The 55,514-nt window shown below is 59.1% G+C and carries 56 protein-coding genes (1 of these 56 only partly in view); 28 read left to right on the forward strand and 28 right to left on the reverse strand.

What is annotated here, in order from left to right:
* Positions 1-111 precede the first annotated feature (111 nt).
* From ACIP1X_RS06935 to ACIP1X_RS06945, 3 genes are all read left to right on the forward strand, one after another.
* Positions 112-1,623 carry a purine-cytosine permease family protein gene (locus tag ACIP1X_RS06935; protein WP_400750581.1) on the forward strand — a complete coding sequence of 504 codons (1,512 nt, stop codon included), beginning with the start codon at positions 112-114 and terminating at the stop codon, positions 1,621-1,623.
* 152 nt (positions 1,624-1,775) lie between these two features.
* Complete coding sequence (locus tag ACIP1X_RS06940; RefSeq protein WP_212550532.1) at positions 1,776-3,155, forward strand: sodium:solute symporter; 1,380 nt, start codon at positions 1,776-1,778, stop codon at positions 3,153-3,155.
* A gap of 130 nt (positions 3,156-3,285) precedes the next feature.
* Entirely contained in the window at positions 3,286-3,534 is a 249-nt protein-coding gene (locus ACIP1X_RS06945) for an acyl carrier protein (RefSeq protein WP_159814647.1), read from the forward strand.
* Positions 3,535-3,623: 89 nt separating this feature from the next.
* On the opposite strand, the gene ACIP1X_RS06950 is transcribed toward ACIP1X_RS06945, so the two are convergent.
* The 4 genes from ACIP1X_RS06950 to ACIP1X_RS06965 form a co-directional block, all read right to left on the reverse strand.
* Complete coding sequence (locus ACIP1X_RS06950) at positions 3,624-3,752, reverse strand: PA1414 family protein (protein ID WP_003184145.1); 129 nt, start codon at positions 3,750-3,752, stop codon at positions 3,624-3,626.
* A gap of 282 nt (positions 3,753-4,034) precedes the next feature.
* Entirely contained in the window at positions 4,035-4,964 is a 930-nt protein-coding gene (locus tag ACIP1X_RS06955) for a DMT family transporter (RefSeq protein WP_400750584.1), read from the reverse strand.
* Between the two features lie 250 nt (positions 4,965-5,214).
* The gene (locus tag ACIP1X_RS06960; RefSeq protein WP_400750587.1) at positions 5,215-5,613 is read right to left on the reverse strand and encodes a DUF2177 family protein; all 399 of its coding nucleotides are present in this window, start codon (positions 5,611-5,613) and stop codon (positions 5,215-5,217) included.
* Positions 5,614-5,716: 103 nt separating this feature from the next.
* Complete coding sequence (locus ACIP1X_RS06965) at positions 5,717-6,553, reverse strand: S1 RNA-binding domain-containing protein (protein WP_053118186.1); 837 nt, start codon at positions 6,551-6,553, stop codon at positions 5,717-5,719.
* A 340-nt stretch (positions 6,554-6,893) separates the two neighbouring features.
* On the opposite strand from ACIP1X_RS06965, the gene ACIP1X_RS06970 reads away from it, so the two are divergent.
* The 3 genes from ACIP1X_RS06970 to ACIP1X_RS06980 all read left to right on the forward strand — a co-directional run bounded on the left by ACIP1X_RS06970 (position 6,894) and on the right by ACIP1X_RS06980 (position 8,965).
* Positions 6,894-7,082 (forward strand): hypothetical protein, encoded by a 189-nt coding sequence (locus ACIP1X_RS06970; protein ID WP_016702300.1) that lies wholly within the window; start codon positions 6,894-6,896, stop codon positions 7,080-7,082.
* A 217-nt stretch (positions 7,083-7,299) separates the two neighbouring features.
* Positions 7,300-8,016 (forward strand): TorF family putative porin, encoded by a 717-nt coding sequence (locus ACIP1X_RS06975; RefSeq protein ID WP_053118184.1) that lies wholly within the window; start codon positions 7,300-7,302, stop codon positions 8,014-8,016.
* A 76-nt stretch (positions 8,017-8,092) separates the two neighbouring features.
* On the forward strand, positions 8,093-8,965 hold the full coding sequence (locus ACIP1X_RS06980) for a DUF6279 family lipoprotein (RefSeq protein WP_400750590.1): 873 nt from the start codon (positions 8,093-8,095) through the stop codon (positions 8,963-8,965).
* 103 nt (positions 8,966-9,068) lie between these two features.
* Here ACIP1X_RS06980 and ACIP1X_RS06985 read toward each other — a convergent pair whose 3' ends face one another.
* Positions 9,069-9,461, reverse strand: a complete 393-nt coding sequence (locus tag ACIP1X_RS06985; RefSeq protein ID WP_400649156.1) for a transcriptional regulator — start codon at positions 9,459-9,461, stop codon at positions 9,069-9,071.
* Positions 9,462-9,636: 175 nt separating this feature from the next.
* Here ACIP1X_RS06985 and ACIP1X_RS06990 point away from each other — a divergent pair, with 175 nt between their 5' ends.
* A complete protein-coding gene (locus ACIP1X_RS06990) occupies positions 9,637-10,371 on the forward strand; it encodes a DUF899 domain-containing protein (protein WP_400750593.1) in 735 nt (244 codons plus the stop codon).
* 194 nt (positions 10,372-10,565) lie between these two features.
* The gene (locus tag ACIP1X_RS06995) at positions 10,566-10,841 is read left to right on the forward strand and encodes a hypothetical protein (protein WP_053118177.1); all 276 of its coding nucleotides are present in this window, start codon (positions 10,566-10,568) and stop codon (positions 10,839-10,841) included.
* An 89-nt stretch (positions 10,842-10,930) separates the two neighbouring features.
* On the opposite strand, the gene ACIP1X_RS07000 is transcribed toward ACIP1X_RS06995, so the two are convergent.
* Positions 10,931-12,271 carry a DEAD/DEAH box helicase gene (locus ACIP1X_RS07000; RefSeq protein ID WP_053118174.1) on the reverse strand — a complete coding sequence of 447 codons (1,341 nt, stop codon included), beginning with the start codon at positions 12,269-12,271 and terminating at the stop codon, positions 10,931-10,933.
* A 191-nt stretch (positions 12,272-12,462) separates the two neighbouring features.
* On the opposite strand from ACIP1X_RS07000, the gene ACIP1X_RS07005 reads away from it, so the two are divergent.
* Complete coding sequence (locus ACIP1X_RS07005) at positions 12,463-13,761, forward strand: mechanosensitive ion channel family protein (RefSeq protein ID WP_400750596.1); 1,299 nt, start codon at positions 12,463-12,465, stop codon at positions 13,759-13,761.
* Between the two features lie 127 nt (positions 13,762-13,888).
* Here ACIP1X_RS07005 and ACIP1X_RS07010 read toward each other — a convergent pair whose 3' ends face one another.
* From ACIP1X_RS07010 to ACIP1X_RS07020, 3 genes are all read right to left on the reverse strand, one after another.
* Positions 13,889-14,755: a carboxylate/amino acid/amine transporter gene (locus ACIP1X_RS07010; RefSeq protein ID WP_159814652.1), complete on the reverse strand. Its 867-nt coding sequence runs from the start codon at positions 14,753-14,755 to the stop codon at positions 13,889-13,891.
* Positions 14,756-15,084: 329 nt separating this feature from the next.
* Positions 15,085-15,684 (reverse strand): FMN-dependent NADH-azoreductase, encoded by a 600-nt coding sequence (locus ACIP1X_RS07015; RefSeq protein WP_400750599.1) that lies wholly within the window; start codon positions 15,682-15,684, stop codon positions 15,085-15,087.
* Positions 15,685-15,914: 230 nt separating this feature from the next.
* Positions 15,915-16,229: a hypothetical protein gene (locus ACIP1X_RS07020; RefSeq protein WP_053118166.1), complete on the reverse strand. Its 315-nt coding sequence runs from the start codon at positions 16,227-16,229 to the stop codon at positions 15,915-15,917.
* 49 nt (positions 16,230-16,278) lie between these two features.
* Here ACIP1X_RS07020 and ACIP1X_RS07025 point away from each other — a divergent pair, with 49 nt between their 5' ends.
* From ACIP1X_RS07025 to aqpZ, 5 genes are all read left to right on the forward strand, one after another.
* Complete coding sequence (locus tag ACIP1X_RS07025) at positions 16,279-17,202, forward strand: LysR family transcriptional regulator (RefSeq protein ID WP_008086429.1); 924 nt, start codon at positions 16,279-16,281, stop codon at positions 17,200-17,202.
* 14 nt (positions 17,203-17,216) lie between these two features.
* Positions 17,217-18,020, forward strand: coding sequence for an alpha/beta fold hydrolase (locus tag ACIP1X_RS07030; RefSeq protein ID WP_400750602.1), 804 nt, complete (start codon positions 17,217-17,219; stop codon positions 18,018-18,020).
* Between the two features lie 3 nt (positions 18,021-18,023).
* Entirely contained in the window at positions 18,024-18,587 is a 564-nt protein-coding gene (locus ACIP1X_RS07035; RefSeq protein ID WP_053118162.1) for a peptidylprolyl isomerase, read from the forward strand.
* 88 nt (positions 18,588-18,675) lie between these two features.
* The gene (locus ACIP1X_RS07040) at positions 18,676-20,508 is read left to right on the forward strand and encodes an ABC transporter ATP-binding protein (RefSeq protein ID WP_053118159.1); all 1,833 of its coding nucleotides are present in this window, start codon (positions 18,676-18,678) and stop codon (positions 20,506-20,508) included.
* A gap of 277 nt (positions 20,509-20,785) precedes the next feature.
* Positions 20,786-21,481: an aquaporin Z gene (gene aqpZ / locus ACIP1X_RS07045; protein ID WP_053118157.1), complete on the forward strand. Its 696-nt coding sequence runs from the start codon at positions 20,786-20,788 to the stop codon at positions 21,479-21,481.
* Between the two features lie 113 nt (positions 21,482-21,594).
* Here aqpZ and ACIP1X_RS07050 read toward each other — a convergent pair whose 3' ends face one another.
* Positions 21,595-22,719 carry a GNAT family N-acetyltransferase gene (locus ACIP1X_RS07050; protein ID WP_400750606.1) on the reverse strand — a complete coding sequence of 375 codons (1,125 nt, stop codon included), beginning with the start codon at positions 22,717-22,719 and terminating at the stop codon, positions 21,595-21,597.
* 283 nt (positions 22,720-23,002) lie between these two features.
* Between ACIP1X_RS07050 and ACIP1X_RS07055 the strand changes: the two genes are divergently transcribed.
* On the forward strand, positions 23,003-24,325 hold the full coding sequence (locus ACIP1X_RS07055; protein ID WP_053118153.1) for a putative porin: 1,323 nt from the start codon (positions 23,003-23,005) through the stop codon (positions 24,323-24,325).
* Positions 24,326-24,474: 149 nt separating this feature from the next.
* On the opposite strand, the gene ACIP1X_RS07060 is transcribed toward ACIP1X_RS07055, so the two are convergent.
* From ACIP1X_RS07060 to aceK, 5 genes are all read right to left on the reverse strand, one after another.
* Positions 24,475-24,708 (reverse strand): anti-sigma factor, encoded by a 234-nt coding sequence (locus ACIP1X_RS07060; protein ID WP_159814655.1) that lies wholly within the window; start codon positions 24,706-24,708, stop codon positions 24,475-24,477.
* Positions 24,702-25,316 carry an RNA polymerase sigma factor gene (locus ACIP1X_RS07065; RefSeq protein WP_053118150.1) on the reverse strand — a complete coding sequence of 205 codons (615 nt, stop codon included), beginning with the start codon at positions 25,314-25,316 and terminating at the stop codon, positions 24,702-24,704. The genes ACIP1X_RS07060 and ACIP1X_RS07065 overlap by 7 nt, the downstream gene beginning before the upstream one ends.
* 95 nt (positions 25,317-25,411) lie before the next feature.
* Positions 25,412-26,533: a beta-ketoacyl-ACP synthase III gene (locus ACIP1X_RS07070; protein ID WP_141127922.1), complete on the reverse strand. Its 1,122-nt coding sequence runs from the start codon at positions 26,531-26,533 to the stop codon at positions 25,412-25,414.
* A gap of 327 nt (positions 26,534-26,860) precedes the next feature.
* On the reverse strand, positions 26,861-30,772 hold the full coding sequence (gene hrpA / locus ACIP1X_RS07075) for an ATP-dependent RNA helicase HrpA (protein ID WP_400750609.1): 3,912 nt from the start codon (positions 30,770-30,772) through the stop codon (positions 26,861-26,863).
* 277 nt (positions 30,773-31,049) lie between these two features.
* The gene (gene aceK, locus ACIP1X_RS07080) at positions 31,050-32,771 is read right to left on the reverse strand and encodes a bifunctional isocitrate dehydrogenase kinase/phosphatase (protein WP_400750612.1); all 1,722 of its coding nucleotides are present in this window, start codon (positions 32,769-32,771) and stop codon (positions 31,050-31,052) included.
* 220 nt (positions 32,772-32,991) lie between these two features.
* On the opposite strand from aceK, the gene ACIP1X_RS07085 reads away from it, so the two are divergent.
* Positions 32,992-33,900, forward strand: coding sequence for a DMT family transporter (locus tag ACIP1X_RS07085; protein ID WP_400750614.1), 909 nt, complete (start codon positions 32,992-32,994; stop codon positions 33,898-33,900).
* Between the two features lie 120 nt (positions 33,901-34,020).
* Here the strand turns inward: ACIP1X_RS07085 and ACIP1X_RS07090 are convergent, their stop codons facing one another.
* Positions 34,021-34,884 (reverse strand): DMT family transporter, encoded by an 864-nt coding sequence (locus tag ACIP1X_RS07090; RefSeq protein WP_400750617.1) that lies wholly within the window; start codon positions 34,882-34,884, stop codon positions 34,021-34,023.
* A gap of 552 nt (positions 34,885-35,436) precedes the next feature.
* Here ACIP1X_RS07090 and ACIP1X_RS07095 point away from each other — a divergent pair.
* Both ACIP1X_RS07095 and ACIP1X_RS07100 read left to right on the forward strand, forming a co-directional pair.
* Complete coding sequence (locus tag ACIP1X_RS07095; protein ID WP_400750620.1) at positions 35,437-35,859, forward strand: hypothetical protein; 423 nt, start codon at positions 35,437-35,439, stop codon at positions 35,857-35,859.
* Complete coding sequence (locus ACIP1X_RS07100; protein ID WP_400750623.1) at positions 35,856-36,053, forward strand: hypothetical protein; 198 nt, start codon at positions 35,856-35,858, stop codon at positions 36,051-36,053. The genes ACIP1X_RS07095 and ACIP1X_RS07100 overlap by 4 nt, the downstream gene beginning before the upstream one ends.
* A 60-nt stretch (positions 36,054-36,113) precedes the next feature.
* Here the strand turns inward: ACIP1X_RS07100 and ACIP1X_RS07105 are convergent, their stop codons facing one another.
* Positions 36,114-37,052, reverse strand: coding sequence for an aspartyl/asparaginyl beta-hydroxylase domain-containing protein (locus tag ACIP1X_RS07105; RefSeq protein WP_212545186.1), 939 nt, complete (start codon positions 37,050-37,052; stop codon positions 36,114-36,116).
* A 183-nt stretch (positions 37,053-37,235) separates the two neighbouring features.
* Positions 37,236-38,210, reverse strand: a complete 975-nt coding sequence (gene cysK / locus ACIP1X_RS07110) for a cysteine synthase A (protein WP_159814663.1) — start codon at positions 38,208-38,210, stop codon at positions 37,236-37,238.
* A 128-nt stretch (positions 38,211-38,338) separates the two neighbouring features.
* Here cysK and ACIP1X_RS07115 point away from each other — a divergent pair, with 128 nt between their 5' ends.
* Positions 38,339-39,415 carry a DUF748 domain-containing protein gene (locus ACIP1X_RS07115; protein WP_053118132.1) on the forward strand — a complete coding sequence of 359 codons (1,077 nt, stop codon included), beginning with the start codon at positions 38,339-38,341 and terminating at the stop codon, positions 39,413-39,415.
* Between the two features lie 3 nt (positions 39,416-39,418).
* Here the strand turns inward: ACIP1X_RS07115 and ACIP1X_RS07120 are convergent, their stop codons facing one another.
* Positions 39,419-39,679: a DUF2442 domain-containing protein gene (locus ACIP1X_RS07120; protein ID WP_400750626.1), complete on the reverse strand. Its 261-nt coding sequence runs from the start codon at positions 39,677-39,679 to the stop codon at positions 39,419-39,421.
* Between the two features lie 302 nt (positions 39,680-39,981).
* Here ACIP1X_RS07120 and ACIP1X_RS07125 point away from each other — a divergent pair, with 302 nt between their 5' ends.
* Together ACIP1X_RS07125 and ACIP1X_RS07130 are read left to right on the forward strand one after the other, a co-directional pair.
* Positions 39,982-40,827 carry a MoxR family ATPase gene (locus tag ACIP1X_RS07125; RefSeq protein ID WP_064119651.1) on the forward strand — a complete coding sequence of 282 codons (846 nt, stop codon included), beginning with the start codon at positions 39,982-39,984 and terminating at the stop codon, positions 40,825-40,827.
* Between the two features lie 12 nt (positions 40,828-40,839).
* Positions 40,840-42,018: a VWA domain-containing protein gene (locus ACIP1X_RS07130; protein WP_053118130.1), complete on the forward strand. Its 1,179-nt coding sequence runs from the start codon at positions 40,840-40,842 to the stop codon at positions 42,016-42,018.
* A 140-nt stretch (positions 42,019-42,158) separates the two neighbouring features.
* Here the strand turns inward: ACIP1X_RS07130 and ACIP1X_RS07135 are convergent, their stop codons facing one another.
* The 4 genes from ACIP1X_RS07135 to ACIP1X_RS07150 form a co-directional block, all read right to left on the reverse strand.
* The gene (locus tag ACIP1X_RS07135; protein WP_400750630.1) at positions 42,159-43,082 is read right to left on the reverse strand and encodes a biotin-dependent carboxyltransferase family protein; all 924 of its coding nucleotides are present in this window, start codon (positions 43,080-43,082) and stop codon (positions 42,159-42,161) included.
* Positions 43,079-43,783: a 5-oxoprolinase subunit PxpB gene (gene pxpB, locus ACIP1X_RS07140; RefSeq protein ID WP_400750633.1), complete on the reverse strand. Its 705-nt coding sequence runs from the start codon at positions 43,781-43,783 to the stop codon at positions 43,079-43,081. Before pxpB ends, ACIP1X_RS07135 begins: the two co-directional genes overlap by 4 nt.
* A complete protein-coding gene (locus ACIP1X_RS07145) occupies positions 43,780-44,532 on the reverse strand; it encodes a 5-oxoprolinase subunit PxpA (protein ID WP_400750636.1) in 753 nt (250 codons plus the stop codon). The genes pxpB and ACIP1X_RS07145 overlap by 4 nt, the downstream gene beginning before the upstream one ends.
* A gap of 62 nt (positions 44,533-44,594) precedes the next feature.
* Positions 44,595-45,881 (reverse strand): MFS transporter, encoded by a 1,287-nt coding sequence (locus tag ACIP1X_RS07150; RefSeq protein WP_053118122.1) that lies wholly within the window; start codon positions 45,879-45,881, stop codon positions 44,595-44,597.
* 159 nt (positions 45,882-46,040) lie between these two features.
* Here ACIP1X_RS07150 and ACIP1X_RS07155 point away from each other — a divergent pair, with 159 nt between their 5' ends.
* Positions 46,041-46,955 (forward strand): LysR family transcriptional regulator, encoded by a 915-nt coding sequence (locus ACIP1X_RS07155; protein ID WP_400750639.1) that lies wholly within the window; start codon positions 46,041-46,043, stop codon positions 46,953-46,955.
* Between the two features lie 141 nt (positions 46,956-47,096).
* On the opposite strand, the gene ACIP1X_RS07160 is transcribed toward ACIP1X_RS07155, so the two are convergent.
* Genes ACIP1X_RS07160 through ACIP1X_RS07170 form a run of 3 tightly spaced genes read right to left on the reverse strand, consistent with a single transcriptional unit; the run spans position 47,097 to position 48,942 of the window.
* Positions 47,097-47,639: a DUF2937 family protein gene (locus ACIP1X_RS07160; RefSeq protein ID WP_053118118.1), complete on the reverse strand. Its 543-nt coding sequence runs from the start codon at positions 47,637-47,639 to the stop codon at positions 47,097-47,099.
* A gap of 12 nt (positions 47,640-47,651) precedes the next feature.
* A complete protein-coding gene (locus tag ACIP1X_RS07165) occupies positions 47,652-48,428 on the reverse strand; it encodes a class II glutamine amidotransferase (protein WP_053118116.1) in 777 nt (258 codons plus the stop codon).
* 16 nt (positions 48,429-48,444) lie between these two features.
* Positions 48,445-48,942, reverse strand: coding sequence for a hypothetical protein (locus ACIP1X_RS07170; RefSeq protein WP_053118114.1), 498 nt, complete (start codon positions 48,940-48,942; stop codon positions 48,445-48,447).
* 237 nt (positions 48,943-49,179) lie between these two features.
* On the opposite strand from ACIP1X_RS07170, the gene ACIP1X_RS07175 reads away from it, so the two are divergent.
* Entirely contained in the window at positions 49,180-51,234 is a 2,055-nt protein-coding gene (locus ACIP1X_RS07175; protein ID WP_400750642.1) for a S9 family peptidase, read from the forward strand.
* 277 nt (positions 51,235-51,511) lie between these two features.
* Positions 51,512-51,985 carry a Crp/Fnr family transcriptional regulator gene (locus ACIP1X_RS07180; protein ID WP_008085900.1) on the forward strand — a complete coding sequence of 158 codons (474 nt, stop codon included), beginning with the start codon at positions 51,512-51,514 and terminating at the stop codon, positions 51,983-51,985.
* Here ACIP1X_RS07180 and ACIP1X_RS07185 read toward each other — a convergent pair.
* On the reverse strand, positions 51,982-52,266 hold the full coding sequence (locus tag ACIP1X_RS07185; protein WP_400750645.1) for a hypothetical protein: 285 nt from the start codon (positions 52,264-52,266) through the stop codon (positions 51,982-51,984). The genes ACIP1X_RS07180 and ACIP1X_RS07185 overlap by 4 nt on opposite strands.
* A gap of 80 nt (positions 52,267-52,346) precedes the next feature.
* On the opposite strand from ACIP1X_RS07185, the gene ACIP1X_RS07190 reads away from it, so the two are divergent.
* The 4 genes from ACIP1X_RS07190 (at position 52,347) to ACIP1X_RS07205 (ending at position 54,576) form a co-directional block, all read left to right on the forward strand.
* Complete coding sequence (locus ACIP1X_RS07190) at positions 52,347-53,033, forward strand: spermidine synthase (protein ID WP_007911335.1); 687 nt, start codon at positions 52,347-52,349, stop codon at positions 53,031-53,033.
* Positions 53,034-53,081: 48 nt separating this feature from the next.
* The gene (locus tag ACIP1X_RS07195) at positions 53,082-53,453 is read left to right on the forward strand and encodes a YajD family HNH nuclease (RefSeq protein ID WP_007911336.1); all 372 of its coding nucleotides are present in this window, start codon (positions 53,082-53,084) and stop codon (positions 53,451-53,453) included.
* A gap of 193 nt (positions 53,454-53,646) precedes the next feature.
* Positions 53,647-54,117 carry an RNA methyltransferase gene (locus ACIP1X_RS07200; protein ID WP_400750648.1) on the forward strand — a complete coding sequence of 157 codons (471 nt, stop codon included), beginning with the start codon at positions 53,647-53,649 and terminating at the stop codon, positions 54,115-54,117.
* 81 nt (positions 54,118-54,198) lie between these two features.
* Positions 54,199-54,576, forward strand: a complete 378-nt coding sequence (locus ACIP1X_RS07205; protein WP_400750651.1) for a DUF2892 domain-containing protein — start codon at positions 54,199-54,201, stop codon at positions 54,574-54,576.
* 87 nt (positions 54,577-54,663) lie between these two features.
* Here ACIP1X_RS07205 and ACIP1X_RS07210 read toward each other — a convergent pair whose 3' ends face one another.
* Positions 54,664-55,514, reverse strand: partial view of a hypothetical protein gene (locus ACIP1X_RS07210; RefSeq protein WP_400750654.1) — the 3' portion only. 379 nt of this gene lie beyond the right edge of the window; the window shows 851 of its 1,230 coding nt (coding positions 380-1,230); the start codon falls outside the window, past its right edge; it ends in the stop codon at positions 54,664-54,666.

Below are 55,514 nucleotides of genomic sequence, written 5' to 3' on the forward strand. Positions count from 1 at the left end.
GGCTGGCCTGCCACGAACATTTGTCCGCGATGCCGGAAGGGCTGCCATCCCCTTAGCCAAAACAGGTGACGCTCACGAACGATGAGCGCGCCTTTGTGATCGGAGCAGATCATGAATAACAACAACAACGAAAAAAGCCTTAGCAGCATTGAAACAAACGGGGTCGAACAGATCCCGGATCATGAGCGCGACGCCCGACCCAGCGACCTGTTTCGCTTGATCTTCGGCGGCGCCAATACCTTCGCCACCGCCGTGCTCGGCAGTTTCCCGGTGCTGTTCGGTCTGTCTTTTCAGGCCGGCGTCTGGGCGATTGTGCTGGGCGTAGTGGTCGGTGCGCTGATCCTTGCGCCGATGGGCCTGTTCGGCCCGCTCAACGGCACCAACAATGCTGTGTCATCGGGTGCGCATTTCGGTGTGCACGGGCGGATCGTCGGCTCGTTCCTGTCGTTGTTGACGGCGATCGCGTTCTTCTCACTGTCGGTGTGGAGTTCGGGTGACGCGCTGGTCGGTGGTGCCAAACGGCTGATCGGCCTGCCGGAAACCGACCTGACCCTGGGTCTGGCCTACGGCTTGTTCGCGTTGCTGGTACTCACCGTGTGCATCTACGGCTTCCGCATCATGCTGTGGGTCAACCGCATTGCGGTGTGGGCCGCGAGCCTGTTGTTCCTGCTCGGCATTTTCGCCTTTGCCCCCGCCTTCGACAGCCAGTACGCCGGCAGCGTGGCCCTCGGTCAGGCAGGTTTCTGGGCGGCGTTTATCGGCGCCGCGCTGGTGGCGATGAGCAACCCGATTTCCTTCGGCGCCTTCCTCGGCGACTGGTCACGCTACATCCCGCGCACAACCCCGAAAGCCCAGATCATGCTGGCGGTGATCGCGGCACAGTTGGCAACCCTGATTCCGTTTTTGTTCGGCCTGACCACCGCGACCATCGTCGCGATCAAGGCGCCGGACTACATCGCGGCGAACAACTATGTCGGTGGTTTGCTGGCGGTGTCGCCGAGCTGGTTCTTCCTGCCGGTGTGTCTGATTGCGGTGATCGGCGGCATGTCCACCGGCACCACGTCGCTGTATGGCACCGGGCTGGACATGTCCAGCGTGTTCCCGCGCGTGCTGTCGCGGGTGAAAGCGACGCTGCTGATCGGCGTGCTGTCGATTGCCTTCATCTTCATCGGTCGCTTTGCGGCGAACCTGGTGCAGAGCGTGTCGACCTTCGCCGTGCTGATCATCACCTGCACCACGCCATGGATGGTGATCATGATCATCGGCCTGTTGGTACGTCGCGGTTTCTACTGCCCGGATGACCTGCAAGTGTTCACGCGCGGCGAACAGGGCGGACGCTACTGGTTCAACCACGGCTGGAACTGGCGCGGTCTGGGCGCGTGGATCCCGAGCGCGGCGGTCGGCCTGTGCTTCGTCAATCTGCCGGGGCAGTTCGTTGGCCCGCTGGGCGAAATGGCCGGCGGCATCGACATCAGCTTGCCGGTGACCCTGGGCCTGGCTTCGGTGGTGTACCTGACGCTGCTGAGCCTGTTCCCGGAACCGCGGGAAGTGTTCGGCCCGAAGGATGCACGGAGCCAAGGCGCGGAGTCGCCGGTTAAAGCGGCAATGCGACAAGCCGCCTGATTTACGCATGAACCGTAGGAGCAAGGCTTGCCCGCGAAGAACGATAACGCGGTCAGCCTGCTTGACCCTGGCGCGCCCATCGCGGGCAAGCCTTGCTCCTACAGGTTTGGTTTCTGTTTCACCATAAAAAAGACAATCGGAGACACGCCATCATGGCTTTGGATTTATTCGTCGTCCTCATCTACGCAGCCGGCATGCTTTTGCTCGGCTATTTCGGCATGCGCAAGGCCAAGACCAACGAGGACTTTCTGGTCGCCGGTCGTAACCTCGGCCCAAGCCTGTACATGGGCACCATGGCCGCTACCGTGCTCGGTGGTGCGTCCACCGTCGGCACCGTTCGCCTCGGCTACGTGCACGGCATCTCCGGTTTCTGGCTGTGCGCCGCGCTGGGTTGCGGGATTCTCGCGCTGAACCTGTTTCTGGCCAAACCGCTGCTGAAGCTGAAGATCTACACCGTTACCCAAGTGCTGGAAAAGCGCTACAACCCGATGGCCCGCTCGGCCTCCGCGCTGATCATGCTGGCCTACGCACTGATGATCGGCGTGACCTCGATCCTCGCGATCGGCACCGTCCTGCAAGTGCTGTTCGACCTGCCGTTCTGGATCTCGGTACTGGTCGGTGGTGGCGTAGTGGTGATCTACTCGGCGATCGGCGGCATGTGGTCGCTGACCCTGACCGACATCGTCCAGTTCATCATCAAGACCGTCGGCCTGATGTTCATCCTGTTGCCGATCTGCCTGTACCGCGTGGGCGGTTGGGACGAGCTGGTGCTGAAGTTGCCGGCCACCGCGTTCAACTTCACCACGATCGGTTGGGACACGATCATCACCTACTTCATGATCTACTTCTTCGGCATTCTGATCGGTCAGGACATCTGGCAACGGGTGTTCACCGTCAAAAACGAAAAAGTCGCCAAGTACGCCGGCAGCGCCGCCGGCATCTACTGCATCATCTACGGCCTGGCCTGCGCCCTGATCGGCATGGCGGCACACGTGCTGATTCCCGATCTGTCCAACGTCAACAACGCCTTCGCCGCCATCGTCAAACTGTCGCTGCCGGACGGCATCCGGGGTCTGGTGATCGCTGCCGCACTGGCCGCCATGATGTCCACCGCCAGCGCCGGCCTGCTCGCCGCTGCCACCACCATCACCGAAGACCTGCTGCCGAAACTGCGCGGCGGTAAACAATCGAGCCTGGGCATCAACCGCCTGTTCACCCTGCTGACCGGTGTTGTGGTGCTGGGTATCGCTCTGGTGGTGAACGATGTGATCAGCGCGCTGACCCTCGCTTACAACCTGTTGGTGGGCGGCATGTTGATCCCGTTGATCGGGGCGATCTTCTGGAAACGCGCAACCACCGCCGGCGCCATCGCCAGCATGGGCCTGGGTTTCGCCACCGCCCTGTTGTTCATGATCAAGGACGGCCTCGATGCCAACACGCCGATCTACTACAGCCTGGCTGTGGGCCTGATCAGTTTTGTGGTGGTCAGCCTGGTCTCCCCTCGCCCGGCAACCGTGGCGAGCGCGATCTAAGCTTGATGTAACGACTTGATGCTTTCTTCGACGGGTGTGGCGTCGGTTGCCACACCCGTTTTTTTCGTCTGTAGAAAAGTGCTGATGAAGATGCTTCACTCAAGCAGAACAACGACTAGAAAAAACTGCCATGAGAAGAGCTGCCGTGCGTGCCGCCGTGCACCGGTTCATCCGCCGTCTGCTGGAGAACCACGACTTCAACGACCACACCAGCCTGGTGCAATTGGGGTTGGAAAAAGCCGATATCGAGGATTTGATCTTTCATCTGGAAGATGAATTCGGACTGACGGCATTCACCGCCGAAGAAGACCGCATGCTCAAGACCGCGAAGACCGCGAATGACTTGAGCCGGTTTTTAATAGAGATTGGACGGCATTGAAAGCAAAAGATCGCAGCCTTCGGCAGCTCCTACACTGATCCATGTAGGAGCTGCCGAAGGCTGCGATCTCTTGATCCTTAAAGAGGCACTTACCGCCGGCGCGGCTGGCGGCGACGCTGCTCGTCATCGGTGCGGATCGGCACAGGTTGCAGAGGCGGTTCGATCAAGCCGAGGGCAACACCCAAGTCGTGCAGCCAGTTTTGAATTTTCTCTTTCATCGTCATGCCCCCTTCAGGGTGGTGCTGAGCGACCGGAATTCTGAGGCCGCTTCGCACTGATAATAGTCCGAAGTCCTACGCAATGCTCGGCGAAATCCGCAATGATCTGTTACTGAATGGAACAGAATCTGCAGCCATTGGTTCAAGCCGTTTCTCGCACATCCGCCGAAGCCGCGGGATAGACAGCCTGCAGCACTTCTATCCACGCATTCGGATTGGCCCCGGCCCTGCTTTTGGCCAGATGAGCCATGTTGTCGCACCCCCTGAATGCTCGGCCAGCGGCTACTGACCCAGCGCTTTGCGCAGACGCCGACGTACCCACTGCTCGGCGCTGACGAAGGTGATGCCGAGCAACACCAGCACGGCGCCGATGATGAAGTTCAGGCTCAGCTCTTCGCCGAGCAGAATCACGCCGAAGGTCACGCCGAACAGCGGCGTCATAAACGAAAACACCGCGAGATTGGCCGCCAGATACCGACGCAACAGCCAGAACCACACCAGGTAACTGAAAAACGACACCACCAGCCCTTGGAACAGCACGCTGGCCACCGCCACGGGGGTCAGGTTGACGTGAGTGATCTGGCCGCTGAACAGCGCGATCAACAGCAGGCCGACGAAACCGACCATCAATTGATAGAACAGGGTCAACGTAACAGGCGCGTCAGACAGACGCGAGGCACGCACGACCACGGTAGTCGCGCCCCAGCAGGCACCGGCCAGAATCCCGAAGAAGTCACCGAGCAGCATGCTCCGGTCAAGGTTGTCCCACGACACGCCGCCGGCGAAGGCAATCGCGATGCCGATGAAGGCGAGCAGAATCCCCAGCCATTGCAGCGGCCTTAGACGCTCGCTCGCCAGCAGAAAATGCACGCCCAGCGCGGTAAAGATCGGCGCGGTGTAGAGGAATACCGACATGTGCGCTGCGGTGGTCAGTTGCAGGCCTTCGGAGATAAAGAAGAATTCCAGACCGAACAACCCACCGGCGAGCAAACCGCCGCGCCAGGTGTTGCCGACCTGATCCCAACCACCCTTCCAGCAGATCAACAATCCTACAAGCAACGCAGAAATGCCTGACCGCCCCGCGGCCTGCATCACCGGCGCGATGTCCGGCGCAGCCCATTTGATCATGACTTGCTGCACGCCCCAGATCAGGCACAGGCCGATCATCACTTGCAGGGCAAACCGGTCGGCATTGCGCCGCTCGACACTCACCGCAACACCTCGAACACACACAACATGGCAGGCCATCCAATGGTCAGAAAACAGTGTTGGGGATTATCAATGAGTCGAGGGGAAAAAGGCGTCTGGAAAAGACATTTGTTTCTTCTGTAGCGTCAGCGGTGAATGGCCGTCGGCTGCGCCGCCATTCGCGAGCAAGCTCGCTCCCACAATGGCAACGCATTTCAAATGTGGGAGCGGGCTTGCTCGCGAAGAGGCCGGCAACAACATCGCACATTACGGATCAGACCTGCCCATACCGCCTCACGACCAAATACCCAACCGCACAAGCCACAGCCGTCGCCACCATCCCCCACACCCAATCCATCAACGTCACCTGCACCGACCACCCACGTAACGTCGCCCAATTCGTCAGGTCATACGTCCCGTACGCCACCAACCCCAACAACGCCCCCCTCTTCACCGCCCACTGCCAACTCAGCGCGGGCAACACCACAAACACCACGCAGCCAAAAACATACAGGCAATAAAAAACCGCGGCCGGTAACAGCAGCGGTTTTTCCAGCATCAGCGAACCGAGCAGTTCGCGGTAGGTCGGCGCCATCAACAGCCCCAGCCAGATGCCGTCGAGCAGAAGAAACGTCAGCAGCGTGGCGACGTAGGCAATCAGCGATCTTTTCATCACACTACCCTCAATGTAGGAGCCGCCGCAGGCTGCGATCTTTTGACCTTGAAGATCAACAGATCGCAGCCTGCGGCAGCTCCTACATGGGGCTGGCGTGGGCTCAGGTTAGTTCAATGCGATCGGCATGAATAACGATCTTGCCTTCCTTGTACAGCGAACCGATGGCCTTCTTGAAGTTGCCTTTGCTGACGCCGAACAGGCTGCTGATCAGCGCCGGATCGCTCTTGTCGCTGACCGGCAGCGTGCCGTCGTTGTCGCGCAACTTGGCGAGAATCTTCGAGTTGAGGCTGCTCGCTGCTTCCTGACCCACCGGTTGCAGGCTCAGGGCGATCTTGCCGTCGGCGCGCACTTCCTTGATGTAGCCCTTCTCGCTCATGCCGGCACGCATGAACTTGAAGATTTCGTTCTTGTGGATCAAACCCCAGTGCTTGTTGTTGATGATCGCCTTGAAACCCATGTCGGTGGCTTCGGCAACCAGCAGATCAACTTCCTGGCCCTGGCTGTAATTGGCCGGGGTTTTGTCGAGGTAGCGATCCAGGCGCGCGGTGGCGGTGATGCGGCGGGTGTGCTTGTCGAGGTAGACGTGCACCACGCAGTACTCGCCGGCGGTCATCTGGCGCTTTTCTTCGGAATACGGCAGCAACAGATCCTTCGGCAGCCCCCAATCGAGGAACACACCGATGCTGTTGACTTCAACAACTTTCAGACTGGCAAATTCGCCGACCTGAACTTTTGGTTTCTCTGTGGTAGCGAGAAGTTTGTCTTCGCTGTCCAGATAAACAAAAACGTTGAGCCAATCTTCATCTTCGCTGGGAATATCTTTAGGGATATAACGGTTGGGCAAAAGAATCTCGCCGTCCGCACCGCCGTCCAGATATAAACCGAAGTTAGTGTGTTTAACCACTTGCAAACTGTTGTAACGCCCGACTAAAGCCATTTCCAGAACCCTCATTACGTGGGCGGCATTCTACCCGTTTTTGCCGCGAACGTTCGCCGGCAGATCCTCGGTTTCGGCTAAAACTGCGCCACGCCTTGATTTTCCTTGATCGCCGACGAGCGAGGTGCCGCTCGTCAGTCTGCCAGCGAGGGTTTCAGCCGCGACATAATGTCCCGCCAAACAGCAATGATCTTATTTAAAACAGCAGGTTAGCTGGATATTCCAATTAATTAACCGCGAATAATGCAGCACCGCACTGGGTTATTCCCGGGGATATTTACCAAGCAATTGTCAAGTAATTACTGTACGATGCCTGGCCGAGTTACTTTTCTACAGGTTAATGGCCGCCATGCGTGTAAAAGCATCCAACAGCAAAGCAAAGCCAGCTCCAGCCGTTGAAACCAGCGAATCGATCAACGATCAAATCGCAGCGTTCCTCAAGTCCGGCGGCGAGATCCAGCAAATTGCCAAAGGCGTCAGTGGCCAGACGTTCGGCCCGTCCAAGCAGATCAGCCTGGGCAAGAAGTAACACCCGGTTTTACACCCGTCCAGAGGCGCTTTGAGCTTCGAAGCGCCTGGACTGGCACCGCGCAACACCCTCCCCGTTTTAAACAAACCAAACAGCAAATATTCAGAAATCGACGAACGGCCTTCAATGCCGAGCATTCGCCGGTATCCTTGCACGCGTCTAGATCAAGCGTTTCAGCAGGCCCGCCGTCCTGCGCTCGCTGTTCATGGAGTGACGCATGCGCACATCTTCCTGTTTATTGCTTGTAGGCCTGCTCGCGGCAACGACTGCGCACGCGCAGATTTTCCAGCGTGAACTCGGTGATTTCGACCTCAAGCTCGGCACCACACCCAGCCGCAGCATGGCGCAGGGCCTGGTCAAACCGGCGGCGGTCGGTTCGTTCCACGGCGGTCTCGATCTGAGCCACGACAGTGGCCTTTACGTCGGTCAGTACGCACCGAGCATGGGCATCTCGCCGGGCAAGAACCTTGAAATCGACTCCTACGTCGGCTTTAAACAACCATTCGATCAGTTGCTCGGCTACGAAGTCGGGATGATTCATTACAGCTATCCGAAGGTCGACACCCTCGACAGCCAGGAAGTGTTCGGCGGTCTGACCCTGCTCGGCAGCCGCTTCGGCATCGCGCTGAGCAACGACCCGGATAAACAGAACAACACCCTTTTCGCCGACCTTGGCGGCAACCAGCCGTTCGGCATCGGCGTCAGCATGAAATACACCACCCACCAGTTGAACTCGCCAGTAGCGGTGGACGGCGGCTACGTCAGCAGTTTCACCGATTGGTCGGTGAAATTTTCCCGCCCGGTCATGGGCGTCGATCTCGACCTCATCTACAGCAACTCCAGCCTCAGCGGCAGCGATTGCTCGGCCTATTCCGGCCACAACAGCCAGTGCGACGGCCTCGTCACGCTCAAGGCCGAACGCGCCTTCTATTGATCGGCTGAACTGCCGGGCTCATTCTGCGTTCACATAAACATCAGACCCTCAGGCTGGCCATCGCAAGGATTCGCCCATGTCTCGCTGGTTCAAGCACATTGCCGCGCTATTGATGTTCACCCTCGCCCTCGGCGCCTGCAGCCGCGTCGGCCTGGCCTATCGCAACCTCGACGTGATCATTCCGTGGACGCTCGGCGACTACGTCGACATGAACGGCGAGCAGAAAGACTGGTTCAACGAGCGCCTCAAGGAACACCTGAACTGGCACTGCACCACGCAGTTGCCGGGTTACCTCGACTGGCTGGATCGCTTGCAAACCATGGTCGAGACCAATCAGGTCACCGACGCCGCCCTGCAGGCGCGCACCGCCGAAGCCAAGCAAGCCATCGCCGAAACCGCGAAAGAGATCACCCCGTCGGCCATCGAATTGCTGCAAGGTCTGGACGACAAGCAAGTGGCGGAGATGAATGAAGCGTTCGCCAAGGACTTGCGCAAACGCCAGCAGGATTACGTCAATCCGCCGCTGGCCCAGCAGATCAAGGAACGTGGCGAGCGCATGACCAAACGTCTAAACGACTGGCTCGGCCCGCTCAGCGCCACCCAAGAACAGCGCGTAATGGCCTGGACTAACGCTCTCGGCGATCAGAACACCCAGTGGATCGCCAACCGCGCGCATTGGCAAAAGCAGTTCAGTGCCGCCGTGGCGCAACGCAAGAGTGCAGAATTCCCACAGCGGATCGAGACGCTTCTGGTGAATCGCGAGAGCTTATGGACAGCGGATTACCGCAAGGCCTACGCCGATACCGAAGCCCAGGCGCGCTCGTTGTTCGTGGATTTGATGGCGGAGAGCACGCCGCAGCAGCGCCAGCGCTTATTGAAAAAGATCGAAGGGGTACGCAAAGACTTCAACGACCTCAAATGCCTGAAGGCCGCACAAAAATCCTTGTAGGAGCAGAGCTTGCTCGCGAAAGCGGTCTGTCATTCAACAATAATGTTGGGGCTGACGACGCCTTCGCGAGCAAGCTCGGCTCCTACAGGATCGCGGTCAACCTTTAGGCGATCTGGGCTTTCGAGGCGACTTCATCAAACGTCGCTTCATCCAGCGCATCGGGCTGTTCATCCAGCACCTGACGCGGGTGGTCATTGCCGGGAATGCTGCTGTCGATCAGGCTCAGCAAGCTCGAACCGCGCGGGGTCAGAGAAAAATTGTTGCCGGTGCTGCCCTCCTCATCCGGACGCGGCTGGATAAAACCGCGCAAAAGCAACAGCCGTTCATAGTCGCAGGCCACCGTTTTCAGGTGATCCAGATTCTCGATCGGCTCGCCGGCGCTGGCTTTCTCCGCCGCGTAATCCTCAGCGTAGGCGCGAGGGGCGAAGCTGTGGCCGGCGCTGTTTTGCACTTCGTGCAGCAAGCGTTCAATCAAATCCCAGTTATAAGTCGTCATCCTGATTCAACCTCCGGTGCGCATGATTTGGGGCGCGTACCTAGGTTGTGACCGGAGCCTGACGCAGCCGTTCAGCTGTATTTCCTTCAGCGACCGACCGGCGGTCTGTCGATTTCCCGGCGGGCTGAACGACTAGTCTGAAACAGACGGTTTCAACCCCGCAGGAGAAATCATCATGAACGTTGAGAACCATCCGGTGGTGTCGCGTGACGCATGGCTCGCCGCCCGCAAACAACATTTAGAACACGAAAAAGCCTTCACCAAAGAGCGCGATCGCCTCAGCGCTGAACGCCGCGCCTTGCCTTGGGTGAAAGTCGACAAGGACTACCACTTCCAGGGCTCGAACGGCGAATTGAAGCTGGCTGACCTGTTTGGCGACCACAGCCAATTGGTCGTCTACCACTTCATGTTCGCCAAGGATTGGGAGGAAGGCTGCCAGGGCTGCTCGTTCCTCAGCGACCACATCGACGGCGCCAACCAGCATTTGGCCCATCACGATATCGCCGTGGTTGCGGTGTCCCACGCACCGTTTAACCAGTTTCAAGACTTCAAAAAACGCTTGGGCTGGGAGTTTGACTGGGTATCGTCAGAGGGCTGCGACTTCAATTATGACTTCGGCGTATGCGCCCGTGCCGAGGATGTTGCCGCCGGAAAGGCTACGTACAACTACGAAAAAACTGACAGCGCAGAGGAAGAAATGCCCGGGCTGAGCGTGTTTTACAAGGACAACGCCGGAAACATCTTCCACACCTATTCGACATACGCCCGAGGTCTGGACATGCTGGTCGGCGCCTACAACTACCTCGACCTGACGCCGAAGGGCCGCAATGAAGACGAGATCATGGAGTGGGTGCGGCATCATGATCGGTATGAAGGCGCGACAAAATCCAGCTGCTGCCACGGCAACTGATCGCCCTTTGTGGGAGTGAGCCTGCTCGCGAAAGCGTCGGGTCAGCCACCATGAATAGTGCCTGACATACCGCTTTCGCGAGCAAGCTCGCTCCCACAGGTTCGCACACAGGTTCTGCCACAGTTTCTGAACTTTTCGCAGGCTTTGCCCCTCAACCGGTTAACCCGCCTTAACCGGAACTGAGGCCTGCCCCCATGAAAACCCTGATCAAGCTCACCCTCGCCGCCACCCTTGCCTGCGCCCTGCCCGTCTGGGCCTGCACGCCTGAGGAGGCGACCGCCAAACGTGAACAACTGGCCAAAGAGGTCACCAAGCTCACTGAACAGAATCCGGCCAAGGCCAAAGAGATCAACGCCGAGTTGCAGAAAATGGATCTGGGCACGGCCAGCGCGGATCTGCCGGACAAGTGCCAGTTGATTGATCAGCGCTTGAAAGAGCTGGGTACGGCGGAGAAGAAGGCTGAAGGCTAAAGCGAAGATCGCAGCCTTCGGCAGCTCCTACAGAGGGGCGAAAAAAAACCCGGACATTGTCCGGGTTTTTTCTGTGCGCCTGAAAAGTCTTACTCAGCCGCTGGCTCTGCCGGCTTGCGGCGCTTGAGCGGGGCCATGCCGTCGCTGCTCACCAACGAGTCCGGCTTCGGACGGTTGGCGCTCTTGCGCTTGGTCGGCGTCTTCGCGGCGGTTTTTTTCTTGTCGCCCTTGGCGTCAGTCTTTTTCTTCTTCACGCCGACGGCTTTGCCCGAGGCCTTGACCTTTTTCGGCCCGCCGTAGGTGCCTTTGACTTCCTTGACGGTGCGGCGCTCGAAGCTCTGCTTCAAGTAGCGTTCGATGCTCGACATCAGGTTCCAGTCGCCGTGGCAGATCAGCGAGATCGCCAGGCCGTCGTTACCGGCACGACCAGTACGACCGATGCGGTGCACGTACTCGTCGCCGCTGCGGGGCATGTCGAAGTTGATCACCATGTCCAGACCATCAACGTCCAGACCACGGGCCGCCACGTCGGTGGCCACGAGGATCTTCACGCCGCCCTGCTTCAGACGGTCGATCGCCAGTTTGCGATCTTTCTGGTCTTTCTCGCCGTGCAGCACGAACGCTTTGTATTCCTGAGCCACGAGGCGGCCGTAGATGCGGTCGGCCATGGCGCGGGTGTTGGTGAAGATGATTGCCTTCTGATAGGTCTCGTTGGCCAGCAGCCAGTTCACAATCTGCTCTTTGTGCTGATTGTGGTCGGCGGTGATGATCTGCTGACGGGTGGTCGAGTTCAGCTGGCTGACCGCGTTGAGCTGCAAGTGCTCAGGGTTGTTCAGCACTTTGGCGATCATTTCGCGCAGGCCGGAACCACCGGTGGTAGCCGAGAACAGCATGGTTTGCTGACGGTTCGTGCATTCGTCGACCAGACGCTGAACGTCTTCGGAGAAGCCCATGTCGAGCATGCGGTCGGCTTCGTCGAGCACCAGCACTTCGACTTCTTTCAAATCGAGGTTGCCGGCGTTGAGTTGCTCGATCATGCGGCCCGGGGTGCCGATGAGGATGTCCGGCACTTTGCGCAGCATCGCGGCCTGTACCTTGAAGTCTTCACCGCCAGTGATCAGGCCGGATTTGATGAAGGTGAACTGCGAGAAACGCTCAACTTCCTTCAGGGTTTGCTGGGCCAGCTCGCGAGTCGGCAGCAGGATCAGCGTCTTGATGCTGACGCGAACCTTGGCCGGGCCGATCAGGCGATTGAGGATCGGCAGAACGAAAGCGGCAGTTTTGCCGCTACCGGTTTGCGCAGTCACCCGCAAATCACGCCCTTGGAGCGCCAGCGGGATGGCCGCGGCTTGCACAGGCGTTGGCTCGACAAATTTCAGCTCGGCCACAGCTTTAAGCAGGCGTTCGTGCAGGGCGAATTGGGAAAACACGGGTGCTACCTCGAAGATATGCAAAAAAACAGCTGCATAGGTTACCGGTTTCGAGCGCTCAGGCCGAGTTTCTTTATGCAAACGGCAGCAATCAGTGGTTTTTTTGTTGCCTGATTTGTCTCCAAACGTAATACCTGGCGTCTTAAATGCTCTAATCGGCCATCGCGTCTTACAGAAGAATCGTTTCACTTATGGATATCAAACAGCTCTGGCTCAACGCCCAAGACCTCTGGGGCACCCTCGAACAGCATCCGGTCCTGCAAGCCAGCCTGGCGCTGATGCTGCTGTTGGTGATCGCGTTGGTACTCGGACGAGTGGCGCGCTACCTGATCCTGCACGCCAGCCGCATGCTCGGTCGCCAGCCGGCGTTTCACTGGATCAACGATTTACGCCACAACAAAGTATTTCAGCGCCTGGCGCAGATCACCCCGTCGCTGGTGATCCAGTTCGGCCTGCACCTGGTGCCGGAACTGAGCAAAACCGCGATGAACTTCCTCGGCAACGTCGCGCTGGCGTTCACCATCCTGTTTTTGCTGCTGACCATCAGCGCGCTGCTCAATGCCCTGCTCGACATCTATGCGCGCACCGAACACGCCCGTACGCGCTCGATCAAAGGCTACGTGCAACTGGCGAAAATGGTTCTGTACGTGTTTGGCGGGATCATCATCGTCGCCACCCTGATCGACCGCTCGCCGCTGTTGCTGCTCTCCGGTCTCGGTGCGATGTCGGCGGTGATTCTGTTGGTCTACAAAGACACGCTGCTGTCGTTCGTCGCCAGCGTGCAGCTGACCAGCAACGACATGCTGCGGGTTGGCGACTGGATCGAAATGCCGCAAGTCGGCGCCGATGGCGATGTGGTCGATATCACTTTGCACACGGTCAAGGTGCAGAATTTCGACAAGACCATTGTGTCGATCCCGACGTGGCGCTTGATGTCCGAGTCGTTCAAGAACTGGCGTGGCATGCAGCAATCCGGCGGACGGCGGATCAAACGCAGCCTGTTCATCGACGCCAGCGGCGTGCGGTTCATCCGCGATGACGAGGAAGAAAAGCTCTCGCAGGTGCATTTGCTCACCGATTACATGAGCCGCAAGAAAGCCGAGCTCAAGGCGTGGAACGAGGCGCAGGGCAATGTCGCGGCGATGTCGGCCAACCGCCGCCGCATGACCAATATCGGCACGTTCCGCGCGTATGCGTTGGCGTATCTGAAGAGTCATCCGGAGATTCAACCGAACATGACCTGCATGGTGCGGCAGATGCAGACCACGGCGCAGGGCATTCCGCTGGAGATCTACTGCTTCACCCGCACCACGGCGTGGGCGGATTACGAGCGGATTCAGGGGGATATTTTTGATTATCTGCTGGCGGTGTTGCCGGAGTTCGGGTTGAGTCTGTATCAGCAGCCGAGTGGCGGGGATTTGCGCTCTGGCCTGCTGCCAGCGGTGCTCGGCTCGGCGAGCATCCCCGAGCCACAAAAACACCTTATGTAACGCACAGACCAAAACTGTGGGAGCGGGCTTGCTCGCGAAGGCGTCAGATCAGTCGACATAATCGTTGAATGACACACCGCTTTCGCGAGCAAGCCCGCTCCCACAGGGGACAGTTTTCAATCAGGGGTTATGCGGTGGCTGGTGATTTGCGGATGCCCAGGCGGCTGATCCACACGGCAGCAAGGATGACGCTACCCCCCAGGAACAACCGCCCCAGCTCCTCATGCTGATTCCAGATCAGCAGATTCAGCAGCAATCCCACCGGCACATGCAGGTTGTTCATCACCGCCAACGTGCCGCCATTGACCATGCACGCGCCCTTGTTCCACCAGTACATGCCCAGCGCGGTCGAGACCAGTCCGAGAAACAGCAACACACCCCACTGCAATGGCGCTTCCGGCAGAAAATTCGCTTTGCCGAACAACAAGAACGCTGGCAGCACCACCGCCAGTGCGCCGACGTAGAAGAAGCCGAACCGTCGGTAATGCGGCAAATCACTCGGGTGCTTGGCCACCAGATGTTTGTACATCACCTGCCCGGCGGCGTAGGTGAAGTTGGCCAATTGCAGCAGCAGGAAGCCCATGAAGAAGTCCGGGCTGATGCTGTCGAAACGAATCACCGCCGCCCCACTCACCGCCACCAGTGCGGCGATCAGCGCCCACGGGTTGAAGCGACGGTTCAGCGCGTCTTCGATCAACGTCACGTGCAACGGCGTGAGGATGGTGAACAGCAACACTTCCGGCACCGTCAGCACGCGGAAGCTCAGGTACAGACAGACGTAGGTCACACCGAACTGCAACGCACCGATCATCAGCATGCCGCGCATGAACGACGGTTCGACCGAGCGCCAGCGCGTCAGCGGGATGAACACCAGCCCGGCCAGCACCACGCGCACCAGCACGGCGAAGTAACTGTCGACATGACCGGCCAGATACTCGCCAATCAGACTGAAGGAAAACGCCTGGATCAGCGTGACAAAAAGTAGATAGCCCATGCTCGCCTCGGTTTTGAATGGCGGCGACGATAGCGGTTTTCGATTCTGCAACCAACACAAATCCCCTGTAGGAGCCGAGCTTGCTCGCGAAGGCGGCATGTCAGGCGACAACGATATCGACTGATCCACCGCTTTCGCGAGCAAGCTCGGCTCCTACAGAAGAGCAATGAGAAATCCCGGGCAAAAAAAAGCCCGATCTCGCCTATGCGTTCAATCGGGCTACAGCACTCAGGAGCAACAAGTGCAAAGGGAGGTTCGATGCGCGTGGAACCTTGAAGGGGTTGCGCCAGGTCACTAGACCATCCAGAGATTATCTGGCGATTAACCTGTCAAGCGACCTGGGACAATTTGGCGTTGGCCTGATTCAAGCCCTTCTCCTGGAAGTCGCCGCCAAGGTTCATGCCTTCGGCGTGGATAAAGGTCACGTCGTTAATACCGATGAAACCCATGACCTGACGCAGGTACGGTTCCTGATGATCCGCCGGGCCGCCGGCGTAGATGCCGCCGCGAGCGGTCAGCACGTACGCACGCTTGCCGCTGAGCAGGCCTTGCGGGCCGGTTTCGGTGTACTTGAAAGTCACGCCGGCACGCAGCACGTGGTCGAGCCAGGCCTTGAGGGTGCTCGGGATGGCGAAGTTGTACATCGGCGCAGCCATGACCAGCACGTCAGCGGCGAGCAGTTCATCAGTCAATTCATTGGAGCGATCCAGCGATGATTGTTCGCTGGCGTTGCGCTGTTCGGCAGGCTTCATCCAGCCACCCAACAGGTTGGCGTCCAGATGCGGTACCGGGTTCACGGCGAGGTCACGCACGGTGATCTGATCGGCAGGGTGTGCAGCTTTCCACTGGCTGATGAAGGTCTGGGTCAGTTGACGGGACACCGAGTCTTGCTGGCGGGCGCTGCTTTCAATGATCAGAACGCTGGACATGTTGTGTAGCCTCCATCCGAGAATGTTGTAAGTCGATGGAGTGAAGGTTAAACAGAGTTGAATCGATGAAAAAGCGCAAATAATTGCTGCAAAGTATCGAATAATTCGTTTAGATGCTGACACCTACCCTGTAGGAGTGAGCCTGCTCGCGATGGCGTAGTGTCAGGCACCATTAATTCATCTGACACACCGCTATCGCGAGCAGGCTCACTCCTACAAGGGATCCGGGGTTATTTCGGGACGCAGGTCAGTTTGATGCGCAACTTGATGATCGAGCGGGTGAACTTGGCCGTGGCGTTTTTATGTTTGCCGGCCGGGACATCGATGCTGCGGGTGCGCGGCGCCTCGGGGCCGTTGCTGAAGACGGCCTTGCACGTCGCATCGACATCGCCGTAGTTGGCGACCCGGATGGAGCCGATGTCGTTGTCGGTGTCGTAGGTTTCGTAGTCGATCTTCAAACCGTTGAGATCCTTTTCCACGTCGATCGGGTACGCGAACGCCGTCAGCGGCAGCAGCGCCAGCAACACACAACAGAATTTTTTCATTCGGCAGTCTCCATGAGGGATCGCCAGCTTAGGACAAGAGGAGCTATTGATGAAAGCGCCCCGCGTGACCCTGGATCAATGGCGAACATTGCAGGCCGTGGTCGACCATGGCGGATTTGCCCAGGCCGCCGAGGCCCTGCACCGCTCGCAGTCGTCGGTGAGTTACACCGTCGCGCGCATGCAGGATCAACTCGGCGTGCCGCTGTTGCGCATCGACGGGCGCAAAGCCGTGCTCACCGAAGCCGGCGGCGTGTTGCTGCGCCGTTCGCGGCAATTGGTGAAACAGGCCAGCCAACTCGAAGACCTCGCCCATCACATGGAACAAGGCTGGGAAGCGGAAGTGCGGCTGGTGGTCGACGCCGCTTACCCGAGTGCGCGCATCGTCCGCGCACTGACCGCGTTCATGCCGCAAAGCCGTGGCTGCCGCGTGCGTCTGCGTGAGGAAGTGTTGTCGGGTGTGGAAGAAGTCCTGCTCGAAGGCGTGGCCGATCTGGCCATCACCGGCCTGAGCATTCCCGGCCACCTCGGGGCGGAATTGAGCGACGTCGAGTTCATTGCCGTCGCCCACCCCGATCACCCGCTGCACCGGCTCAATCGCGAACTGAGTTTTCAGGATCTCGAAACGCAAATGCAAGTGGTGATCCGCGACTCCGGCCGCCAGCAACCCCGCGATGTCGGCTGGCTCGGCGCCGAACAGCGTTGGACGGTCGGCAGCCTCGCCACCGCCGCGACATTTGTCAGCAGCGGTCTGGGTTTTGCCTGGTTGCCTCGGCACATGATTGAACGAGAACTCAAGGATGGCTCGCTCAAGCTGCTACCGTTGGACAGGGGCGGCACCCGCAACTCCAGCTTCTATCTGTATTCGAACAAAGACAAACCCCTGGGCCCGGCGACGCAAATCCTCATCGAACTGCTGCGCACCTTCGATACGTTGCCTTTGGATGCGCCGTACGCCGCCCCTGAACAAGCCTGACACGGAGTCCACCGATGGCGTATTTCGAGCACGAAGGTTGCAACCTGCACTACGAGGAATATAGCCACGGTACGCCGTTGCTGCTGGTTCACGGGCTCGGTTCGAGCACGCTGGACTGGGAAATGCAGATCCCCGCACTCGCCGCGCACTACCGGGTGATCGTTCCGGATGTTCGCGGCCACGGCCGTTCGGACAAACCCCGTGAGCGCTACAGCATCGCCGGTTTCAGCGCTGACCTCCTCGCGCTGATCGAACATTTGAACCTCGGCCCGGTGCATTACGCCGGGCTGTCCATGGGCGGCATGATCGGTTTTCAGTTCGCCGTCGATCACCCGCAATTGCTCAAGAGTCTGACCATCGTCAACAGCGCGCCCGAAGTGAAATTGCGCAGCCGTGATGACTATTGGCAGTGGTTCAAACGCTGGAGTCTGATGCGCGTGCTCAGCCTCGAAACCATCGGCAAAGCCCTCGGCGGCAAACTTTTTCCCAAGCCGGAACAGGCCGATCTGCGGCAGAAAATGGCCGAACGCTGGGCAAAAAACGACAAACGTGCTTATCTCGCCAGCTTCGATGCGATTGTCGGTTGGGGCGTTCAGGAACGACTTTCCCGCGTGACCTGTCCAACCCTCATCGTCAGCGCCGACCGTGATTACACACCCGTCGCGCTGAAAGAAACCTATGTAAAACTGCTGCCTGATGCGCGGCTGGTGGTGATCGACGATTCGCGCCACGCCACCCCGCTCGACCAACCGCAACGCTTCAATCAAACGCTGCTGGAGTTTCTCGCCACAGCCGACCTTCAATCTCAGGATCACTGACCCATGCTGAAAAAACTCGCCCTCGCCGCCGGTACCGTTCTGTTTGCCGCCAACCTGATGGCAGCAACGCCAGCCAAGGCGCCACACGTGCTGCTGGACACCACCAACGGCCAGATCGAAATCGAGCTGGATCCGGTCAAGGCGCCGATCAGTACCAAGAACTTCCTTGAGTACGTCGACAGCGGCTTCTACACCAACACCATTTTCCACCGCGTGATTCCGGGCTTCATGGCTCAGGGCGGCGGGTTCACCCAACAAATGCAACAGAAAGACACCAAGGCACCGATCAAGAACGAAGCCAGCAATGGCCTGCACAACGTTCGCGGCACGCTGTCGATGGCGCGCACTTCCAACCCGGATTCGGCCACCAGCCAGTTCTTCATCAACGTGGCTGACAACGCCTTCCTCGACCCGGGCCGTGACGCCGGTTACGCGGTATTCGCCAAAGTGGTCAAGGGCATGGACGTGGTCGACATCATCGTCAACTCGCAGACCACCACTAAAAGCGGCATGCAAAACGTGCCTGTCGACCCTGTGATCATCAAGTCGGCCAAGCGCATCGACTAAGTTCTGCAGGGCATATCGAGCGGCGCCGGGCTGATCCCGCGCCGCTCACACTGATAAAAGGAGAGCCCGCATTCCGGGCGGTTATCTGATGCTCTATCGCCGTTTCGAACAACTGATCGACATATTCCGCGACGCCCCCACGGCGTCCCCTCCAGACCGTGTCTGGCCCTTCTATGTTTACTACCTCAAACAGGTCTGGCCGAGTTTCGCCGCCCTGCTCGTCGTTGGCCTGTTTGCCGCGCTGATCGAAGTGGCGCTGTTCAGTTACCTGAGCCGCATCATCGACCTGGCCCAAGGCACGCCGAACCCGAATTTCTTCAGCGACCACGCCCTCGAACTGACGTGGATGGTGGTGGTTGCCCTCGTGTTGCGGCCGATCTTTTTCGGCCTGCACGACCTGCTGGTGCATCAGACGCTGAGCCCCGGCATGACCAGCATGATCCGCTGGCAGAACCACAGCTATGTGCTCAAGCAGAGCCTGAATTTCTTCCAGAATGACTTCGCCGGGCGCATCGCCCAACGCATCATGCAGACCGGCAACTCGCTGCGTGATTCTGCGGTGCAAGCGGTGGATGCGCTGTGGCACGTGGTGATTTACGCGATCAGCTCGCTGGTACTGTTCGCCGAAGCCGACTGGCGTTTGATGATCCCGTTGCTGCTGTGGATTGCCGCCTACATCGGCGCGCTCTACTACTTTGTGCCACGGGTCAAACAACGCTCGGTGGAAGCCTCCGACGCGCGCTCGAAACTGATGGGGCGCATCGTCGACGGCTACACCAACATCGCCACGCTGAAGCTGTTCGCCCACACCAATTTCGAACAGCACTACGCCAAGGAAGCCATCGAAGAGCAGACCGTCAAAGCCCAACTGGCTGGCCGCGTGGTTACCAGCATGGACGTGGCGATCACCACCATGAACGGCTTGCTGATCGTCGGCACCACCGCGTTGGCCCTGTGGTTGTGGACGCAATCGTTGATCACCGTCGGCGCGATTGCTTTGGCGACCGGTCTGGTGATTCGCATCGTCAACATGTCCGGCTGGATCATGTGGGTGGTCACCGGCATTTTCGAAAACATCGGCATGGTGCAGGACGGTCTGCAGACCATTGCGCAACCGGTCAGCGTCACCGATCGCGAAGACGCTAAACCGCTGCAAGTAGCCCGTGGCGAAGTGCGTTTCGAGCATGTGGATTTTCACTACGGCAAGAAGCGCGGGATCATCGGCGACCTCAACCTGAACATCAAACCGGGCGAAAAAATCGGTTTGATCGGGCCGTCCGGCGCCGGTAAATCGACCTTGGTCAACCTGCTGCTGCGCCTGTACGACGTCGAGGGCGGACGCATTCTGATCGACGGGCAGAACATCGCCGACGTCGGTCAGGAAAGCCTGCGCGCGCGCATCGGCATGATCACCCAGGACACTTCGTTGCTGCACCGTTCGATCCGCGACAACTTGTTGTACGGCAAACCGGACGCGACCGATGCCGAGTTGTGGGACGCGGTGCACAAGGCACGCGCCGATGAGTTTATTCCGCTGCTGTCGGACGCCGAGGGCCGTACCGGTTTCGATGCGCACGTCGGTGAGCGCGGGGTGAAATTGTCCGGTGGTCAGCGTCAGCGCATTGCGATAGCACGGGTGCTGCTCAAGGACGCGCCGATCCTGATCATGGACGAAGCCACCTCGGCGCTGGACTCGGAAGTCGAAGCGGCGATTCAGGAAAGTCTGGAAACCTTGATGCAGGGCAAAACCGTGATTGCGATTGCGCACCGGCTCTCGACGATTGCGCGGATGGATCGGCTGGTGGTGCTCGAGAACGGCAAGATCGCCGAGAGCGGTACTCATGCTGAGCTGCTCGCGCATCGCGGTTTGTATTCGCGGCTTTGGGCGCACCAGACCGGGGGGTTCGTCGGTATCGACTGATGCCCTGAATGATCGTTCCCACGCTCCGCGTGGGAATGCAGCCCGTGACGCTCCGCGTCACTGGACGCGGAGCGTCCCTTGAGGCATTCCCACGCAGAGCGTGGGAACGATCACTGTAGGAGCTGCCGCAGGCTGCGATCTTTGCTTTTTGCCCCGCTGGAAATCCGTAAAAACCCTGCTGTACTCAGCCAAGGCTTCGGAACGGAGCCTGTCGTAAGTCTGCAAGGACGCACAACTCGATGCAGTCTCGATAGCAGCGCTATCAAGGACTCTTCTCATGTCTCTGTTGAAACGTTCAGCTACGGAGTTGTTGGGTACGTTCTGGTTGGTGTTGGGTGGTTGCGGCAGTGCGGTGATCGCCGCGTCTTCGCCGTTGGGTATCGGCGTGCTGGGGGTGGCCCTGGCGTTTGGTCTGACGGTGCTGACCATGGCGTTCGCCATCGGCCACATCAGCGGATGTCACCTCAACCCGGCCGTGTCGGTCGGTCTGGTCGTCGGCGGTCGATTCCCCGCCAAAGAGTTGCCTGCTTACATCATTGCCCAAGTGCTCGGCGCGATCCTCGCGGCGGCGCTGATCGCTCATATCGCCAGCGGCAAGGAAGGTTTCGATATTGCCTCCGGCCTCGCGTCCAACGGTTATGGCGAGCATTCTCCCGGCAAGTATTCGATGGCGGCAGGGTTTGTCACTGAGCTGGTGATGACCGCGATGTTCGTGATCATCATCCTCGGCGCGACCGACAGACGCGCACCACCGGGGCTGGCACCGATTGCGATTGGTCTGGGTCTGACGCTGATCCACCTGATCTCGATTCCGGTCACCAACACCTCGGTCAACCCGGCGCGCAGTACCGGGCCGGCGCTGATGGTGGGCGGCTGGGCGATTGCGCAGTTGTGGATGTTCTGGGTGGCGCCGCTGATAGGCGCGGTGGTGGGCGGCGGGATCTACCGCTGGCTGGGCAAAGAAGAAACCTGAGCCCAACACAAAACCCTGTAGGAGCAGAGCTTGCTCGCGAAAGCGGTGTATCAGTCGATACTTTCGTGACTGCTACACCGCTTTCGCAAGCAAGCTCTGCTCCTACAAGGGTTCTAGGTTTGGCGGTAGGGTAAGGCTGTTCGGGCTTCTTCGGCGTACGCGAGGACGCCGGCGCGCTCTTGCTCGAGGAAATCTTTGACTGCTGCTTTCAAGCCCGGATGACGCAAGTAATGCCAAGAATGCGTGATCACCGGCTCAAACCCGCGAATCAATTTGTGCTCCCCCTGAGCACCCGCATCAAACCGCTGAAAGCCATTGGCAATCGCGTAATCCATGCCCTGATAGAAACACGTCTCAAAATGCAGCCGATCAAACTCCGCCAGGCAGCCCCAATAACGTCCGTAGAAACTGTCGCCACCGACCAGACTGAAGGCCATCGCCACCGGCCGTGAACCTTGTTTAGCCAGCACCACACGAATCGCTTCGGGCATGCGCTCGGCGAGCAAACTGAAAAACTCCCGCGTCAGATAAGGCGCTTGGCGACGCACCGCATAGGTATTGGCGTAGCAGGCATAAACGAAATCCCACTGCGCCTCATCCAGCTCACGTCCTTCCAGCCATTCAAACTCAAAACCCTGCCCCGCCACTTGCTCGCGCTCTTTGCGCATCTGCTTGCGCTTGCGCGAAGCGAGCACGTCGAGGAAGTCTTGAAAGTCGCGATAACCCCGATTTTGCCAGTGATACTGACAGCCGATGCGCTGCAGCCAGCCGGGTTGCTCGGCCATCGCTGCATCGGTAAACGGGTCAGTGAAGTTGATGTGCGCGCTGGAAAGCTCTTCGATTTCCAGATACCCCGGCAGACTTTTCAGCAGTTCGAAACCGTCCTCGACATTCGCCGCCAATAAGCGCGGGCCGCTGACCGGGCTGAACGGCACGGCGATCAACAATTTGGGGTAATAGTCGATACCGGCGCGGGCACAGGCGTCGGCCCAGCCATGATCGAACACGTACTCACCGTAGGAATGCCACTTGCGGTAAGTGGGCAACGCGGCGATCAGTCGATCATCTTCGATGTGCAGCAAATGCTCCGGCAGCCAACCGGTGTGCGGGCCAACGCTGCCGCTGTCTTCCAGCGCACTGAGAAAGGCATGCCGCAGAAACGGCTGATTCTCGGGCACCAACGCGTCCCAACTCGCCGGGGCGATTTCTGACAGGTTTTGCAGGCGTTGCAACGGCATCAACGGGCTCTCCACATCGGGGCTTCAAAGCCCGGCGAGTATCGCTTATCGACGTGCTTTGCACACGCTCCTTCGGCCGACACCGCTCTAAATCAATCGTTCCGGCCAAACACCCATCGTCATCATCCTGCCATCACTGTGCCACTGCACTGTCATAAACCATCGCGATACTGGCGCCTGTTTTTAGAGCGTCGGGTTATAGCCCGGCCACTGTTTTCCGACCTTCAACCGTCGGTTGTGTCCAGGATGGTTCAGCCATCCCCTTTCATCTTCGGAGATTGCTATGCGTCTTGCTTCCACGAAAACTGCGGCGGCCCTGTGTGGCGGCCTGTTGCTGGCCATGAGTGTTCCGGCCAGCGCCGCAGTCGACGCCAAACTGCTCGACATGCTTAAAGCCAACGGCTCGATTTCCCAGGCGCAGTACATCGAACTGCAAACCGAACTGGCCAAGGATCAGAAGGCTCAGCAAATCGCGCAGCAGGCGCAGCAAGAGACCAATGAACAAGTCGCGGCTGTCGCGAAGAAGACCAACGAACAAAGCGCTTTCGATCAGAAACTGGCGTGGGCAGCGAAGACTCAATTCAAGGGCGACGTGCGCATCCGTCAGGAGACCGTCAAGATCGACGGCGAATCCAACAACGGCGGTCGCGACAAGGATCGCCAGCGTATCCGTGCCCGCCTCGGCGCCTACACCGAGATCAACCCGCAAGTCGACACCGGCATCCGCATCGCCACTGGCGGCGGCGACGACGCTCGTTCGACCAACCAGGATCTGGACAACTATTTCGACAAGAAGCAGATCTGGCTCGACCTGGGCTACATCGATTACCACCCCGATCAGATCAAGAACCTGCACGTGATCGGCGGCAAGATGCTGCAACCGTGGGTGAGCATGGGCGACGTGATCTGGGATGGCGACATCAACCCGGAAGGTCTGGCCGTTACTTACAAATACCCACTGGGCAGCACCGCCGAACTGTTCGGCAGCCTGGGCAACTACACCCTCAAGGACAACGTCGATGGCGAAGGCGTGCAGTTCCGTCACGATCTGCGTCTGACCGCCGGCCAGTTGGGTAGCCGTCTGGCGATCACCGACAACCTGAAACTGACCGTCGGCGGCAGCGTTTACGCCTACCAGAACGACGAAGACAGTCGCTGCACCGGCACGTCGACACCGTGCGCGCTGTCGGTCAACGGCAACTCGGCGAACAACGAATTCCGTCTGTATGAAGGGTTCAGCCAACTCGACATCGGCGGTCTGGCTATGCCTCTGTCGTTCTACGGTCAGTACGTGAAAAACAACGACGCCGTGACCGACGCGGACACCGCCTGGCTGATCGGCGCCAAGTCGAAAGTCTTCGGTTTCAACCTCGATTACAACTACCGTGATGTGCAGCGCGACGCTGTGGTGGGGGCCTTCACCGACTCCGACTTCGCCAACGGCACCACCGGCTCGCGTGGCCACAAGTTCAAGGTCGGTTACGACATCGACAAGAACTTCGCCATCGGTGCCACGTACTTCCTGACCAAGGCCGACTTCGCCAGCCGTACTCAGCGTGACGCGGACACCAACACCCTGCAACTGGATGCCGAAGCCAAGTTCTAACCGCGTCAATTTAGCCCGGTGCGGGCGGGACGATCCCCATCATCCGTTCGTTTCACCCGCACTGTGCTACTCCCTTGTAGGAGCTGCCGAAGGCTGCGATCTTTTGATCTTGTTTATAAAGGTCAAAAGATCGCAGCCTTCGGCAGCTCCTACAGGTCTTTGCGGCGTTGTTCGGCGAGGCGTTCGGCCAAGGCGTCCACGCCCTCCTCCGGCTTTTCCGGCATCGCTTTCAACGTGGCCTGCATCAAGCGCATCTGCCGAATAAAGCGGCGGCAATTGGGGCAGAACATCAGGTGATGACGCACCATCAGTTTCTCGCGGAAGCTCAACTGGCCATCGAGATAATCGCTGGAGCGCGCCACTTGTTCTTTACAGGTCAGCATTCGCCGGTCTCCTCAAAATGCTCCACCGTGGCGAAGACTTTCAGCCGCGCCCGATGCAGCAGCACACGGACATTGGAGAGCGAGATCTCCAGAAGATTACAGATCTCTTCCAGCTCCAGACCCTGCCGTTCGCGCAGCAGCAAAACACTGCTTTGCAGCTCCGACAGACTGAGCAACGTGTGCTCAAGACAGTCGCGCAATTCACCTTCGGTGAGCAGTGCTTCGGGGGTGTCCTGGTGCCAGGCGAACGGGGCGATCAGCCAATGGCCGTCACCGGGGGAAAAGCGGTCGTCGTCGATGCTGCCGTGGGGTGACGGCAAGTCATCCATCAGCACTTCGCGGCGATTTTGCTTGTAGCGGCTTTTGGCGGAGTTGGCGGTGATGGTCAGCAGCCAGGTTTTCAGGCTGGAACGACCTTCGAAGGTGCCGATATGGCGAACCACGGAAAGCCAGGCATCCTGCACCACTTCTTCGACGTGACGCTGACCGACGATGGCATAGGCCACGGCGCGCATCGCGCTTTGATAGGTGCTGACGAGTTCCTTGAAAGCCTTCTGCTCACCGGCCAGCAGGCGTTCGAGCAGTTGGGTGTCGTCCGTTGCGGCCATGCATTACCTCTCTGAAAGCAAAAGATCGCAGCCTTCGGCAGCTCCTACAAGGATCAGTGCAGGAGCTGCCGAAGGCGGCGATCTTTAAGGCGCGATCAACGTTTACGCAGGATCACACTGCCGATTGAGTAACCGGCACCGAACGAGCTCAGCACGGCCAGCGAACCGGCGGCCAGATCGTCCTGATATTTGTGGAACGCGATGACCGAACCCGCCGAGCTGGTGTTGGCGTAGGTGTCGAGAATCACCGGGGCTTCTTCTTCGGTGGCTTCGCGACCGAGCAGTTTGCGCACGATCAGGTGGTTCATGCTCAGGTTGGCCTGGTGCAGCCAGAAGCGCTTCACGTCGCCGACGTTGAGTTGGTTCTCTTGCAGGTGCTCACCGATCAACTCGGCAACCATCGGGCAGACATCCTTGAACACCTTGCGGCCTTCCTGCACGAACAGCTTGTCGCGGGCACCGACGCCCTCTTCTGCTGCGCGGTTAAGGAAGCCGAAATTGTTGCGGATGTTGTTGGAGAACTTGGTCAGCAGTTTGGTGCTGACCACGTCGAACTGGTGCTTGGAGGTGGCGGTGTCCGCACGTTCGATGATCACCGCAGTCGCAGCGTCGCCGAAGATGAAGTGGCTGTCGCGGTCACGGAAGTTCAGGTGACCGGTGCAGACTTCCGGGTTTACCATCAGGATCGCCCGGGCCTGGCCCAGTTGCACGCTGTTGGCAGCGGCCTGAATGCCGAAGGTCGCCGAGGAGCAAGCGACGTTCATGTCGAAACCGAAGCCTTGAATGCCCAGCGCTTCCTGGACTTCGATGGCGATGGCCGGGTAGGCGCGTTGCAGGTTGGAGCAGGCGACGATCACGCCGTCGATGTCAGCGGCGGTTTTGCCGGCGCGTTGCAGGGCCTGTTCGGCTGCGCCGATGGCCATCTGGCAGAGCACCGACCATTCGTCGTTGGAACGCTCGGGCAGACGCGGGGCCATGCGTTGCGGGTCGAGGATGCCGTCCTTGTCCATGACAAAGCGGCTTTTGATGCCCGAGGCTTTTTCGATGAAGGCTGCGCTGGATTCGGTCAGGGCCTGGACTTCGCCGCTGGCAATGGCGTCGGCGTTGTCGGCGTTGAATTGCGCGACGTAGGTATTGAAAGACTGCACCAGCTCTTCGTTGGAGATGCTGTTGGCCGGGGTGTACAGGCCGGTGCCGCTGATGACGACGTTATGCATGGTCGTTTCTCTAATCTGTTCAGGCAGAAAGTGCTGGAACCGTCGTACCAACACACAAAGGGTCTATTCCCATCCGGGGGACGCAAACCTGGCATCGTTTTATTCCGCCACGCGACACGGCCGAAGGCTCTGGGTCGCGAAACCGGCGTTTATGGTCGCGAAGTTTGCCATAAACGCAGGGATTTGGCCCCTTTCTCAAGATCAACACGAATGATCGTTCCCACGCTCCTGCGTGGGAACGCAGCCCGTGACGCTCCGCGTCACTGGACGCGGAGCGTCCCCAGAGGCGTTCCCACGCAGAGCGTGGGAACGATCAGCGGTGGGGGCTCAGGGTTCAACCTGGCTCCACTGTTTGTTCAGGCGTTTGTCGGAGATCGGAGTTTTCGTGCCCAACTGCTGGGCGAACAGGGAAACCCGGTATTCCTCCAGCCACCAGCGGTACAGCTCAAGTTGCGGATCGCGTTTGCCTTCCTGTGCATGCTTGGCGGCGCGAGCCTGATATTGCGCCCAGAGACCGGCCAGTTCGCCGCTCCAGACGCGATCCTTCTGCACTTGCGCGCCAAGTTTCTCGAAACGCTGCTCTACCGCTTTCAGGTAACGCGGGATTTCTTTCAGCCACTGCATCGGCGTCTCGCGCACGAACCCCGGATACACCAGGTTACTAATCTGCTGCTTGATGTCGTTCAGTGCCACGGCCTGAGCAAGATCAATCTTGCCCTTGAAGCGTTTCTGCAAACCGTGCCACAGCTTGAGAATTTCCAGGGTCAACCGCGCCACACGTTCAGCGTGCTCCGTCCAACCGCCGCGTTTGCGCTCCGCCAGTGCCGCCAGACCGGCGCCATCACGCGGCAACGGGTCTTCGCCTTCGAGAATGCAACTGTCGAGGCTGGCCAGCAGAATATCTTCAACCAACGCATCGACCCGGCCCAAATCGCGATAGAGCAAGCCCAACTCAGTCTGCCCCGGCAATTTGCTGCGCAGAAACTTCGCCGGCTCGGCCAGTTGCTGCATCAACAAACGCTGCAACGCACGACGGTGTTGGAACTCGGCTTCAGCCGGTGTCGAGAAACGCCCTTCCTTGACCGTGCCGCCCTCTTCGACCAGCGCCGGATACACCGTCATCGACAACCCGGCGATCTTCTGTTGAGTCTTTTCCGCGACTGGTGCGAAGACTTTCGCCTCTACCGGTTGCTGACTTTTCGCACTCTGCGGCACCGCCAAGGCGGCCTGACTGGCCTCGGCAAAACGCGCGGTCAACTCGGCCAGATCACGTCCTTCACCGAGGAATTTGCCTTGGCCGTCGACGATTTCCAGATTCATCCGCAGATGCCCTTCGACGCCTTGCTCAGCCTCCGCCCACGCTTCATCGCTGACCCGCGCGCCGGTCATGCGCAACAGTTCACGACCCAGCGCTTGCGGCAACGAACCCTCTGCAAAGGTCATACGTTGCAACGCCGCTTTGATAAAGTCCGGCACTGGCACGAAGTTCTTGCGCAAGGCTTTCGGCAAGTTACGCACGAGGGCGATGCACTTGGCCTCGATCAGCCCTGGCACCAGCCACTCCAGACGCTCCGGCGGCAGCATCGGCAACAGCGGCGCCGGCACACGCAAAGTCACGCCGTCGCGCGGGTGATTCGGTTCGAAGTGATAGGTCAGCGCCAGTTCCAGATCGCCGATGTGCAGCGTGTCCGGGTAATGCATCGCGGTGACTTCACTGGCCTCGCGGGCCAGCACGTCTTCTTCGCGCATGATCAACAGCTGCGGATCTTTTTGACTGTTGATGCGATACCAGCTGTCGAACGTCGCGGTCTGATGGATCTCCGCCGGCAGCCGCGCGTCGTAGAACGCGTAAAGGGTTTCTTCGTCGGCGAGAATGTCACGGCGACGGGCCTTGGCTTCGAGTTCGTCGAGTTGTTCCAGCAGTTGTTTGTTGGCGCTCAGGCACTTGGCTTTCGACTGAATTTCGCCGCGCACCAGACCTTCGCGGATAAACAGCTCGCGGGAAACCACTGGATCCACCGGGCCGTAATGCACGGGGCGACGACCAACCACGATCAACCCGAACAGAGTGATCTGCTCGAACGCGACGACCTGGCCGCGCTTCTTTTCCCAATGCGGTTCGAAGTGGTTTTTCTTGATCAAGTGCCCGGCCAGCGGTTCGATCCAGTCGGCGTCGATCTTGGCGACCATGCGCGCGTAAAGCTTGGTGGTTTCCACCAGTTCGGCGGTCATCAACCATTGCGGACGCTTCTTGCCGATGCCCGACGAGGGGTGAATCCAGAAGCGCCGCTGCCGCGCGCCGAGGTAATCGCCGTCCTCGGTTTTTTGACCGATCTGGCTGAGCAGACCGACCAACACGGCTTTGTGCAGCTTCGGATAATCCGCCGGCTCTTTGTTCAGGCTCAACTGCATGTCGCGGCAGATCAAGCTCAACTGGCGATGGGAATCGCGCCACTCGCGCAGACGCAGGTAGTTGAGGAAATTCTTCCGGCACCAGTTGCGCAGCGGACTCGCGGTCAGGGCCTGGCGCTGTTCTTCGAAGCCACGCCAAAGATTCACCAATCCGGCGAAATCCGAGTCGATGTCTTTCCACTGCGCGTGGGCTTGATCTGCAGCTTGCTGACGCTCCGGCGGGCGCTCGCGCGGATCCTGAATCGACATCGCACTGGCGACGATCAACACTTCCTGCAGGCTGCCCAGTTTCGCCGCTTCAAGCAGCATGCGCCCCATGCGCGGGTCGACCGGCAAACGCGCCAACTGGCGACCGAGCGGCGTCAGCTGGCTGTTGCGATCCACTGCCGAGAGTTCTTGCAGCAGATTGAAACCGTCGCTGATCGCCTTACCATCCGGCGGCTCGATAAACGGGAACGCGGTGATCTCGCCGAGGCGCAGATGCAGCATCTGCAAAATGACCGCGGCGAGGTTGGTGCGCAGAATCTCAGGATCGGTAAATTCCGGACGCCCGAGGAAATCTTCTTCGCTGTACAACCGAATGCAGATACCCGGCTCGACCCGGCCGCAGCGACCTTTACGCTGATTGGCGCTGGCCTGGGAAATCGCCTCGATCGGCAGACGCTGCACCTTGGCGCGGTAGCTGTAACGGCTGATGCGCGCTGTGCCGCTGTCGATCACGTAACGGATGCCCGGTACGGTCAGCGAAGTCTCGGCGACGTTGGTCGCGAGCACCACGCGGCGGCCCGGGTGCGACTGGAAAATCCGCTGCTGCTCGGCCGGCGACAGGCGCGCGTACAGCGGCAGAATTTCAGTGTGTTTGAGTTGGGCTTTGCGCAGCATGTCGGCAGCGTCACGAATCTCGCGCTCGCCTGGCAAGAACACCAGCACATCGCCGGGACTGCGGCGTTCACTGCGTTCGTAAGCGGCGATTTCGTCGAGGGTGGCAAGGATCGCCTGATCCACCGTCAGGTCATCCTCGACACGGTTGCCCTCTTCGTCCTGCTCGAGCGTCAGCGGGCGATACCAGGTATCGACCGGGAAGGTACGGCCGGAGACTTCAACAATCGGCGCATCGTCGAAGTGCTTGGAGAAGCGCTCCAGATCGATGGTCGCCGAGGTGATGATGACTTTCAGATCCGGGCGGCGCGGCAGCAGGGTTTTCAGGTAACCGAGCAGGAAGTCGATGTTGAGGCTGCGCTCGTGGGCTTCGTCGACGATGATCGTGTCGTAGCGTTCGAGGTAGCGATCATTCTGGGTTTCCGCGAGCAGAATGCCGTCGGTCATCAGTTTGATCAGCGTGTTGGAATCGCTCTGATCTTCGAAACGCACCTGATAGCCGACCAGCGACCCGAGCGGCGTGCCGAGTTCTTCGGCAACCCGACTGGCCACACTGCGGGCAGCGATTCGACGCGGCTGGGTGTGGCCGATCAAGCCGTGCTGACCGCGACCGATCTCCAGACAGATTTTCGGTAATTGCGTGGTTTTACCCGAACCGGTTTCGCCGGCGATGATCAAGACCTGGTGCTTTTCCAGCGCTTTCTTGATCTCGTCGCGCTTGGCGGCGATCGGCAAACTGTCGTCGTAACGAATCACCGGCAGGCTGGCCTTGCGCGCCAGCACCTGATCACAGGACGCCTGCATGCGCGTCACCCACTGGGCCAGTTTGGCCTCATCAGGTTTCTTGCGCAGCTCAAGCAACTGCCGCCGCAGCCGGTGACGGTCGGCGAGCATGGCGTGGTCGAGGTTTTTCAGCAGTTTGTCGATGGAGGGCGATTCGTCGGTCATCGGGTACGCAATTCGGTCGTCTATTTGTGCAGGGGGCCGATTGTCGCAGATTTGGCGGATTTGTGGCGTGTCAGGGGGATTGCTGCCCTCACCCTAGCCCTCTCCCAGAGGGAGAGGGGACCGACCGAGTCAACTTTGCCAGCTTCGCCGACCTGAACGTGCATCACCGAATCCATAATCGCCAAGGCCTATCAGGTCGGCGTTCGACTTGAGACACCTCGGTCGGCCCCCTCTCCCTCCGGGAGAGGGCTGGGGTGAGGGTGTTTTTTAAAAAGGGCTATTCGTTGTCGAGACCTTTGCGCCGATACGGGAAAACATCAATGACCTTCCCCGCCCGAATCGCCTCCTGCAGGCTCTTCCAGTAATCGGCGTTATACAACTCGCCATGCAACTGATCGAACAACTTGCGCTGCCCCGAATCGGCAAACAGGAACGGCGGAAACTCCTCGGGAAACACATCCAGCGGCCCGATCGAATACCACGGTTCCGAGGCCATTTCGTCCTCCGGCGTGCGCGGCGCAGGAATGTGACGGAAGTTGGCTTCGGTCAGGAAACAGATCTCGTCATAGTCATAAAACACCACACGCCCGTGACGGGTAACGCCAAAGTTCTTCAGCAGCATGTCGCCGGGAAAGATGTTCGCCGCCGCCAGTTGTTTGATCGCCAGTCCGTAATCCTCCAGCGCCTCACGCACTTGCGCGTCATTGGCGTTCTCCAGATAGAGGTTGAGCGGGGTCATTCGCCGCTCTGTCCAGCAGTGGCGGATCAGCACGGTGTCGCCCTCAACCGATACCGTCGACGCTGCCACTTCGAGCAATTCCTCAAGACACGCTGGATCAAACTTAGTCAGCGGAAAACGGAAATCGGCAAATTCCTGGGTATCGGCCATACGCCCTACCCGGTCGACGCTTTTCACCAGTCGGTACTTCTCGATCACCGTCGCACGGTCGACGTTTTTCGAGGGCGAAAAACGGTCTTTGATGATTTTGAAAACGGTGTTGAAACCCGGCAGGGTGAACACGCTCATGACCATGCCACGCACGCCCGGTGCCATGATGAATTGATCGTCGGTATTGGCCAGGTGATTGATCAGCGCCCGGTAAAACTCGGATTTGCCGTGTTTGTAAAAGCCGATCGAGGTGTACAGCTCAGCGATGTGTTTGCCCGGCAGAATGCGCCGCAGGAAGCCGATAAACTCCGCCGGCACCGGCACATCGACCATGAAGTACGAACGGGTGAAGGAGAAGATGATCGATACGTCGGCTTCGTCAGTGATCAACGCATCAATCTGAATGCCGCGCCCTTCGCGGTGCAGCAACGGAATCACCAGCGGCCATTGTTCGTCGCGGGTGTAGATGCGCCCGACCAGATACGCGCCTTTGTTACGGTACAACACCGAGGAAAACAGCTCGACGCTAAGCTCCGGATCCTTGCACACCCAGTCCGGCAGGTTCTCACGCAGTTGCGCTTCTAGGCGCTGCAGGTCACCCGGTAAATCGGCGTAATCCTCGTTGAAGCGGTAATCGGCAAAAATGCTCGCGAGCATCCCCGATAACTGCCCTTGCGGTTTGTAGGTGCGGGTTTGCGCGGCGCGGGCACGGCGCAGGCTCGGGCGCGTGGTGTGGATGAACATGCAGCCATCGCTGATCAGATCGTGGCTGAACAGCCCGCAGAAAATCGAGTTGTACCAGGTCTCGGACAGTTCATCGTCGAAGCGCAGGTCGATAACGCTGATATAGGCGCTTTTCACCAGCGGCCAGCAGCTGACGTTCATCAGCGTGCCGTCGTCGAAATGTTCGCGCAAGCGGGCGATTGTCTCGCCGACCTTTTCCTCGTAGAGGTTGATCCGCGCTGCCGACGCCGTTTGCGTCTCCTGCCAGCGCGCCTGTTCGAAACGCTCGCGCGCGCCGTCAGTGATTCGGCGGAAATGCTCGCGGTAATCGTCAAAGCCATCGAGGATCATGCGGGCGATGTCGGTGGCTGGCCATTGCTGCGGCATAAATGAGACCTCGGCGTACGTTTGGAAATCTGTGCCTGAGCTTAGCCACGGTTGCGGGCACAGGTGAAGTGCAATTTCGGCCAAATGCCGTTCCGGTTGTTACCGCGTACGGTTTTCTGCGTGTAGGCGGCGGCTGCGGGAAATTAAATGTCCGATTAGCGGTTGCCTTGATCCGGGGCCTCGGCAACACTCTCGTCCCGATCAAGGAAGGAGCCCCGCCGTGAGCCCTGTCGATATTTTCCGTATGTTGTCGCTGGCAGCCATCTGGGGCGCGAGTTTCCTGTTCATGCGCGTGATTGCGCCCGTGATCGGGACCATTCCGACCGCGTTTTTTCGCGTATCGATCGCTGCCGTCGGTCTGCTGGTGATCCTCGGTTTGATGCGCATCAGCTGGGATTTCAAAGGCAAACTGAAAACCGTGATGCTGCTCGGCGTGATCAACTCGGGGATTCCGGCGACGCTGTACTCGGTTGCCGCGCAAGTGCTGCCGGCCGGTTACTCGGCGATTTTCAACGCCACCACGCCGTTGATGGGCGTGTTGATTGGCGGATTGTTCTTCAGTGAAAGATTGACCGTCGCCAAGTTGAGCGGCGTCTTCCTCGGACTGTTTGGGGTTGGCGTGCTGACGCGCGCAGGGCCGGTGGCATTCGATCTGGAATTGTTGATGGGCGCCGTCGCCTGCCTGCTGGCGACCACCTGTTATGGCTTCGCCGGGTTTCTTGCGCGGCGCTGGCTGGATCAGGCTGGCGGACTGGACAGTCGGTTATCGGCACTGGGCAGCATGCTCGGCGCGACATTGTTCCTGCTGCCGCTGTTTGGCTACAGCGTGGCAACCCAGCCACCCGTGAGTTGGGGCGGCTGGCATGTCTGGCTGTCGCTGCTCGGTCTGGGTCTGGGCTGCACGGCGTTCGCATACATCATTTATTTCCGCCTACTCAGCTCGATCGGCCCGGTGAAATCGATGACCGTGACCTTCATGATTCCGCCGTTTGGCGTGTTGTGGGGGGCGTTGCTGCTGGATGAGCCGCTGTCGATGGCGCACATTTATGGCGGCGTGCTGATTGCGGCGGCGTTGTGGCTGGTGCTGAAGCCTGCGGTGGTTAAGTCGGCGGAGGTACCGGCCCGGTAGATTTGTGCTGGTGCAGAAAAGGCTATCGCGAGCAGGCTCACTCCTACAATTGGAATGCATCCCCCTGCAGGAGTGAGCCGCTCGCGATTGGCGGCCGAACAGCCGCCACCTGACTCTCTGTTACCCCGTTTTACGAAACACAAACGCCAACCCAACAATGATCAGCAGCATCCCCAGCACACTCAACGCCGCCAGCCGATTACCGAAAATCAGGTAATCCATCACCGCCGTCACCGCCGGCACCAGATAAAACAGGCTGGTGACGTTCACCAGATTGCCCTGCGCAATCAGCCGATACAGCAACAGCGTCGCCAGCACCGACACCACCAGCCCCATCCACAACACCGGCAGGAAAAACCCTGCGCTGTGTTCAAAATGAAACGGCTGGAACGGCACAAAAATCCCGCACAGCAACAGCCCGGCGAGGTACTGCACCGGCAACGTGCCGAGGGGATTGTCGGTGATGCGCTTCTGCATGATCGAACCGAGCGTCATGCTCGCCAACGCCAGCAACCCGAAGAGCATTCCCGCCCAGGACATGCCGGCCAGACCGATACCCTGATAGACCACCATGATCAGCCCGGCCAGCCCCAGCGCCAGGCCGAACAAGCGGCTCGCTGAACGCTGCCGTTCCATCAGCACCACGGTAAGGATCGGCTGCACGCCCATGATCGTGGCCATCACGCCGGGTGTGACTTTGGTGTTCAGGGCCAGCAGATAGAAAATCTGATAAGCCCCCAACAACACCACGCCCGTGGCAATCGCATACAGCATCGGCTTGCCGCCCTTGGGCAACTTCAACTTGAGCAACGGCGCCAGCAGTACCAGCCCGCACAAGGCAATCGCAAAACGTATCAGCAGAAAGGCAAAGGGTGACGCGTGCGCCAGCCCCCATTTGGAGAAGATCGCCCCGCTGCTCCACAGCAGAACGAACAGGCTCGTGGACGCCGCCGCGAGCGCGGTTTTTTTCGAAAGGACAAACATGAATACCACCTGTAGTCAGGCAAATAGCCAACTCAGCCGAGGCTGAAATTCAGTAGGTTTTTTCAGGCGGGCACGGGGGGCAGCAAAAACGCTGATCAGCCCGAAACGCCAACGCCCGGCGGTGATACGACTGCGCACACCGGCGTGCTACTGACAGGTGGAGGGTAATGACTGATCTGCCTTGGCTGCTGATTCCCGCACGGCACGACGCCAGCGTTGACCGCTGAATCGACTACCGCGTTGATGAGGGATGCAGGCATTGGGGCTGATCTTTTTAAGGTGAGGATGTGAGTCGGTTGACTCACGTGGGCTGACTATAACCAGCGCGGGACACGGATTGCAATGATTTGGGCAAAGGGCCGCTAGCGACGGATTGAGGAGAGCTGAATAGGCTGTTGAGCAACCGTAACACCTATTAATGGGGAGACATGGAATGCTCGAAATCATATGCCAAGGGAACGGAGTTGTCTGCGCTATCAGCTGTATCGGTCACAGGCCAGAAAACAGGCAAGTATCGCCACTGGCCTATTACAGCTTCCAGCGGGGCCGGACTTGTCGATAGTACGCTTCGAACCTATCGATGCCATAGCACTCAGCGCATTTGAGCTTTGGGAGAATCCGCATTTTTGCTGGCGAGAGGTTGCCGCATGGAAGTCGCTAGAGCCCCTGTCCTTGGATATTGCGATCTGGCTTGGAGATCAACTGTGCGGTCTGTGTTTCGTCAATCCGAACAAAAGCCGCCAGCGAATTCGAATCGTGCGATTGGAGGGACGGCCAGGAACACCTCACCCGCTTAAAAAGCGTATTGCGATTCTGGCGATGATAGCCATCGATGAATTTGCGCAGATAATCGGCAGTAACTGCATTGAAATACAGGAACCGTTACAAGGAGCAATTCCTGTTTATACAAAACTCGGCTTCAAATTTGATTTGGCAGGCCGCCTTGTCCTCGCAGTGGAGAGTAAAGTATCGTGAAAACTGTTCAAGTAATGATCAACGAGGGCGGGAGCATGCGTAAATCTGTGAAAAAATCCCCCACCAAGAAAAGATTAATCAAAATGGACGAAAAGCTCATTTCCTCCGAGCTTTCAGCCAATCAGCAGGGCTTTCTCAAGCTACTGAGTACAGGCATCGAAGACGAACCCGATGTTCTCGCTGGACGGCGTTGACTCGCAGGCAATCAAAAAAACCGCTCCCAAAGAGCGGTTTTTTCATTTCAATGTCCAGCCTCAGCCAAACAACCAATACCCCAACAACGTCAACACCACCACCGCCAATACCGGTCGTGCCACGCGGTAGGCCTTGGGATTACGGCGCTTCCACTGTTTCACAACGCCGCTGAATTTGTCGCTGAAGTTCTTGCTCCAGGCGTAAGCCTGGTTGATCCCGCCCACGCGTTCATCATCGAGGTTCTGTGGCGCAGTCGCGCGGCCGAGCCAAGCGCTGATCGAACGGTTGATGCGAGTCATGAAGCGGTTTTTCAGCGGACGTTCGACGTCGCAGAACAGAATGACGCGGGTTTGCTCGGTTTCGTTTTTAACCCAGTGCACGTAGGTCTCATCGAACATCACGTCTTCACCGTCGCGCCAGGCGTAAACCTGGCCGTCGACGAAGATCCGGCAGTCGTCAGAGTTAGGCGTCGACAAGCCGAGGTGATAACGCAATGAGCCTGCAAACGGATCGCGGTGCGGGTTGAGGTGGCTGCCGCCCGGCAACAACGCAAACATCGCGCCTTTTACATTCGGGATCGCACTGACCAGCGCCACGGTTTTCGGGCACAGGGTTTCGGCTGAAGGCAGCGGTTTGTCGTACCACTTGAGGTAGAAACGCTTCCAGCCTTTCTTGAAGAACGAACCGAAACCGGCATCGTTGTTCTTCTCGGCGGCGCGAATATAGCCCTCGTCGAACAGGTGCATCGCTTCGTCGCGGATGGTTTCCCAGTTGTCGCGCAACACGTCCAGCTCTGGAAACTTGCTGCGATCCAGATACGGCTTCGACGGTACGCCAGAGAACATGTACATCAAGGCGTTGTACGGAGCGAACAGCGCCGAATGGTTGACGAACTGACGCAGTACCGGCAAACGCGCCTTGCCGCGCAAATGCACATAGAGCGTGCTGCCGAGAAACAGCAACAGCACAAACGCCTTGGCGGCAAACGAAACGGTCATCCACAACTCCTTGATAAAAAACGACGCTGCGATGCCATTTACCCGGCATGGCAGCCGGCCATGATAAACACTACCGGCGTCGGGAAAAACCCGTGCATTCCAAGATTCAGTGTTAAGCAATGCGCAATAAAGCGCTTATTAACATAACGATCCTGAACCTTGGCTGACCTGAATCAATCCAGATTACTGCTGATTCTCCTGCTCGGTGAACAGGTCGCTGAATAACATGCTCGACAGATAACGTTCGCCTGAGTCCGGCAGGATCACGACGATGGTCTTGCCCTGCATTTCCGGGGTCTCCGCCAGACGCACGGCAACCGCCATCGCTGCACCGCAGGAGATCCCGCACAAGATCCCTTCTTCCTGCATCAAACGCAGGGCCATGGCTTTCGATTCTTCGTCAGTCACCAACTCAACCCGGTCTACCATCGACAGATCGAGGTTTTTCGGCACAAAACCTGCGCCGATACCCTGAATCTTGTGCGGGCTCGGCTTGATCTCTTCACCGGCCAGCGCTTGCGTGATCACCGGTGAGGACACCGGCTCCACGGCCACGGAGAGAATCGGTTTGCCCTGGGTATTCTTGATATACCGCGAAACACCGGTGATGGTTCCGCCGGTTCCGACGCCGGCCACCAATACGTCGACAGCGCCATCGGTGTCGTTCCAGATTTCCGGGCCGGTGGTTTTTTCATGAATGGCCGGGTTGGCCGGGTTATCGAACTGCGCGGGCATGAAGTATTTGTCGGCATCACTGGCCACGATTTCAGCAGCTTTTTCGATCGCGCCTTTCATGCCCTTGGCCGGTTCGGTCAACACCAGTTCAGCGCCCAGTGCTTTGAGCACCTTGCGGCGCTCGATGCTCATCGAGGCGGGCATGGTCAGCATCAATTTGTAACCGCGAGCGGCGGCGACGAAGGCCAGGCCGATGCCAGTGTTGCCCGAGGTCGGCTCGACGATGGTCATGCCGGGCTTGAGTTTGCCGCTGCTTTCGGCGTCCCAGATCATGTTGGCACCGATCCGGCATTTCACCGAATAACCGGGGTTGCGCCCCTCGATCTTGGCCAGAATGGTCACGCCACGCGGCGCAATACGGTTGATCTGCACCAGCGGCGTGTTGCCGATGGAATGGGCATTGTCAGCAAAAATACGGCTCATGGCTGGGTCCTTATGCAGCGTTGAATTCAGCGCTCCAAGGTATGCCTGTTGCCCATCACAGTCCAGTCGAGGCGAACGTCTGCAACACGTAGTAGTCAATCGCTTTACATCGTTCGGGAATTGTCACCATGAAACGTCGTTACAGTTGGCCGCTATGGACTTTTGCGGGAATCGTCGTGCTGCTGATCGCGCTGCACATCGCCCTGCCCTACGTGGTGCGCGATTACCTGAATGACAAACTGGCCAACATGGGCGATTACCGTGGTCAGATCACCGACGTTGACCTGGCGTGGTGGCGCGGCGCCTACAAAATCAACGGTCTGAAGATTGTCAAAGTCGACGGCAAAGTGCCGGTGCCGTTCGTTAACGCACCGTTGATCGACCTTTCAGTCAGTTGGCACTCGCTGTGGTACGACCATGCCGTCGTCGCTCAAGTGAAGTTCTTCAAACCTGAAATCAACTTCGTCGACGGTGGCGCCAACAAACAGAATTCCCAGACCGGTCAAGGCACCGACTGGCGTGAGCAGTTGGGCAAGTTGTTGCCCATCACCCTCGACGAAGTGCAGATCAACGACGGTCGCATCAGTTTCCGCAACTTCAACTCCAAACCGCCGGTGAACATGAATGCCACTGACGTCAACGCGAGCATCTACAACCTGACCAACGTGGTCGATAAGGACGGTAAACGCGACGCCCGTTTCGAAGGCAAAGCCTTGCTACTCGGCCACGCACCGCTGGAAACCACCGCCACCTTCGATCCGTTGAGCAATTTTGAAGACTTCGAATTCCGCCTGCGCGCCAAAGATATCGAACTCAAGAGCATGAACGACTTCGCTTCGGCCTACGGCAAGTTCGACTTCAATGCCGGTCACGGCGATGTAGTGATTGAGGCCAAAGCCAAAAAGGCGCAAGTCAACGGCTACATCAAACCCCTGCTGCGTGACGTTGAAGTGTTCAACTGGCAGCAGGACGTGGAAAACAAGAACAAAAGCATCTTCCGCTCCGTCTGGGAAGCGCTGGTCGGCGGCACGGAAACCGTGCTGAAGAATCAGGCGAAAAACCAGTTCGCGACCAAGGTTGAGCTGAGCGGCAATGTGCATCAGCAAAATATCAGCGCGTTTGAAGCGTTTTTGCAGATTTTGCGTAATGGCTTTGTTCAGGCATTCAATGCGCGGTATGAACGGCCTAAGCCGGATGCGGGTTAGGATTTACGGGCTAAATGCATCCCGATAAAAGGTATCTGCGCCGATCTGGATATCTGCGGCCAACCATTCAACAGTCCAGCCATTATCTGCCAGACGAGCAGTTGCAAAGACTATCGGATCGAGTAATGGGGCGAGTCCTGGATATGTTTGGATATCGCAACTCAAATCGACTGTTACTTGCCGGCTATCGCAAAAGGTCAGTGCGAGTCGGCGGTCTGTAAGCGCTACGGCAGCGGACAAGCGTGGTCTTTTTATGCTCGACATGTATTAAAAGCCTCCGAGTGAACGGGATGGGGCTGCTTCGCAGCCCAGCGGGAGCAAGCTCCCTCGCCACAGAAAGCCCTTTTGCCGCAAGTCATGCGGTGTGTTCAGAGGCTATCGCCGAATCAACCGGGTAAAAATACTGGCCATGGGCCGAGACTGAGTCAACATGTGACGCCCCATTCAGAGACTGAATAAGCCGTCTGCGTTCACAGTCGACCGGCCTGCGCGTTATAGTCGGGCATCCGATTATTTCGCCCCCGCCCTGCCCGTTCAGGTCGGCGTTACCGTTCGAGGATTAGCAGATGAAGTTCGAAGGCACCCAGGCCTACGTCGCCACCGATGACCTGAAGCTGGCGGTCAACGCCGCCATCACCCTGGAGCGGCCGCTGCTGGTCAAGGGCGAGCCGGGCACCGGCAAGACCATGCTCGCCGAGCAGCTGGCCGAATCGTTCAATGCCAAGCTGATCACCTGGCACATCAAATCCACCACCAAGGCGCATCAGGGCCTGTACGAGTACGATGCGGTCAGCCGTCTGCGCGACTCGCAGCTGGGCACTGAAAAAGTCCACGACGTGCGCAACTACCTGAAGAAAGGCAAGCTCTGGGAGGCTTTCGAGTCCGAAGAGCGGGTCATTTTGCTGATCGACGAGATCGACAAGGCCGACATCGAGTTCCCCAACGACTTGCTGCAAGAACTCGACAAGATGGAGTTCTACGTTTACGAGATCGACGAGACCATCAAGGCCAAGAAGCGCCCGATCATTATCATTACTTCGAACAACGAGAAAGAGCTGCCGGACGCTTTCCTGCGCCGCTGCTTCTTCCACTACATCGCTTTCCCGGATCGCCCGACCCTGCAGAAAATCGTCGACGTGCACTACCCGGACATCAAGAAGGATCTGGTCAGCGAAGCGCTGGACGTGTTCTTCGATGTGCGCAAAGTGCCAGGCCTGAAGAAGAAGCCGTCGACTTCCGAGCTGGTCGACTGGCTGAAACTGCTGATGGCCGACAATATTGGCGAAGCGGTGCTGCGCGAACGCGATCCGACCAAGGCGATTCCGCCGCTGGCCGGTGCTTTGGTGAAGAACGAACAGGACGTGCAACTGCTTGAGCGTCTGGCGTTCATGAGCCGTCGCGGTTCTCGCTAAGAGGCTGATGCCATGTTGCTCAACCTGTTCAATGAAATGCGTGCCGCCAAGGTGCCGGTGTCGGTGCGCGAGCTGCTCGACCTGATCAACGCGCTGAAACAGCGCGTGACCTTCGCCGACATGGACGAGTTCTATTACTTGTCGCGGGCGATTCTGGTGAAGGACGAACGTCATTTCGACAAATTCGACCGTGCGTTCGGCGCCTACTTCAATGGCCTCGAAAAGCTCGACGATCATTTACAGGCGCTGATTCCCGAAGAGTGGCTGCGCAAGGAGTTCGAGCGCTCGCTGAGCGACGAGGAACGCGCGCAGATCCAGTCCCTCGGCGGTCTCGACAAGCTGATCGAAGAGTTCAAGAAACGTCTGGAAGAACAGAAGGAACGCCACGCCGGCGGCAACAAATGGATCGGCACCGGCGGCACCAGCCCGTTTGGCTCCGGCGGCTTCAACCCGGAAGGCATTCGGGTGGGCGATGCCGGCAAGCGTCAGGGCAAAGCGGTGAAAGTCTGGGATCAGCGCGAGTACAAGAACCTCGATGATTCGGTGGAACTGGGCACGCGCAACATCAAGGTTGCCCTGCGTCGTTTGCGTAAATTCGCTCGCCAGGGCGCGGCGGAAGAACTCGATATCGACGGCACCATCGATCACACCGCCAAAGACGCGGGCCTGCTGAACATTCAGATGCGCCCGGAGCGGCGCAATACGGTGAAGCTGTTGTTGCTGTTCGACATCGGCGGTTCGATGGACGCGCACGTGAAGATCTGCGAGGAGTTGTTCTCGGCCTGCAAGACCGAGTTCAAGCATCTGGAGTACTTCTACTTCCACAACTTCGTTTATGAGTCGGTGTGGAAGAACAACATGCGCCGCACTTCCGAGCGCACTTCAACCCAGGATCTGCTGCACAAGTACGGCGCTGACTATAAGGTGATTTTCATTGGCGACGCCGCGATGGCGCCTTATGAAATCACCCAGGCCGGCGGCAGTGTCGAGCACTGGAACGAAGAGCCGGGTTATGTGTGGATGCAGCGGTTTATGGAGAAGTACAAGAAGCTCATCTGGATTAACCCGTATCCGAAAGATACGTGGGGGTATACCTCGTCGACCAATATCGTCAGGGATTTGATTGAGGATCAGATGTATCCGTTGACGTTGCGTGGGCTTGAGGAAGGGATGCGGTTTTTGTCCAAATGACGACCAGATCGTTCCCACGCTCTGCGTGGGAACGCATCCAGTGACGCTCTGCGTCACAGGGACGCGGAGCGTCCCGGGCGGCATTCCCACGCGGAGCGTGGGAACGATCAATTGTGGGAGCGGGCTTGCTCGCGAAGCTCTTAGCTTTCTTTAAAGCGCCGCAAATATCCGACATGCTCACGGTGCGCGACATCTTGCACCACCGGCCGCAACCGCACCTGCGCCCCCGGCAAACACTGCGCCAGCCGCGCCAACGCCAACGGCGTTAACGCCCCCAACCGTGGATACCCACCAATCGTCTGCCGATCATTGAGCAACACAATCGGCTGCCCATCCGGCGGCACCTGCACCGCGCCCGACGGAATTCCCTCGGAAATCATCGGCTGGCCCTGATATTCCAGCGCCTTGCCCAGCAAACGAATACCCATGCGATCAGCGCGACTGTCCAGCGTCCAGGCACTGTTAAACACATCAAACAGACTCTGCCCGCTGAACTGACCAATCTGCGCGCCGAGCACCAGATCCAGCGGTGCACTCGATTTAAGATCCGGCCGCAACGCCAACGGCATTTCCCGCACCAGCAACGATTCCCCGTGATAACTCAGCGTTGAACCCTTGGACAACGACAAGCCCATGCCGTCGAGTCCACCGAGTTCTTCACGCACCACCGTCGCGCTGCTGCCCAACACCTTCGGCGCGTCAAAGCCACCGGGCGCCGCAAGATACGCCCGGGCACCGAGCAACGGTTGCGTGAACTGCAGTTTTTGCCCTTTGCCCAATTTGAAACTGCGCCACGGCGCCAACGGCTGACCATCTACCTGCGCGCCAAGATCCGCCCCGGCCAGCGCCAGCAAGCAATCCTCTTCCGCCACCACCGCAAAGCCGCCGAGGGTGATTTCGATCACCGCCAAATCCAGCCCGTTGCCCAGCAGCCAATTGGCCCAGCTCATCGAGCACCAATCCGCCGCGCCGCCCTGAGTCACGCCCAGATGCCGCACACCAAATCGTCCGGCGTCCTGCAACAGGCACAGCGGCGTACTCGCCTCAATCGTCAATCGGCTCATGCCTGCGCCTCCAGTGGCGTGTCGTCGCCGCCCAGATTGATGAACTCGGCATGACTCACGGCTTCGAAACGCACGGTGTCGCCGGGTTGCATCAGGCTGTAGCCATCGCGATGACGGTCAAACAGTTTCGCCGGCGTACGACCGATCAGATTCCAGCCACCGGGCGAGACCACGGGATAGGCGGCGGTTTGCCGCTCAGCGATACCGACGCTGCCAGCGGCGACTTTCTTGCGCGGCGTGTTCAAACGTGGCGCCGCGAGGATTTCTTCGACCAAACCCATAAAGGCAAAACCCGGCGCGAAGCCGAGAGCGAACACCTGATATTCGCGGCCGCTGTGGCGACGGATCACCTCCTCCACTGCCAGCCCACTGCGCTCAGCCAGCAAGCTCAACTCCGGCCCGACGCTCAAGTCATACCAGACCGGCAGCACATGACATTGACCGGCGGATCGTGAATTCGGCGACAGATCAATCAGCGCCTCAGCGATCAATTCCCGCGCCTGATTCGGGCTCAAAACCGTCAAATCGTAATGCACCATCAGCGTCGTGTACGACGGCACCAGATCGATCAATTGCGCGCCGAACACCGAACGCAAACGCTCACTGGCAGCGAGCATCCACGGCATGTTGGCCTCAGCGATTTCATCGAACAGACGCAGCATCAGGCAATCCAGTGCCACCACTTCAATCCTTGGGTTCATTGCGCGTCCTGCTGATTCAAGGCCTCGCGAATGCGCTGCACGGCGGCCACCGAACTGGCGTTGTCGCCGTGCACGCAGAGGGTGTTGGCGTGCAGGCGCAACGCACTGCCATCGCTGGCGGTGAGGTTGCCGCCACGGGCAATGGTCAGCGCTTGTTCGATGATATTTTCAGGGTCGTGATGCACCGCACCCGGCAGTTGTCGTGAAACCAGTTTGCCGGCGCTGTCATAGGCGCGGTCGGCGAAGGCTTCGAACCACAACGTCACGCCATACTCATCACCCATTTGCTGCGCGGCCGAGTTGTCGCGAGTGGCCATCAACATCAGCGGCAGGCTGCTGTCGTAAGCGGCCACGGCCTGAATCACCGCACGCAATTGCGCCGGGTTGGTCATCATGTCGTTGTACATCGCGCCGTGCGGTTTGACGTAACTGACCCGGCCACCCTGCGCCTTGCAGATGCCGTCGAGCGCGCCGATCTGGTAATGCAGAATGTCTTGCAGCTCTTGCGCCGAATACGCCATGGAACGGCGGCCGAAACCGACCAGATCCTGATAAGCCGGATGCGCGCCGATTTTCACGCCGTGGCTCAACGCCAGGCTGACGGTTTTACGCATGATGCTCGGGTCGCCGGCATGGAAACCGCAGGCGATGTTGGCGCAATCGATGAAGGGCATGACCTCGGCGTCCAGACCCATGGTCCAGCTGCCGAAGCTCTCGCCAATGTCGCAATTCAATAGCAGGCGGCTCACGGTGAACACTCCTGTAGGGGCTTGTCTTTTTATCGGTAGGACTGTGCCTGGCAGGTTATCAGTTACTGCGCATCGAGTTGCTTGCCACGGGTTTCCGGCAGGCTCAATGCCGCGATGATCACCACGCCGTAAGACACCGCCGCGAAAGCACCAATGCCGACACTCAATGGCACGGTCTGGCTAAGCAAACCGATCAGCAGCGGAAACAATGCCGCCAGCGCCCGCCCGATGTTGTAGCAAAAACCCTGCCCCGAACCGCGAATCCGCGTCGGAAACAGCTCAGTGAGAAACGCGCCCATGCCGCTGAAAATCCCTGAGGCGAAAAAGCCCAGCGGAAAGCCCAGCCACAGCATCACGCCGTTGCTCACCGGCAATTGCGTATAGAGCAAAACGATGGTGAACGAGCCGACCGCGAACAGAATGAAATTCTTTTTGCGGCCTAGCAGATCGGTCAGATAGGCGCTGATCACGTAACCGACGTAAGAGCCGACAATCACCATCGCCAGATAACCGCCAGTACCGAGTACGCTCAAACCGCGTTCGTTCTTGAGGAAGGTCGGCAGCCAGGAAGTGATCGCGTAATAACCGCCCAAAGCTCCCGTGGTCAGCAGCGAAGCGCGGAACGTGGTGAAGAGCATGCCCGGCGCGAAGATCTCGTAAAACTTCGATTGATTCTCCGGCGTTTGTCGGGCCTTGGCTTCGCGATAGATCTCCGGATCCTTGACCAGACGGCGGACGAAAATCACAAAAATCGCCGGTACGATGCCGAGGATGAACAGCGCGCGCCAGGCGTCTTCCGGTGGCAACACCGAGAACAGCAGCGCATACAGAATCGCCGTCAGCCCCCAGCCCAGCGCCCACCCGGATTGCACCATGCCCACCGCTTTGCCGCGATCCTTGGCGCGGATCACCTCGCCGATCAGCACCGCGCCGGCCGTCCATTCGCCGCCGAAACCGAAGCCCATCAGGGTGCGGGCGATCAGCAGTTGTTCGTAGTTTTGCGCGAAGCCGCAGAGAAAAGTGAAGAAGGCGAACCACAGCACCGTCAGTTGCAGGGTGCGCACGCGGCCGATGCGGTCGGAGAGAATTCCGGCGACCCAACCGCCAATCGCTGAAGCAATCAGCGTGCTGGTATGGATCAGACCGGCCTCGCCGGTGGTGATGCCCCACATCGCAATCAGCGTCGGCACGACGAAGCTGAGCATCTGCGTGTCCATGCCGTCCAGACCGTAGCCGATCTTGCAGCTCCAGAAGGTGCGGCGCTCCTGCTGATTGATGTTGCGATACCAGTCGAAAGGCCCCGGACGCGCCGGTGCCGGGGATGCTTCTAGGGTGTCGGGAGCACTCATGGCTTATCTCCGCAGGTTTTTTATTGGTCTTGTTCGTAGCCCCGACGACGCCTATCGTGGGAACCGGATGCGCCGATTTTTCGTCGCCCGGGCGTGCTGCGTCCAACGAATAAAAACCCGCCTTAGGCATAAGAAAAATTTGTCACCCGAGCCTTGCCCATGAACCTGAAGTTTCTCGAGACCTTTGTCTGGGTCGCCCGCCTGAAGAGTTTTCGCCTGACCGCCGACAAGCTGTTCACCACCCAGGCATCGATTTCCAGCCGCATTGCGGTGCTGGAGGGCGAGCTGGGGGTGAAGCTGTTTCTGCGTGATTCACGCGGGGTCAGCCTGACGCCCGAAGGTTTGAAAGTGCTCGATTATGCCGAGCAGATGCTCGACACCATGTCGGCGCTGAAGCAATCGATCGAGACGCGCTCAAGCAAGGTCGGCCGCGTGCGCATCGGCGTGATGGACACGGTGATCCACACGTGGCTGAGCCCGTTGGTGGCGCAGATGACCGATCTGTACCCGCGCGTGGAAATCGAGCTGGTGGCGGATACCTCGCTAAACCTCTGCGATCAGCTGCAAAAAGGTTTTCTCGATATCGTTCTGCAAACCGATCTGGTGCGCCACGAAAGTGTGCGCAGCCTGGAACTGGCCAGCCATCCGCTGGGCTGGATCGTCGCCAGTAATTCGATCTACAACCGCGACTACGCCAACCTCGCTGAACTGGCGCAGGAACGCATCATCACCTACTCGAAAAACTCCCGACCGCATCAGGATCTACTGGCGTTGATGCAGGCGAACGGCGTGCTGGCGCCGCGTTTGAATTGCGTGAATTCGGTGTCGGCGATCACGCGGTTGTTGCGCGATGGTTTTGGTATTGGCGTGCTGCCGCCGGTGTTGGTGGCGGAGGAACTGGCGCGGGGGGAATTGACCTTGCTGAACATCGATCAGCGGCCACCGGATTTGCAGGTGGTGGTGTCGTGGCGGGTGGGGGTTGAGTGGGTCGAGGAGATTGTGACGTTGTGTCAGCAGGTGTTGGCGGGGTATGCGCAGAAGGTTGGTGATGGGTATGTGGTTTTGACTCCTTAACAGCAAAGATCGCAGCCTTCGGCAGCTCCTACATGATCGTTCCCATGCTCCGCGTGGGAATGCCTCAATGGACGCTCCGCGTCCGCTTTGGGACGCGGAGCGTCCCTGGCTGCATTCCCACGCAGAGCGTGGGAACGATCATCAGAGGCCGCGCACGTCGCGGTCTTCGATCGGGCGGCTTTGGCGCAAACGTCGGCCGCCGAGCACCACCCAGTCAATCAGACGGAACACGCATTCAATCCCGAACGACAGCAACAGCGCGCCGCTCATGCCCCAGATCATCGCTTCCGGGGTCAGCAGAATCTGATAGCTGTAGCCATTCCAGGTTTCCTTGCGAATGTCCGGATCCGCCGCCAGCACCACTTGCAGAAAGCGGATGTACCAAGGGCCCTGCATCGCCTGGAACTGCTTGTCCAACGCCACCTGACGGGTGAGCAAAGTGTTCAGGCTATCCGCATCGCTACGGAATATCGGATCTTCACTGGCGCGATAATGCGCGACCAGCGCCTGCATATCGCCCTTGAAAAATTGATCGGCCGTGCCCTGAAAACCGCGTAACCCGGTCTGCGCTTCAATCAGATGCGCTTCGACGCGTTTCGCGTAATCGTTGATGAAGCCCGGCACCTGGACACCGATCAACAGGCCCGCCGCGAACAACACCAGCCGTAGATAACTGAGCAACATGGCGCGCAATCCTTATTCGGTCTTACCCTGGCTGACGCATTCGCCGCGTCGCCACAGGCTCCATTGGCCCGGTTCGTAGCGGGTCCAGGTTTCGTTTTCGGTCAACGGTTCGGTGGCAATCACGGTGACCACGTCGTTGGGCGTGGTTTCCGCCTGGAAATCGACGATTACGTCGACATCCTTCAAGCGCGCCGGGCCGAACGGTGCGCGCCGGGTGATCTGTGCCAGTTTGGTCGAGCAGTAGCAGAACAGCCAGTCGCCATCGCTGAGCAGGCAGTTGAACACGCCTTTGCTGCGGTATTCGGCGCAGGCCGCGACCAGATCCGGCAACAGTTCTTCTATATCGACCGGTTCCGGAAACGCTGCACGCACGCGGTTGAGCAAATCGCAGAACGCCGCCTCGCTGTCGGTATCGCCGACCGGGCGGTAGAAACTTTTGATCGGGGTGAAATCGGCGAGTTGGCCGTTGTGCGCGAAGCACCAGTTGCGGCCCCACAATTCGCGGACGAACGGGTGGGTGTTGGACAGGCAAACCTTGCCGACGTTGGCCTGGCGAATATGGCCGATGACCACTTCGCTTTTGATCGGATAGCGTTGCACCAGATTGGCGACTTCCGACTCACTGCTGGCCGCCGGATCCTGAAACAGGCGCAAGCCACGACCTTCGTAAAACGCGATGCCCCAGCCGTCGCGGTGCGGGCCGGTACGCCCGCCACGCTGCATCAGGCCGGTGAAGCTGAACACGATATCGGTCGGCACGTTGGCACTCATGCCCAGTAATTCACACATGTGCGGACTCTCGGGATTACAGGCGCGGCTCGACCCGCGTGCGCTGCGGATTGCTCGGGACGGGCGGACGACCGTAGCGGTCATCGCCGACGCCGCCGAACGGTTGATCGTCATCGCGATCATCGGCACGAGCGGCAGCCTTGGCGGCTTCTGCCTGCTCGCGGCGAGCACGGGACGCGCGTTCGATTGGCAGACGGATCAACACGAAGATCAGGTAAATACCGAGGGCGATCATGCTGTACATGAACAGATCGGAGATCGCTCGCCACGCGTTGTTGCCGACCTTGAACGCCAGATCCAGCGCGGTGATGGCGATAGACGGCGCAACTTTGGCTTTCACCGGGTCAATGATGGTCGGGCTGAACAGCAACACCGCCATCAGCACCCGCAGCGGCTCGCGCAGGTAGCGCCACATCCAGGTGGTCAGGCGCATCCATACCAACAGGCAGCCTACGGCGGCAAAGGCGTAGAGGCCCCAGGCGATCAGATAGTCGTTCTCGGTCATGGTGTCCATGGCAAGGCAGGCAAAGAGGCGCTTATAGTAACGACTTTTCGCCCGTCCGGCTTGTCCCAATACCAGACGACCCGCAGCAAACCCTGTGGGAGCGAGCCTGCTCGCGAAAGCGGTGGGTCAGTGAAACAAATGTCATCTGACCGGACGCCTTCGCGAGCAGGCTCGCTCCCACAGGGGAATGCAGTGTTTCCAGGATTTGCGAAAACTCCTATTCCGTACATTGTTCGAGAGCCTTCCATGCCCCAATCCGCCAACGTCAGCAGTGCTCCGATTGCCCACAAGGCGCCCGGCGCCGACCCGTATGCCTGGCTGCAGGAGCGCGACACCGACGCAGTACTCGATTACCTCAAGGCTGAAAACGGCTATCAGGAAGCGCAAACCGCCGATCAGGCTGAATTGCGCGAAACCCTGTTCGCAGAGATCAAGGGCCGGATTCTCGAAACCGACCTGTCCCTGCCCTCGCCATGGGGCCCGTACCTGTATTACACGCGCACCACCGCTGGCGACGAATACGCGCGGCACTACCGCTGCCCGCGTCCGGCCGACGACAGCCTGACCCTCGACGAAACTCGCGAGCAACTATTGCTCGACCCGAACGTGCTGGCCAATGGCGGCTTCTTCTCGCTGGGCGCGTTCAGCATCAGCCCCGATCATCAGCGGCTGGCCTACAGCGTCGACGCCACCGGCGATGAGATTTACACGCTGTTCGTCAAAGAACTGTCCAACAACAAGGTCAGTGAGCTGGAATTCGAGGATTGCGACGGCAGCATGACCTGGGCCAACGACAGCCTGACCCTGTTCTTCGGCGAACTCGACGACACCCATCGCCCGCACAAACTGCTGCGCTATCGCCTCGACGGCACCGCCGCTGAAGAAGTCTTCACTGAGCCGGACGGTCGCTTTTTCCTGCATTGCTACCGTTCCAGCTCCGAGCAGCAATTGCTGCTGTTGCTGGGCAGCAAGACCACCAGCGAAGTCTGGGTGCTCGATGCCAATCAGCCGCACTTGCCGTTCACGTGCCTGGCGCCACGGGTCGAAGATCACGAATACGACGTCGATCACGGCCTGCTCGATGGCACGTGGACATGGTTTATCCGCACCAACCGCGACGGCATCAACTACGCGCTGTATCAGGCGCCGGATACCGGCATCGCGCCGACCGAAGCCGACTGGCAAAACCTGATCCCGCACAGCGACACGGTGATGCTCGACGGCGTCAGCCTCAACACCGAAGCCATGACTTTGAGCCTGCGCGAAGGTGGCCTGCCGATCATCGAAGTTCACCCACAAGGCCTGGCGCCATTTCGCGTGCAATTGCCGGACGCGGCCTACAGCCTTTATGTGCAAAACAGCCTGGAATTCGAAAGCGATCGCATTCGTCTGCGCTATGAAGCGTTGAACCGCCCGGCTCAGGTGCGCCAGTTGATCCTCGCCACTGGCGAACAAACCGTGCTGAAGGAAACGCCGGTGCTCGGCCCGTTCGACGCCGACGCTTACGTCAGCCAGCGCCTGTGGGCCACTGCGCCGGACGGTACACAAGTGCCGATCAGCCTGGTGATGAAGCGCGAAATGCTCGGCAAACCGGTGCCGCTGTATCTGTACGGTTATGGCGCTTACGGTTCGAGTCTGGATCCGTGGTTCTCCCACGCGCGTTTGAGTCTGCTCGATCGCGGCATGGCCTTCGCCATCGCCCACGTGCGTGGCGGCGGTGAGCTGGGTGAAGCCTGGTATCGCGCTGGCAAGCAGGAACACAAACAGAACACCTTCAGCGACTTCATTGCCTGCGCCGAATTCTTGATCCTCAACGGCATCACCACGGCTGAAAAACTGGCGATCAGCGGCGGCAGCGCCGGTGGTCTGTTGATTGGCGCGGTGTTGAATCAGCGCCCGGATCTGTTCGGCGTGGCGATTGCCGAAGTGCCGTTCGTCGACGTGCTCAACACCATGCTCGACCCGGAGCTGCCGCTGACCGTCACCGAATATGACGAGTGGGGCAACCCTGAAGAGCCGGAGGTTTACGAGCGGATCAAGGCGTACGCGCCGTACGAAAACGTCACTGCGCAGGCTTATCCCGCGACACTGGTGATCGCCGGCTACAACGACAGCCGCGTGCAGTATTGGGAAGCAGCCAAGTGGGTGGCGAAACTGCGCGCGAGCAAAACCGACGACAATCTGTTGCTGCTCAAGACTGAGCTGGGCGCCGGGCATGGCGGGATGAGCGGGCGTTATCAGGGATTACGTGACGTAGCGCTCGAATATGCATTTGTCTTCAAGGTTTTGGGCCTGGCCTGAGGAACTCCGTCGGTCACTTGGGTCTTAACTCCAGACCCTTGTGGCCGATACCCACTGATCCCTTGTGAAAACTGCCCATTGTGGCGAGGGGATTTATCCCCGATCGGCTGTGCAGCAGTCGCAAATTCGGTCATCGCGGAGTTTCAGCAGAATCGCGCTGGCAAGATTTGGGGCCGCTTCGCAGCCCATCGGGGATAAATCCCCTCGCCACAAAAGCCCGTTCCTATGGGATCCGTGTATAGCCTTGAAATGTGAAAACAATAAAGACCGCACCGACATGTCAGAACCAACCTTCCTGAACAACGAAATCCGCGACTGGCTGATGGACTGTGGCCTGTTCGATCAATTGCAACTTGCCGACTTCGCCGCCGCGTCCGGCTACTTCAGCATCAGCACCGTGGCGGAAGGCGAGGCGATATTCCGCGAGGGCGATGCCGGCAGTTTCATGTGCATCCTCCACACCGGTCAGGTCGCCGTGCAGAAAACCGGGCCCGACGGCCAGGTCATCACCATGGCCACCCTGCGCAGCGGCCGCGCGTTCGGTGAAATGGCCGTGCTCGACGGCGAACGGCGCTCAGCCACCTGCATCGCTGCGAGCAACTGCCAACTGTTGAACCTCGGCAAGGACTCGCTGGAAAAAATGCTCAACGACGCGCCGAAGATCGCCGCGAAGATCATCCGCGCCCTCGCCGTCTCGCTGTCGAAACGCCTGCGCATGGCCGACGGCCAACTGGCGGCACAACAGGTCTAACCGCCAGGCGATTTGGCCTTGCTGCCGCTCGGTTCAATGCCCGGCACTGGCTGATCTTTGCTCGGCGGCGTAGGCATTTCAATCGGCACCAGCGGCGGGCTGCCACTGCCGGCGCCTGACTTGGGAATGTTGATCGGCGTGATCTGCGGATAAGGTGTCGGTGTTGCGGTACCGGGCGCGCCGGGCTGCGGCGTCGGGCTGACCGGAATGGTCTGCTGCGCCTGCACTGTAGTAATCGAGAGCGCGGCCAGGGCAATGACCGTTAGAATGGTGCGCTTCATCAAGGGCTCCGTTTGGCCTCTAGTCTGCGCTCAGGCTACTCCCAACGGGCCCGCTTGCCTTCCCCCTTGTAGAGATTTCCATGAAACGTTTCGTTCTGCTCGACACCACCCCGATCCCCGAAAGCGGCGGTGCCCTGTGCCTGTTCGAGTATGGCGAGGACTTCGTCATCAAGATTCAGGGCGGCGACGGCGGGCAATTGATGAACACGCGCATGCACGGCTCCGAAGATGCGCTGGCCGAGATTCCCTGCCGCAAAGTCGCCGGGCGGCCGGATTCGCGGGTGCTGATCGGCGGTCTGGGCATGGGCTTCACCCTCGCCTCCGCGCTCAAGCATCTGGGCAAGACCGCTGAAGTAGTGGTCGCCGAATTGGTGCCCGGCGTGGTCGAGTGGAACCGTGGCCCGCTCGGCGAGAAGTCCGGTCGTCCGCTGCTGGATCCGCGCACCGTCATCCGTCAGGAAGACGTGGCCAAAGTGCTGCAAAGCGAGCCGAATGGTTTCGACGCAATCATGCTTGACGTCGACAACGGCCCCGAAGGTCTGACCCAGAAAGCCAACAGCTGGCTGTACTCCGCCGCTGGTCTGAATGCCTGCGCCAAGGCCCTACGCCCGAAAGGCGTGTTGGCGGTGTGGTCGGCCAGCGCTGATCGGCTGTTTTCCGACAAATTGAAGAAGGCCGGTTTCAAGGCCGAAGAAGTCCAGGTCTTCGCCCACGGCAACAAGGGCACGCGCCACACGATCTGGATTGCCGAGAAGCTCAAAGGCTGAGCTAAACTCTGCGCATAACCGTCATTAGTCTTTTACAAAGGTGAACCCATGAGTTCGTCCACCCCAACCAATACGTCGAAGCTGGATCGCATCCTCGCGGACAACCAGCGCGACAAGGAAATGGGCTACCGCGACAAAGCCCTGAAGATGTACCCGCACGTCTGTGGCCGCTGCACCCGTGAATTTTCCGGCAAACGCCTGAGCGAACTGACCGTGCACCACCGCGATCACAACCACGACAACAACCCGCAGGACGGCTCGAACTGGGAGCTGTTGTGCCTGTATTGCCACGATAACGAGCACTCGCGTTATACCGATCAGCAGTACTTCAGCGAAGGCTCGCTGAGCACGCCGAAGATTGCCAAGGCGACGCACAACCCGTTTGCCGCCCTTGCCGGGTTGATGAAGAAAGAAGATTAGAGATCTGTATGGGTCTGACTGGCCCCTTCGCGAGCAAGCCCGCTCCCACATTGGATCTGTGGCGTACACAAAACCAATGTGGGAGCGGGCTTGCTCGCGAAGGCGGCCGTCCAGACACCGCCAATCCATGATCTGACCACAACCGCCCAATCCCCGTATAATCGCGCTCTTTTTTCCCGAAGGCACCCCGCTCGTGGCAGACAAACGGTACAGCTGCATTGGTTTGTATAACCCCAAATCACCGGAGAACGTCGGTTCGGTGATGCGCGCCGCAGGCTGCTACGGCGTGGCATCGGTGTTCTACACCGGCAAGCGTTATGAACGCGCCGCCGACTTCGTTACCGACACCAAGCGCGTGCACTACGACATCCCGCTGATCGGCATCGATGATCTGAAAAAAATCCTCCCGCTCAACTGCGTGCCCGTCGCCGTGGAACTGATCGAAGGCGCCCGCCCGCTGCCGGAATACACCCACCCGGATCGCGCCCTGTACATCTTCGGCCCCGAAGACGGTTCGCTGGACAAAGAGATCCGCGACTGGTGCGAAGACGTCGTGTACATCCCGACCACTGGCTGCATGAACCTCGCCGCCACCGTCAATGTCGTGCTCTATGACCGCATGGCCAAAGGCCTGAACACCCGCTCCGGGCCGAAATTCCGCTGAAGCGTCGCACATCCGATGGAACAAGCTGACCGCTCGCGCAGTCAGCTTATTTATCCATTACTCATAGCCTGGAGAAAGATCATGACCGAGCTCAAACGCGTCGAACGTATCGAATCCACCCCGTTTCAGAGCCGTTCCGAGCAGAACGTCGAAGGCTGGGAGCGCATCGGCTCGCTGGCCGGTGGCGTGATCATGGTCGGCAAGGGCCTGCGCCGTGGCGGTGTGTTCGGTTTGATTCAGGTGGCGATTGGCGGCGTGGCCATGGCTCGCGGTATTACCGGGCACAGCTCGGTGAAAAGCCTGATCGAAAAGAGCCGTCAGGACATGAATAACGTGCGGGCGAAGATCGAGCGTGCCGGGGAAGAGTTGAGCAAGCTGAAGGCGAATGCCGAAGCGGCGACCAGCTCGGCGACAGTGACCGGGAATGAATCGGTGAAGTCGCCGAAAGCCGGGGTTTAAAAGCAAAAGATCGCAGCCTGCGGCAGCTCCTACATATGGAATGCGTTTCCCCTGTAGGAGCTGCCGCAGGCTGCGATCTTTTGATCTTTATTGCAGCAACTCGGAATCAAGGACTTTAGAGGACTCGCCGAGCACGCTCTCAGCCAGTTGCACAAACTCTTTAGTACTCACCGTCCCCAAATGCATCGCTCCCCGCGATACGTCATCCAGCGAACGTTTATTGCGGGTCTTCAAACGAATCTCGCGATCCAGTTCCTGCAACACAATCACCGCTTTTGCCACCTGCGCCGGGCTGATCTGCTCACCGCGCAGCGTCGTGACTTTCTGGCTGTCCCTGGCCAGTTTCGCCTGCAAACTCTGATAGCGCTCATCGCTCATGCCACCGGCGCGGCGCAGCAGTTCGATCGCGTAATACTCGGCAAAGCCTTCGCTGATCCAGTCGCTGCGCTGCTCGTCATTGATCCGCCCAAACACCTGCGCCAGTTCACGCATCAGCGCACTGCTGCCGCTTTCACTGACTAGCGGCAAGCGCGTGTTCACGTAGATCGATTCATGCGCACCGAGGCTGCCGCGCCACATCGGGTCGTTGGCGCCGACGATCAGCAGCTTGGCCGGATGACGTGGATAAACCGCCTGCACCTGCGGCCAGACGAAGGTCAGCAACGTCAGTACATCCATGCGCCTCATGCCCTGCCCTTGCGGTGAGGCGACGGTGACTTCGGTTTCGCCCAGGCGCGTGCGACGGCTGCCGAGCTTGCCGGCGAGCATCCAGCCGGTCGGGCGGTCGAACAGGCGTGAAGGGTTGTCGATGCGGAATTTGTTTTTGCCGATTCTTGGCCAGGCGGTTTCGACGCTTTTCCAGCCATCGGGCAATTCGAATTGCAGGCGCGAGACCAGTTCCGTGCCGTCCTGCTGATCGAGTTTGGCTGGCGGCACCA

The sequence above is a fragment of the Pseudomonas sp. NPDC088885 genome (assembly GCF_044750025.1).
Classification (GTDB): Bacteria; Pseudomonadota; Gammaproteobacteria; order Pseudomonadales; family Pseudomonadaceae; genus Aquipseudomonas; species Aquipseudomonas rustica.

What these genes read in the sequence shown, in the direction of transcription:
- ACIP1X_RS06935 (WP_400750581.1), top strand. Translation starts at nt 112, where the DNA reads ATGAATAACAACAACAACGAAAAAAGCCTTAGCAGCATTGAAACAAAC.
- ACIP1X_RS06940 (WP_212550532.1), top strand. Translation starts at nt 1,776, where the DNA reads ATGGCTTTGGATTTATTCGTCGTCCTCATCTACGCAGCCGGCATGCTT.
- ACIP1X_RS06945 (WP_159814647.1), top strand. Translation starts at nt 3,286, where the DNA reads ATGAGAAGAGCTGCCGTGCGTGCCGCCGTGCACCGGTTCATCCGCCGT.
- ACIP1X_RS06950 (WP_003184145.1), bottom strand. Translation starts at nt 3,752, where the DNA reads ATGAAAGAGAAAATTCAAAACTGGCTGCACGACTTGGGTGTTGCCCTC.
- ACIP1X_RS06960 (WP_400750587.1), bottom strand. Translation starts at nt 5,613, where the DNA reads ATGAAAAGATCGCTGATTGCCTACGTCGCCACGCTGCTGACGTTTCTT.
- ACIP1X_RS06965 (WP_053118186.1), bottom strand. Translation starts at nt 6,553, where the DNA reads ATGGCTTTAGTCGGGCGTTACAACAGTTTGCAAGTGGTTAAACACACT.
- ACIP1X_RS06970 (WP_016702300.1), top strand. Translation starts at nt 6,894, where the DNA reads ATGGCCGCCATGCGTGTAAAAGCATCCAACAGCAAAGCAAAGCCAGCT.
- ACIP1X_RS06975 (WP_053118184.1), top strand. Translation starts at nt 7,300, where the DNA reads ATGCGCACATCTTCCTGTTTATTGCTTGTAGGCCTGCTCGCGGCAACG.
- ACIP1X_RS06980 (WP_400750590.1), top strand. Translation starts at nt 8,093, where the DNA reads ATGTCTCGCTGGTTCAAGCACATTGCCGCGCTATTGATGTTCACCCTC.
- ACIP1X_RS06985 (WP_400649156.1), bottom strand. Translation starts at nt 9,461, where the DNA reads ATGACGACTTATAACTGGGATTTGATTGAACGCTTGCTGCACGAAGTG.
- ACIP1X_RS06990 (WP_400750593.1), top strand. Translation starts at nt 9,637, where the DNA reads ATGAACGTTGAGAACCATCCGGTGGTGTCGCGTGACGCATGGCTCGCC.
- ACIP1X_RS06995 (WP_053118177.1), top strand. Translation starts at nt 10,566, where the DNA reads ATGAAAACCCTGATCAAGCTCACCCTCGCCGCCACCCTTGCCTGCGCC.
- ACIP1X_RS07005 (WP_400750596.1), top strand. Translation starts at nt 12,463, where the DNA reads ATGGATATCAAACAGCTCTGGCTCAACGCCCAAGACCTCTGGGGCACC.
- ACIP1X_RS07010 (WP_159814652.1), bottom strand. Translation starts at nt 14,755, where the DNA reads ATGGGCTATCTACTTTTTGTCACGCTGATCCAGGCGTTTTCCTTCAGT.
- ACIP1X_RS07015 (WP_400750599.1), bottom strand. Translation starts at nt 15,684, where the DNA reads ATGTCCAGCGTTCTGATCATTGAAAGCAGCGCCCGCCAGCAAGACTCG.
- ACIP1X_RS07020 (WP_053118166.1), bottom strand. Translation starts at nt 16,229, where the DNA reads ATGAAAAAATTCTGTTGTGTGTTGCTGGCGCTGCTGCCGCTGACGGCG.
- ACIP1X_RS07025 (WP_008086429.1), top strand. Translation starts at nt 16,279, where the DNA reads ATGAAAGCGCCCCGCGTGACCCTGGATCAATGGCGAACATTGCAGGCC.
- ACIP1X_RS07030 (WP_400750602.1), top strand. Translation starts at nt 17,217, where the DNA reads ATGGCGTATTTCGAGCACGAAGGTTGCAACCTGCACTACGAGGAATAT.
- ACIP1X_RS07035 (WP_053118162.1), top strand. Translation starts at nt 18,024, where the DNA reads ATGCTGAAAAAACTCGCCCTCGCCGCCGGTACCGTTCTGTTTGCCGCC.
- ACIP1X_RS07040 (WP_053118159.1), top strand. Translation starts at nt 18,676, where the DNA reads ATGCTCTATCGCCGTTTCGAACAACTGATCGACATATTCCGCGACGCC.
- aqpZ (WP_053118157.1), top strand. Translation starts at nt 20,786, where the DNA reads ATGTCTCTGTTGAAACGTTCAGCTACGGAGTTGTTGGGTACGTTCTGG.
- ACIP1X_RS07050 (WP_400750606.1), bottom strand. Translation starts at nt 22,719, where the DNA reads ATGCCGTTGCAACGCCTGCAAAACCTGTCAGAAATCGCCCCGGCGAGT.
- ACIP1X_RS07055 (WP_053118153.1), top strand. Translation starts at nt 23,003, where the DNA reads ATGCGTCTTGCTTCCACGAAAACTGCGGCGGCCCTGTGTGGCGGCCTG.
- ACIP1X_RS07060 (WP_159814655.1), bottom strand. Translation starts at nt 24,708, where the DNA reads ATGCTGACCTGTAAAGAACAAGTGGCGCGCTCCAGCGATTATCTCGAT.
- ACIP1X_RS07065 (WP_053118150.1), bottom strand. Translation starts at nt 25,316, where the DNA reads ATGGCCGCAACGGACGACACCCAACTGCTCGAACGCCTGCTGGCCGGT.
- ACIP1X_RS07070 (WP_141127922.1), bottom strand. Translation starts at nt 26,533, where the DNA reads ATGCATAACGTCGTCATCAGCGGCACCGGCCTGTACACCCCGGCCAAC.
- hrpA (WP_400750609.1), bottom strand. Translation starts at nt 30,772, where the DNA reads ATGACCGACGAATCGCCCTCCATCGACAAACTGCTGAAAAACCTCGAC.
- aceK (WP_400750612.1), bottom strand. Translation starts at nt 32,771, where the DNA reads ATGCCGCAGCAATGGCCAGCCACCGACATCGCCCGCATGATCCTCGAT.
- ACIP1X_RS07090 (WP_400750617.1), bottom strand. Translation starts at nt 34,884, where the DNA reads ATGTTTGTCCTTTCGAAAAAAACCGCGCTCGCGGCGGCGTCCACGAGC.
- ACIP1X_RS07105 (WP_212545186.1), bottom strand. Translation starts at nt 37,052, where the DNA reads ATGACCGTTTCGTTTGCCGCCAAGGCGTTTGTGCTGTTGCTGTTTCTC.
- cysK (WP_159814663.1), bottom strand. Translation starts at nt 38,210, where the DNA reads ATGAGCCGTATTTTTGCTGACAATGCCCATTCCATCGGCAACACGCCG.
- ACIP1X_RS07115 (WP_053118132.1), top strand. Translation starts at nt 38,339, where the DNA reads ATGAAACGTCGTTACAGTTGGCCGCTATGGACTTTTGCGGGAATCGTC.
- ACIP1X_RS07120 (WP_400750626.1), bottom strand. Translation starts at nt 39,679, where the DNA reads ATGTCGAGCATAAAAAGACCACGCTTGTCCGCTGCCGTAGCGCTTACA.
- ACIP1X_RS07125 (WP_064119651.1), top strand. Translation starts at nt 39,982, where the DNA reads ATGAAGTTCGAAGGCACCCAGGCCTACGTCGCCACCGATGACCTGAAG.
- ACIP1X_RS07130 (WP_053118130.1), top strand. Translation starts at nt 40,840, where the DNA reads ATGTTGCTCAACCTGTTCAATGAAATGCGTGCCGCCAAGGTGCCGGTG.
- ACIP1X_RS07135 (WP_400750630.1), bottom strand. Translation starts at nt 43,082, where the DNA reads ATGAGCCGATTGACGATTGAGGCGAGTACGCCGCTGTGCCTGTTGCAG.
- pxpB (WP_400750633.1), bottom strand. Translation starts at nt 43,783, where the DNA reads ATGAACCCAAGGATTGAAGTGGTGGCACTGGATTGCCTGATGCTGCGT.
- ACIP1X_RS07150 (WP_053118122.1), bottom strand. Translation starts at nt 45,881, where the DNA reads ATGAGTGCTCCCGACACCCTAGAAGCATCCCCGGCACCGGCGCGTCCG.
- ACIP1X_RS07155 (WP_400750639.1), top strand. Translation starts at nt 46,041, where the DNA reads ATGAACCTGAAGTTTCTCGAGACCTTTGTCTGGGTCGCCCGCCTGAAG.
- ACIP1X_RS07160 (WP_053118118.1), bottom strand. Translation starts at nt 47,639, where the DNA reads ATGTTGCTCAGTTATCTACGGCTGGTGTTGTTCGCGGCGGGCCTGTTG.
- ACIP1X_RS07165 (WP_053118116.1), bottom strand. Translation starts at nt 48,428, where the DNA reads ATGTGTGAATTACTGGGCATGAGTGCCAACGTGCCGACCGATATCGTG.
- ACIP1X_RS07170 (WP_053118114.1), bottom strand. Translation starts at nt 48,942, where the DNA reads ATGGACACCATGACCGAGAACGACTATCTGATCGCCTGGGGCCTCTAC.
- ACIP1X_RS07175 (WP_400750642.1), top strand. Translation starts at nt 49,180, where the DNA reads ATGCCCCAATCCGCCAACGTCAGCAGTGCTCCGATTGCCCACAAGGCG.
- ACIP1X_RS07180 (WP_008085900.1), top strand. Translation starts at nt 51,512, where the DNA reads ATGTCAGAACCAACCTTCCTGAACAACGAAATCCGCGACTGGCTGATG.
- ACIP1X_RS07185 (WP_400750645.1), bottom strand. Translation starts at nt 52,266, where the DNA reads ATGAAGCGCACCATTCTAACGGTCATTGCCCTGGCCGCGCTCTCGATT.
- ACIP1X_RS07190 (WP_007911335.1), top strand. Translation starts at nt 52,347, where the DNA reads ATGAAACGTTTCGTTCTGCTCGACACCACCCCGATCCCCGAAAGCGGC.
- ACIP1X_RS07195 (WP_007911336.1), top strand. Translation starts at nt 53,082, where the DNA reads ATGAGTTCGTCCACCCCAACCAATACGTCGAAGCTGGATCGCATCCTC.
- ACIP1X_RS07205 (WP_400750651.1), top strand. Translation starts at nt 54,199, where the DNA reads ATGACCGAGCTCAAACGCGTCGAACGTATCGAATCCACCCCGTTTCAG.